The 57,141-nt window shown below is 75.5% G+C and carries 49 protein-coding genes and 1 tRNA gene (2 of these 50 only partly in view); 30 read left to right on the top strand and 20 right to left on the bottom strand.

Annotation, left to right across the window (positions count from 1 at the left end):
• The 3 genes in view from ASF50_RS16950 to ASF50_RS16940 are tightly spaced (at most 56 nt apart) and all read right to left on the bottom strand, a layout consistent with a single transcriptional unit that may run on beyond the window.
• Positions 1–636, bottom strand: the 5' portion of a protein-coding gene (locus ASF50_RS16950; RefSeq protein WP_056905269.1) for a patatin-like phospholipase family protein. It extends 210 nt beyond the left edge of the window; the window shows 636 of its 846 coding nt (coding positions 1–636); the start codon lies at positions 634–636; its stop codon lies beyond the left edge, outside the window.
• 56 nt (positions 637–692) lie between these two features.
• Entirely contained in the window at positions 693–1,127 is a 435-nt protein-coding gene (locus tag ASF50_RS16945) for an MmcQ/YjbR family DNA-binding protein (RefSeq protein ID WP_200920226.1), read from the bottom strand.
• A gap of 3 nt (positions 1,128–1,130) precedes the next feature.
• Positions 1,131–1,433 (bottom strand): peptide methionine sulfoxide reductase, encoded by a 303-nt coding sequence (locus ASF50_RS16940; protein WP_200919160.1) that lies wholly within the window; start codon positions 1,431–1,433, stop codon positions 1,131–1,133.
• 67 nt (positions 1,434–1,500) lie between these two features.
• Here ASF50_RS16940 and dtd point away from each other — a divergent pair, with 67 nt between their 5' ends.
• From dtd to ASF50_RS16925, 3 genes are all read left to right on the top strand, one after another.
• A complete protein-coding gene (dtd, locus tag ASF50_RS16935; RefSeq protein ID WP_056864906.1) occupies positions 1,501–1,956 on the top strand; it encodes a D-aminoacyl-tRNA deacylase in 456 nt (151 codons plus the stop codon).
• Between the two features lie 1,243 nt (positions 1,957–3,199).
• Entirely contained in the window at positions 3,200–4,720 is a 1,521-nt protein-coding gene (locus tag ASF50_RS16930; RefSeq protein WP_156718365.1) for a hypothetical protein, read from the top strand.
• Complete coding sequence (locus ASF50_RS16925) at positions 4,717–5,784, top strand: phosphatase PAP2 family protein (protein ID WP_056905266.1); 1,068 nt, start codon at positions 4,717–4,719, stop codon at positions 5,782–5,784. Before ASF50_RS16930 ends, ASF50_RS16925 begins: the two co-directional genes overlap by 4 nt.
• Here ASF50_RS16925 and hutU read toward each other — a convergent pair.
• Positions 5,750–7,498, bottom strand: a complete 1,749-nt coding sequence (gene hutU / locus ASF50_RS16920; RefSeq protein WP_082503321.1) for a urocanate hydratase — start codon at positions 7,496–7,498, stop codon at positions 5,750–5,752. The two genes, ASF50_RS16925 and hutU, sit on opposite strands and share 35 nt — an antisense overlap.
• Complete coding sequence (gene hutH, locus ASF50_RS16915) at positions 7,495–9,120, bottom strand: histidine ammonia-lyase (protein WP_082503320.1); 1,626 nt, start codon at positions 9,118–9,120, stop codon at positions 7,495–7,497. The genes hutU and hutH overlap by 4 nt, the downstream gene beginning before the upstream one ends.
• Positions 9,121–9,502: 382 nt before the next feature.
• Between hutH and ASF50_RS16910 the strand changes: the two genes are divergently transcribed.
• The 6 genes from ASF50_RS16910 to ASF50_RS19170 all read left to right on the top strand — a co-directional run bounded on the left by ASF50_RS16910 (position 9,503) and on the right by ASF50_RS19170 (position 18,197).
• Positions 9,503–10,810 carry a choice-of-anchor P family protein gene (locus ASF50_RS16910; RefSeq protein ID WP_056864909.1) on the top strand — a complete coding sequence of 436 codons (1,308 nt, stop codon included), beginning with the start codon at positions 9,503–9,505 and terminating at the stop codon, positions 10,808–10,810.
• Positions 10,811–11,009: 199 nt separating this feature from the next.
• The gene (locus ASF50_RS16905) at positions 11,010–12,218 is read left to right on the top strand and encodes an MFS transporter (protein ID WP_235557724.1); all 1,209 of its coding nucleotides are present in this window, start codon (positions 11,010–11,012) and stop codon (positions 12,216–12,218) included.
• Positions 12,219–12,356: 138 nt separating this feature from the next.
• The gene (locus ASF50_RS16900; RefSeq protein WP_056864910.1) at positions 12,357–12,977 is read left to right on the top strand and encodes a hypothetical protein; all 621 of its coding nucleotides are present in this window, start codon (positions 12,357–12,359) and stop codon (positions 12,975–12,977) included.
• Between the two features lie 61 nt (positions 12,978–13,038).
• Complete coding sequence (locus ASF50_RS16895; RefSeq protein WP_056905265.1) at positions 13,039–13,857, top strand: IclR family transcriptional regulator; 819 nt, start codon at positions 13,039–13,041, stop codon at positions 13,855–13,857.
• 246 nt (positions 13,858–14,103) lie between these two features.
• The gene (locus tag ASF50_RS16890; RefSeq protein ID WP_056905264.1) at positions 14,104–17,892 is read left to right on the top strand and encodes a (Fe-S)-binding protein; all 3,789 of its coding nucleotides are present in this window, start codon (positions 14,104–14,106) and stop codon (positions 17,890–17,892) included.
• Between the two features lie 155 nt (positions 17,893–18,047).
• Positions 18,048–18,197: a hypothetical protein gene (locus tag ASF50_RS19170; RefSeq protein ID WP_156718364.1), complete on the top strand. Its 150-nt coding sequence runs from the start codon at positions 18,048–18,050 to the stop codon at positions 18,195–18,197.
• 486 nt (positions 18,198–18,683) lie between these two features.
• Here the strand turns inward: ASF50_RS19170 and ASF50_RS16885 are convergent, their stop codons facing one another.
• Both ASF50_RS16885 and ASF50_RS16880 read right to left on the bottom strand, forming a co-directional pair.
• Complete coding sequence (locus ASF50_RS16885; RefSeq protein WP_056864913.1) at positions 18,684–18,923, bottom strand: hypothetical protein; 240 nt, start codon at positions 18,921–18,923, stop codon at positions 18,684–18,686.
• Between the two features lie 23 nt (positions 18,924–18,946).
• On the bottom strand, positions 18,947–20,671 hold the full coding sequence (locus ASF50_RS16880; RefSeq protein WP_056905441.1) for a sodium:solute symporter family protein: 1,725 nt from the start codon (positions 20,669–20,671) through the stop codon (positions 18,947–18,949).
• 187 nt (positions 20,672–20,858) lie between these two features.
• On the opposite strand from ASF50_RS16880, the gene ASF50_RS19165 reads away from it, so the two are divergent.
• The 3 genes from ASF50_RS19165 (at position 20,859) to ASF50_RS19160 (ending at position 23,069) form a co-directional block, all read left to right on the top strand.
• Positions 20,859–21,422, top strand: coding sequence for a hypothetical protein (locus tag ASF50_RS19165; protein WP_056905440.1), 564 nt, complete (start codon positions 20,859–20,861; stop codon positions 21,420–21,422).
• Between the two features lie 412 nt (positions 21,423–21,834).
• Positions 21,835–22,665, top strand: coding sequence for a DUF4097 family beta strand repeat-containing protein (locus ASF50_RS16870; RefSeq protein WP_056905263.1), 831 nt, complete (start codon positions 21,835–21,837; stop codon positions 22,663–22,665).
• Positions 22,666–22,916: 251 nt separating this feature from the next.
• Positions 22,917–23,069 carry a hypothetical protein gene (locus ASF50_RS19160; RefSeq protein ID WP_156718361.1) on the top strand — a complete coding sequence of 51 codons (153 nt, stop codon included), beginning with the start codon at positions 22,917–22,919 and terminating at the stop codon, positions 23,067–23,069.
• Positions 23,070–23,189: 120 nt separating this feature from the next.
• Here ASF50_RS19160 and ASF50_RS16865 read toward each other — a convergent pair whose 3' ends face one another.
• On the bottom strand, positions 23,190–24,203 hold the full coding sequence (locus ASF50_RS16865; protein ID WP_235557723.1) for a siderophore-interacting protein: 1,014 nt from the start codon (positions 24,201–24,203) through the stop codon (positions 23,190–23,192).
• Between the two features lie 131 nt (positions 24,204–24,334).
• A complete protein-coding gene (dcd, locus tag ASF50_RS16860) occupies positions 24,335–24,910 on the bottom strand; it encodes a dCTP deaminase (protein ID WP_056864915.1) in 576 nt (191 codons plus the stop codon).
• Between the two features lie 75 nt (positions 24,911–24,985).
• Here dcd and ASF50_RS16855 point away from each other — a divergent pair, with 75 nt between their 5' ends.
• From ASF50_RS16855 to ASF50_RS16835, 6 genes are all read left to right on the top strand, one after another.
• Positions 24,986–25,786, top strand: coding sequence for an SGNH/GDSL hydrolase family protein (locus tag ASF50_RS16855; RefSeq protein WP_056905262.1), 801 nt, complete (start codon positions 24,986–24,988; stop codon positions 25,784–25,786).
• Positions 25,787–25,831: 45 nt separating this feature from the next.
• Positions 25,832–25,907 (top strand) — tRNA-Gly (locus ASF50_RS16850).
• 311 nt (positions 25,908–26,218) lie between these two features.
• Complete coding sequence (locus ASF50_RS19155; RefSeq protein WP_156718359.1) at positions 26,219–26,449, top strand: hypothetical protein; 231 nt, start codon at positions 26,219–26,221, stop codon at positions 26,447–26,449.
• A gap of 162 nt (positions 26,450–26,611) precedes the next feature.
• Positions 26,612–27,151, top strand: a complete 540-nt coding sequence (locus ASF50_RS16845; protein ID WP_156697943.1) for a DUF5994 family protein — start codon at positions 26,612–26,614, stop codon at positions 27,149–27,151.
• Between the two features lie 68 nt (positions 27,152–27,219).
• Positions 27,220–27,852 carry a DUF2461 domain-containing protein gene (locus ASF50_RS16840; RefSeq protein WP_056905261.1) on the top strand — a complete coding sequence of 211 codons (633 nt, stop codon included), beginning with the start codon at positions 27,220–27,222 and terminating at the stop codon, positions 27,850–27,852.
• A gap of 210 nt (positions 27,853–28,062) precedes the next feature.
• Positions 28,063–29,274, top strand: coding sequence for a hypothetical protein (locus ASF50_RS16835; RefSeq protein WP_056905260.1), 1,212 nt, complete (start codon positions 28,063–28,065; stop codon positions 29,272–29,274).
• Between the two features lie 53 nt (positions 29,275–29,327).
• Here ASF50_RS16835 and ASF50_RS16830 read toward each other — a convergent pair whose 3' ends face one another.
• Together ASF50_RS16830 and ASF50_RS16825 are read right to left on the bottom strand one after the other, a co-directional pair.
• Complete coding sequence (locus ASF50_RS16830) at positions 29,328–29,786, bottom strand: RrF2 family transcriptional regulator (RefSeq protein WP_056864920.1); 459 nt, start codon at positions 29,784–29,786, stop codon at positions 29,328–29,330.
• Positions 29,787–29,904: 118 nt separating this feature from the next.
• Positions 29,905–30,816, bottom strand: a complete 912-nt coding sequence (locus ASF50_RS16825; protein WP_056905259.1) for a sulfite exporter TauE/SafE family protein — start codon at positions 30,814–30,816, stop codon at positions 29,905–29,907.
• Positions 30,817–31,138: 322 nt separating this feature from the next.
• On the opposite strand from ASF50_RS16825, the gene ASF50_RS16820 reads away from it, so the two are divergent.
• From ASF50_RS16820 to mnhG, 7 genes are all read left to right on the top strand, one after another.
• Entirely contained in the window at positions 31,139–33,013 is a 1,875-nt protein-coding gene (locus ASF50_RS16820; protein WP_056864922.1) for an acyl-CoA dehydrogenase, read from the top strand.
• Between the two features lie 208 nt (positions 33,014–33,221).
• Positions 33,222–36,200 carry a Na+/H+ antiporter subunit A gene (locus ASF50_RS16815; protein WP_082503317.1) on the top strand — a complete coding sequence of 993 codons (2,979 nt, stop codon included), beginning with the start codon at positions 33,222–33,224 and terminating at the stop codon, positions 36,198–36,200.
• Positions 36,200–36,637: a Na(+)/H(+) antiporter subunit C gene (locus ASF50_RS16810; RefSeq protein ID WP_056905258.1), complete on the top strand. Its 438-nt coding sequence runs from the start codon at positions 36,200–36,202 to the stop codon at positions 36,635–36,637. Before ASF50_RS16815 ends, ASF50_RS16810 begins: the two co-directional genes overlap by 1 nt.
• A complete protein-coding gene (locus ASF50_RS16805; RefSeq protein WP_056905257.1) occupies positions 36,634–38,352 on the top strand; it encodes a Na+/H+ antiporter subunit D in 1,719 nt (572 codons plus the stop codon). Before ASF50_RS16810 ends, ASF50_RS16805 begins: the two co-directional genes overlap by 4 nt.
• A complete protein-coding gene (locus ASF50_RS16800) occupies positions 38,349–39,044 on the top strand; it encodes a Na+/H+ antiporter subunit E (protein ID WP_200920224.1) in 696 nt (231 codons plus the stop codon). The genes ASF50_RS16805 and ASF50_RS16800 overlap by 4 nt, the downstream gene beginning before the upstream one ends.
• Positions 39,041–39,352 (top strand): monovalent cation/H+ antiporter complex subunit F, encoded by a 312-nt coding sequence (locus ASF50_RS16795; protein WP_228941562.1) that lies wholly within the window; start codon positions 39,041–39,043, stop codon positions 39,350–39,352. The genes ASF50_RS16800 and ASF50_RS16795 overlap by 4 nt, the downstream gene beginning before the upstream one ends.
• Entirely contained in the window at positions 39,349–39,789 is a 441-nt protein-coding gene (gene mnhG / locus ASF50_RS16790) for a monovalent cation/H(+) antiporter subunit G (RefSeq protein ID WP_235557722.1), read from the top strand. Before ASF50_RS16795 ends, mnhG begins: the two co-directional genes overlap by 4 nt.
• 118 nt (positions 39,790–39,907) lie before the next feature.
• On the opposite strand, the gene ASF50_RS16785 is transcribed toward mnhG, so the two are convergent.
• Complete coding sequence (locus tag ASF50_RS16785) at positions 39,908–40,822, bottom strand: LysR family transcriptional regulator ArgP (protein WP_056905256.1); 915 nt, start codon at positions 40,820–40,822, stop codon at positions 39,908–39,910.
• Between the two features lie 70 nt (positions 40,823–40,892).
• On the opposite strand from ASF50_RS16785, the gene ASF50_RS16780 reads away from it, so the two are divergent.
• Positions 40,893–41,495, top strand: a complete 603-nt coding sequence (locus ASF50_RS16780) for a LysE/ArgO family amino acid transporter (protein ID WP_056905255.1) — start codon at positions 40,893–40,895, stop codon at positions 41,493–41,495.
• Between the two features lie 197 nt (positions 41,496–41,692).
• On the opposite strand, the gene ASF50_RS16775 is transcribed toward ASF50_RS16780, so the two are convergent.
• The 5 genes from ASF50_RS16775 to ASF50_RS16755 form a co-directional block, all read right to left on the bottom strand.
• Positions 41,693–42,541 (bottom strand): JmjC domain-containing protein, encoded by an 849-nt coding sequence (locus tag ASF50_RS16775; RefSeq protein ID WP_056864926.1) that lies wholly within the window; start codon positions 42,539–42,541, stop codon positions 41,693–41,695.
• Positions 42,538–43,890 carry a GNAT family N-acetyltransferase gene (locus tag ASF50_RS16770; protein ID WP_056905254.1) on the bottom strand — a complete coding sequence of 451 codons (1,353 nt, stop codon included), beginning with the start codon at positions 43,888–43,890 and terminating at the stop codon, positions 42,538–42,540. Before ASF50_RS16770 ends, ASF50_RS16775 begins: the two co-directional genes overlap by 4 nt.
• 578 nt (positions 43,891–44,468) lie before the next feature.
• Positions 44,469–45,356, bottom strand: a complete 888-nt coding sequence (locus ASF50_RS16765; protein ID WP_235557721.1) for an MOSC domain-containing protein — start codon at positions 45,354–45,356, stop codon at positions 44,469–44,471.
• A gap of 95 nt (positions 45,357–45,451) precedes the next feature.
• Positions 45,452–45,988: a GNAT family N-acetyltransferase gene (locus ASF50_RS16760; RefSeq protein ID WP_235557720.1), complete on the bottom strand. Its 537-nt coding sequence runs from the start codon at positions 45,986–45,988 to the stop codon at positions 45,452–45,454.
• Entirely contained in the window at positions 45,985–47,814 is a 1,830-nt protein-coding gene (locus tag ASF50_RS16755) for a thioredoxin-like domain-containing protein (RefSeq protein ID WP_056905251.1), read from the bottom strand. Before ASF50_RS16755 ends, ASF50_RS16760 begins: the two co-directional genes overlap by 4 nt.
• A 158-nt stretch (positions 47,815–47,972) precedes the next feature.
• On the opposite strand from ASF50_RS16755, the gene ASF50_RS16750 reads away from it, so the two are divergent.
• From ASF50_RS16750 to ASF50_RS16740, 3 genes are all read left to right on the top strand, one after another.
• Positions 47,973–49,757, top strand: coding sequence for a GAF domain-containing SpoIIE family protein phosphatase (locus ASF50_RS16750; RefSeq protein ID WP_056905250.1), 1,785 nt, complete (start codon positions 47,973–47,975; stop codon positions 49,755–49,757).
• Positions 49,758–49,813: 56 nt separating this feature from the next.
• Positions 49,814–50,653, top strand: a complete 840-nt coding sequence (locus ASF50_RS16745) for a maleylpyruvate isomerase family mycothiol-dependent enzyme (protein WP_056905249.1) — start codon at positions 49,814–49,816, stop codon at positions 50,651–50,653.
• A 197-nt stretch (positions 50,654–50,850) separates the two neighbouring features.
• Positions 50,851–51,786, top strand: coding sequence for an oxidoreductase (locus ASF50_RS16740; protein WP_056905248.1), 936 nt, complete (start codon positions 50,851–50,853; stop codon positions 51,784–51,786).
• 74 nt (positions 51,787–51,860) lie between these two features.
• Here the strand turns inward: ASF50_RS16740 and ASF50_RS16735 are convergent, their stop codons facing one another.
• Positions 51,861–53,624 (bottom strand): hypothetical protein, encoded by a 1,764-nt coding sequence (locus ASF50_RS16735; protein WP_056905247.1) that lies wholly within the window; start codon positions 53,622–53,624, stop codon positions 51,861–51,863.
• Positions 53,625–53,882: 258 nt separating this feature from the next.
• On the opposite strand from ASF50_RS16735, the gene pgm reads away from it, so the two are divergent.
• The gene (pgm, locus tag ASF50_RS16730) at positions 53,883–55,526 is read left to right on the top strand and encodes a phosphoglucomutase (alpha-D-glucose-1,6-bisphosphate-dependent) (RefSeq protein ID WP_056864936.1); all 1,644 of its coding nucleotides are present in this window, start codon (positions 53,883–53,885) and stop codon (positions 55,524–55,526) included.
• A 140-nt stretch (positions 55,527–55,666) separates the two neighbouring features.
• Here pgm and ASF50_RS16725 read toward each other — a convergent pair whose 3' ends face one another.
• Both ASF50_RS16725 and ASF50_RS16720 read right to left on the bottom strand, forming a co-directional pair.
• A complete protein-coding gene (locus ASF50_RS16725) occupies positions 55,667–57,025 on the bottom strand; it encodes an FAD-binding protein (RefSeq protein WP_056905246.1) in 1,359 nt (452 codons plus the stop codon).
• Positions 57,022–57,141: the 3' end of a hypothetical protein gene (locus ASF50_RS16720; RefSeq protein WP_056905245.1), read on the bottom strand. It continues 672 nt past the right edge of the window; the window shows 120 of its 792 coding nt (coding positions 673–792); its start codon lies off the right edge, out of view; its stop codon occupies positions 57,022–57,024. Before ASF50_RS16720 ends, ASF50_RS16725 begins: the two co-directional genes overlap by 4 nt.

Below are 57,141 nucleotides of genomic sequence, written 5' to 3'. Positions count from 1 at the left end.
GGCGAGCACGACCACGGGGTCGCAGCCCTCGGCGAGGTCGGCGTTGGTGCCCGAGCGCACGCCGCCGTCGACGTAGGTGCGCCCCAGGATCGGGATGGGCGGGTAGACGCACGGCACGGCGCAGCTGGCGTTGACGGCGTCCTCGAGGCCCACGTCGCCGCCGGGCCCGAAGCGCACCAGCTCCCCGGTGGCGACCTCGACGGCGGTCACGACGAGGTCGCGCTCGGGCCAGGTGGTGCTGGTCAGGCGGCGTCGCACCTGCGCGTAGCGCTCCTCGACGCTGGGGGTGCGCCCCGCGGCGGCCAGGCGTACGGCGCGCCGCCCCAGCACCCGGCCGAAGCGCTCGACGTCGCCGCGCGAGGCCAGCAGCCCCAGCGCGAACTGCGCCACGACGCCCACCCCGATCCGCGCCGGCGGGTCGGTGTCGGTGGGGGGCAGCAGCTGACGGCGGTAGAGCTCCTCGAGGCCGACGCCGCTGGTGACCTGCGCCCCCACGATGGAGCCCGCCGACGTGCCGACGACCCGGTCGGCGACGGTCAGGTCCACCCCCGCCTCGGCCAGGCCGGCGAGCAGGCCGGTCTCCCAGGCGATCCCGGTGATGCCGCCGCCGCCGAGGACCAGTCCGCGTCTCGTCACGGCGCCATCCTGCCCTCCCCCCGCCCGACGAGGGCGCGGCGCGCGGAGCGCGGACCTCAGCCCTCGTGCCGCTCGCCCGCGTCGAGCCGGGCCACCCGCCGCGGGCCCGCGGTGCGCCGGTAGGACGCGTCGACCAGCTCGGCCACCTCGGCCCACTGCTCCTCCCACCCCGGCAACCCGGGTGCGGCGAGGTCGAGGCCGACCCAGCCCGAGGGACCCAGGTAGGCCGGCACGAACGAGCGCGGGTCGCCCAGCACGGCCTCGCGCTCGCCGGGCTCGAGCAGCACCACCACGCAGCGGGGGTGCTGCACCCACGCGCCGTCGACGCGCCGGGAGCCGCCGTAGTAGGCGAAGACCTTGCCGCGCGGGGCGGCGAAGAAGGCGGGGCGGCCGTGGGAGACCTTCGTCGCGGCGTCGGGCAGGGCCAGCGCGAGCGTGCGCAGCCGCAGCAGGGCGGGGTCGTCGTCGTCGAACATCGGCGGGTGGGCCACGCCTCAGGTTGGCTCCCAGCCGGCGAGGAAGTCCAGCACCACCGCCGCCGGCATCTCGCACGGGCGGAAACGGTCGGCGCCGTCGCCGGGCGAGTAGAGGTTGGCGCTCACCACCGCCGTGCCGCCGCGCTCCTCGGCCCACACCTTCTGCGAGCGGCCGCCGACCTGCTCGCTGCGGGTCAACGACCAGGTGCGCCCGGCGTAGCGCACGGTGCTGTGGCCCAGCGGCACCCGCGCGAAGAGCCGCGCGGCCTCCGTGGCCTCCTGGTCCACCTCGGGCTCGGGTCGGGGCGCGGGGTCGGGCACGCCGCCATCATGGCGCGCTCCCGGGCGGCCGGCGCGGCGGCCGACGCGGGCGGCGATGATGGGGCGCGTGAGAGCGGTGGTGCAGCGGGTGACGTCGGCGCGCGTCGAGGTGGCGGGGGCCGACGGGCCCGCGGTGGTGGGGGCGATCGAGCGGCCGGGCCTGCTGGTCTACCTCGGCGTCACCCACGACGACGGGCCCGCCGACGTGGCCTGGGTGGCCCGCAAGGTGTGGGAGCTGCGGCTGCTGCGCGGCGAGGTCTCCGCCTCCGAGGCCGGGGCCCCGGTGCTGGTCGTCAGCCAGTTCACGCTCTACGGCGACGCGCGCAAGGGCCGCCGGCCCACCTGGCACGCGGCCGCTCCCGGCCCGGTCAGCGAGCCGCTCTACGACGCGGTCTGCGCCGAGCTCGAGCGCCTCGGCGCCGAGGTCGCCCGCGGCGTCTTCGGCGCCGACATGGCCGTCACCTCCGTCAACGACGGCCCGATCACCCTCGTCCTCGACTCCCCCCGCCCCCACGCTGGGTGAGCGGGCAGCGCCACCCGCCCCGGTGGTTGAGGAGGGAGCGCCAGCGACCGTCTCGAAACCACCCCAGCGACCGACGCTCCTCCGGAGCGTCACCTCGTGGCCCGTCGGTGGGCGAGTCGTCGTCGGAGGTCTCGGGCACCCAGCCACGGGCGGTCGGTCACCACGAGCGCCGCCACCACCGCCCCCGCCACGCGGGGCTGCCCCCGGTCGCCGTCCGGCCCGTCCGAGAAGTGGCGGCATGCGACCGGTCGACGGCCGCCGCAGGTGTCGTCTCCCGCCACTACGCACGATCGGTCACCGCGAGCGCCGCGACCACCGACCCCGCCACACGGGGGCCGCCTCGCGTCCCCGGCCGGCCCGCGCGCCCGAGAAGTGGCGGCATGCGACCGGTCGAGGGCCGCCGCAGGTGTCGTCTCCCGCCGCTACGCACAGTCGGTCACCGCGAGCGCCGCCCACCACCGACCCCGCCACACGGGGGCCGCCTCACGTCCCCGGCCTGCCCGCCCGCCCGAGAAGTGGCGGCGAACGACCGGTCGAGGGCCGCCGCAGGTGCCGTCTCCCGCCACTACGCACCGTCGGTCACCGCGAGCGCCGCCCACCACCGACCCCGCCACACGGGGGCCGCCTCACGTCCCCGGCCGGCCCGCCCGCGAAGTGGCGGCGTACGACCGGTCGACGGCCGCCGCAGGTGTCGTCTCCCGCCACTAAGCACAGTCAGTCACCGGCGAGCGCCGCCACCACCGACCCCGCCACACGGGGGCCGCCTCACGTCCCCGGCCCGCCCGCCCGAGAAGTGGCGGCGTACGACCGGTCGACGACCGCCGCAGGTGTCGCCTCCCGCCACTCACCGACGCCGACCCCGGGCCGACCCACGGGCCGGTCACCGTGCTGCTCGGCGGATCGACCCCCGTGCGAGCACCGATCGGTCGAGCTCCTGATCAGGCCAGCACCTCCGACCGGGCCGGGCCGGCAGCCACCAGCGCACACGTCGGTCGAAGGCACGGAACCAGTCCCGAGACGGGCCGGGCCCACAGCCACCAGACCACAGGCCATCGCCAACGGGGCTGCAACGCGGACCTCACAGTCTCGGAACCACCCACCCCGGGGATCCCGGGACCCTCACCGCCGCACGCCTCCTCCTCGACCACCTCCGCCACCCCCGTCACACCCGCAGAGACGCAGACCACACGCCGATCCGTGCTCGCCCCTGACGGCCCGGCGCCGCGCGGCGCACACTGACGCCATGTCCCCCGGTCCGGTCGCGCCCCACCCCGCACCCGACGTTCGGCGACCCCCCGCGGGCGCGCCCGGCCGCACCTGGCCGCTGGTGGTCGCGTTGGCGGCGGCGGCGACCCTGGGCTGGCTGCCCTTCGTCGGCCGCGACGTCGGGCCCGACGAGGGCGGCCTGCTGCTGGTGGCGGCGCAGTGGGCGCCGGGCCCGTCGGTCTACGGCGACTACTTCGTCGACCGCCCGCCGGTGCTCCTCGCCCTGGTGGCCGCGGCCGAGCACCTCGGCGGTCTCGTCGGGCTGCGGCTGCTCGGCGCGCTGGCGGTGGTGGCCTGCGTGCTGCTGGCCGGCCTCGTCGGGCGGCTCGCCGCCCCCGGCACCCGCAGGGGTCCGCTGATGGCGGCCGGTGCGGCGGCCGCGCTGACGGCCACCCCGCTCTTCGGTGGCACGGTGGTCGACGCGGAGATCCTGGGCGTGCCCTTCCTGCTGGCCGGCACGGCCGCGACCCTCGCAGCGCTCACCGCGCCCGACGCACGGCGGGCCGCCCTCCGGGGCGCCCTGGCCGGCGCGGCCGCCGTGGCCGCCGCGCTCACGAAGCAGAACCTCGTGGACGTCGGCGTGCTCCTCGCCGCCCTGGCCGTCACCGGGCTCCTCGCCCGTCGCGGCGTCGCGCGGCTGCGGCCCCTGCTGGCCGGCGCGGTCGCCGGCGGCCTCGCGGCCCTCGTCCTGGCGCTGGTCGGTGCGGCGACCCGCGGCACCGGACCGGTCGAGCTGTGGCGGGCCGTGGTGACCTTCCGCAGCCAGGCGGGCCGGGTCATCGCGACGGCCGACCCGCCGTCGTCGGCCGACCGGCTCGTGGTGATGCTCGTGGCGCTGCTCGCCAGCGGCGCTCCGCTGCTGGTGGCCGCCCTCGCGCCGTCCTTGCGCCGCGCGGTGCCCCTCGGGCCCGACCGGCTCGACCTGCGCTGGGCCGCCGCCGCCGTGCTGGCCTGGGAGTGCGTGGGGGTGGCGCTGGGTGGCAGCTACTGGCTGCACTACCTGACCGGCCTGGTGCCCGGCATCGTGCTCGTCGCCGCCCTGGCCGCACGCACCCCGCCCCGGCCTCCCGGCTGGCGGCGGCGCGCGCTGGTCACGGCGTACGCCGGCACGGCCCTGTCGGCCGCGGTCGCGGTCGGGTGGGTGGGGGTGCACCCGATCGAGCGCTCCGAGCTCGCGGTGTCGGCGTGGCTGGTCGACCACGGCCGTCCGGGCGACACCGCGGTCGTGGCCTTCGGGGAGCCCAACGTGCTGTGGGCGGCGGGGATGTCCAGCCCCTACGAGCAGCTGTGGAGCCTGCCGGTGCGCGTCTCCGACCCCGACCTGCGCGAGCTCGCCGCGGTGCTGGAGGGCCCGCGGCGCCCGACCTGGCTGGTGGTCGCCGGTCGCTCCCTGCTCACCTGGGGCGTCGACCCCGACGCGGCCGAGCCCGCGGTGGCCGCCCACTACCGCCAGGTCGCCGTGGTCGCGGGCTACACCGTGCTGGAGGTGCGCCGGTGAGGTCGCCGCTCACCGGTCGCACCGACGGGCTCCCGCGCGACCTCGCGCCCTTCCCGCCGACCCGCCCCGTGGCGCGCGCCCGGGCCCTCGCCGCGGTGGCCGCCCTGCTGGCGGTGTGGGTCGCGCTCGTCGGCATCCCCAACGACACCGTCGGCGTGGCGCTGTGGCTCTGGCTGGTCGCGCTGGCCTGGCACGCCGACGCCCCGCCCGCGCGCCGCTGGGACTTCGCCCGCGACTGGTGGCGCCCGATGCTGCTGCTGGTCGTCTACTGGCTCCTGCGGGGCCTGGCCGACCAGACCGGCGTGCCGGTGCACGTCGAGACCCCGGTGCGCCTCGACGCCTGGCTGGGCGGAGGCACGGTGCCGACGGTGTGGCTGCAGCGCGAGCTGTGCGGGGTGCCCTGCGACCCCGACGGCGCGCCCCGGTGGTGGGACGTCGCGCTCACCACCGTCTACGCCTCGCACTTCCTCGTCGCCCTGGTGCTCGCCGGGGTGCTGTGGCTGCGCGACCGCGTCGTGTGGCTGGCCTGGATGCGGCGGCTGGTGGTGCTCAACCTGTGCGGGCTGGTCGTCTACGTCCTCTACCCCATGGCGCCGCCCTGGATGGCCGCCGACCTCGGCGCGCTGCCCCCGGTGGAGCGGATCAGCGGCCGCGGCTGGTCGGAGCTCGGTCTGCACCGGCAGAGCATGGTGCTGCTCGGCATGTCCAACAAGGTCGCCGCCATGCCCTCGCTGCACGCCGGCACGGCCTTCCTGGTGGCCTTCTTCGCCCTCGGTCGACTGCGCTCGCGGTGGCGGTGGCTGCTGCTGGCCTACCCGCTGGCGATGTGCGTGACGCTCGTCCACGGCGGCGAGCACTACGTCGTCGACACCCTCGCCGGCGCGGCGCTCGCCCTCGCCGTCGCGGTCGGCTGCAGCGTGTGGGAGCGGCGTACGGCGGCCCGCGACTCCGCCCGCGACTCCGCCCACGACTCCGCCCGCGACTCCGCCCACGACTCCGCCCATGACTCAGCCCACGACTCCGAGGGCCTCAGTCGCGGACGACCGGCTCCATCGGCACCGTGACGCCCCGCTCGGCGGCGACCTCGCCGGCGCGGGAGTAGCCCGCGTCGACGTGGCGGATGACGCCCATGGCCGGGTCGTTGGTCAGCACCCGCTCGAGCTTCTCGGCGGCCAGCGGGGTGCCGTCGGCCACGCACACCTGGCCGGCGTGGATCGAGCGGCCCATGCCGACGCCGCCGCCGTGGTGGAGCGAGACCCACGACGCACCGGAGGCGGTGCTGACCAACGCGTTGAGCAGGGCCCAGTCGGCTATGGCGTCGGAGCCGTCGAGCATCGCCTCGGTCTCGCGGTAGGGCGAGGCCACCGAGCCGCAGTCGAGGTGGTCGCGGCCGATGACCACCGGCGCCGAGAGCTCCCCGGAGGCCACCATCTCGTTGAAGCGCCGGCCGGCGCGGGCCCGCTCGCCCTGGCCCAGCCAGCAGATCCGGGCCGGGAGGCCCTGGAACTGCACCCGCTCCTGCGCCATCGCGATCCAGCGGTGCAGCCGGGCGTTGGCGGCGCTCTCCTCGGCGGGGAAGAGCTCGAGCACGGCGCGGTCGGTCGCGGCGATGTCGGCCGGGTCGCCGGAGAGCGCGGCCCACCGGAAGGGCCCGCGACCCTCGCAGAACTGCGGCCGGATGTAGGCCGGCACGAAGCCGGGGAAGGAGAAGGCGCGCTCGCAGCCCCCCTTGCGGGCCTCGTCGCGGATCGAGTTGCCGTAGTCGAAGACCTCGGCGCCGGCGTCCTGGAAGCCGACCATGGCCGCGACGTGCGCGGCCATCGACGCCCGCGCACGCAGCGTGAAGCCCTCGGGGTCGCGGGCGGCCTCCTCGCGCCAGGCCGCGGGGTCCACGCCGACGGGGAGGTAGGACAGCGGGTCGTGGGCGGAGGTCTGGTCGGTGACGACGTCGATCGGGGCACCCTGCGCGAGCAGCGCGGGGACGACCTCGGCCGCGTTGCCGAGCACACCGATCGACAGCGGCCGCCGGGCGTCACAGGCCTCGACGGCGAGGGCGAGCGCGTGCTCGAGGGAGTCGGCCTGCACGTCGAGGTAGCGGTGCTCCAGGCGCCGGGCGATGCGCGCCTGGTCGACCTCGACGCACAGCGCCACGCCGTCGTTCATGGTCACCGCCAGCGGCTGCGCCCCGCCCATGCCGCCGAGCCCGGCGGTGAGGGTGATCGTGCCGGCCAGGGTGCCGCCCCCGATCTTGTCGGCCACGGCGGCGAAGGTCTCGAAGGTGCCCTGGAGGATGCCCTGGGTGCCGATGTAGATCCACGACCCGGCCGTCATCTGGCCGTACATCGTCAGCCCCAGGTCCTCCAGGCGACGGAACTCCTCCCAGGTGGCCCAGTCGCCGACGAGGTGGGAGTTGGCGATCAGCACGCGCGGCGCCCAGGCGTGCGTGCGCATCACCCCGACCGGCTTGCCGCTCTGCACGAGCATCGTCTCGTCGTCGCCGAGGGTGGTGAGGGTCCGCACCAGGGCGTCGTAGGCCTCCCAGCTGCGGGCGGCGCGGCCGGTGCCGCCGTAGACGACGAGGTCCTCGGGCCGCTCGGCGTTGTCGGGGTCGAGGTTGTTCATCAGCATCCGCAGCGCGGCCTCGGTCTGCCACGACCGGGCGGTCAGCGTCGTGCCGCGCGCGGCCCGGATCGGCAGCCGCGGGTTGCCGCCCCCAGCCTCGCCGCTCGCGGCCCCCGCGCTCGCGGCACCGGCGGGCGTGCGGACGTCCCCGCTCATCGCAGCGCTCCGGTGACCGACTCGGCGGCGGCCACGACGGCGCCCGAGGCCACGAGACCGACCGCGACCTCGATCTCCGGGGCGAGGTGGCGGTCGGGGCCGGGGCCGTCGAGCCCGTGCTCGCGCAGCAGCCGCACGACGGCGCCGGTGGCCGGGGAGGGCGCGAGGCCCGCGGTGTCGCCGGTGGTGGAGCGCAGGTCGAGGGCGCGGGCCGCGGTCATCACCTCGATCGCCACCACGCGGGTCAGGCCGTCGACGGCGCGGCGCAGCTTGCGAGCGGCGCCCCAGCCCATCGACACGTGGTCCTCCTGCATCGCCGAGCTCGGGATCGAGTCGACCGAGGCCGGCGCGGCGAGCCGCTTGAGCTCGGAGACGATCGCCGCCTGCGTGTACTGCGCGATCATCAGCCCGCTGTCGACACCGGGGTCGTGGGCGAGGAAGGGCGGCAGTCCGTGGCTGCGCGCCCGGTCGAGGAAGCGGTCGGTGCGCCGCTCGCTGATCGAGGCGACGTCGGCGGCCACGATGGCCAGGAAGTCGAGCACGTAGGCGACCGGGGCGCCGTGGAAGTTGCCGTTGGACTCCACGGTGTCGCCGAGCACGACCGGGTTGTCGACGGCCGAGGCCAGCTCGACCTCGGCCACCCGCGCGGCGTGGTCGACGGTGTCGCGGGCGGCGCCGTGCACCTGCGGCGAGCAGCGCAGCGAGTAGGCGTCCTGGACGCGGTGGCACCCGGGTCCGCGGTGGGAGGCCATCAGCGGGGAGTCGGCGAGCAGCGCGACCAGGTTGGCGGCCGAGGCGCCTTGCCCCGGGTGGGGGCGCAGGGCCTGCAGCGCGGCGGTGAAGACCCGGTCGGTGCCGAGCTGGCCCTCCACCGACATCGCGGCGGCCACGTCGGCGGTGCGCAGCAGGCGGCGCAGGTCGGCGATCGCCATCACCAGCATGCCGAGCATGCCGTCGGTGCCGTTGATGAGGGCCAGGCCCTCCTTCTCGGCCAGCTCCACGGGTCGCAGCCCGGCCGCGGCCAGCGCCTCGCCGGCCGGGCGCAGCACCCCGCCGGCGTCGCGCACCGGCCCCTCGCCCATGAGGGCCAGCGCGCAGTGCGACAGCGGCGCGAGGTCGCCGGAGCAGCCCAGCGACCCGTGCTCGTGCACCACCGGCGTGATCCGGTGGGTCAGCAGCGCCGCGAGCAGCTCCGCGGTCTCGAGCCTGACCCCGGTGCGGCCGGTGGCCAGGGTCGAGAGCCGCAGCAGCATGAGCGCGCGGGTCACCTCCACCTCGACCTCCGGTCCCGAGCCCGCGGCGTGGCTGCGCACCAGCGAGCGCTGCAGCTGCGCCCGCTGAGCGACCGGGATGTGGCGGGTCGCGAGCGCCCCGAAGCCGGTGCTCACGCCGTACGCCGGCACGTCGCCGGCCGCCAGCAGCTCCACCACCTCGCGGGCGGCGCCGATCGCGCTCCGGGCCTCGGGGGCGAGCACGACGGGGGCGCCGTCGCGGGCGACGGCCACGACGTCGGCGGGGGTGACCGGACCGGTGCCGACCACCACGACCGCGCGGTGGTCGCCGGTGGCCCGGTCGGCGTCGTGGCTCCGGTGGTCGGTGCTGGGGTCGGTGACGGTGTCCATGGGCCCAGTCTCGGCAGCCGGCCGGGTCGCCGACAGGGCCGGCCGACCACCACTGTCTCGGATCCGAGACGAATCGGCCGGGCCCGCCGACCGGTGCCACCGCGGTGGTCTCGACCACCTGTCGGCCCGACGGAGGACCTGTCAGCCTGACGAGACGGCGGCCGGCACCGGCGCCGCCGGGGCGGTCGGGCGCTCTGGTCACCCCGCGCGGAGCGCCAACCGAACTGGATCGGATCCAAGTCTCACGAATTTAGGCGGTCTAGCCCGCGAGACCCCCGCGATGTGCAAAATGGATCGCGGAAGTCACATTTGAGATGTGTCTTACCCGCGTCCGGCTGAGGGAGGTCGGCGCGTCCTCCCCCTCAGCAGCAGGAGTCTCTCTATGCGTTCTCGCCTGGTCCCCGTCGCGACGGCGCTCGCCGTCGCGGCCTCGACCGCCCTCATGATGGCCCCCACCTCGACGGCGGCCCCCGCCGCCGGCGGCGACAGCTCGGCCAAGCTGACCAACACCAACTTCGCCTTCACCGCGACCGGCTACGGCACCCTGGTCGAGGGCGGCATGGTCCCGGCCGACTCCGGCACCACCGGCTTCAGCACCATCGCGTGCACCAACCAGGCCGGCAAGACCCGCGACAACTACATCGCCGAGGTCAACGTGCCCGGCCTCGGCACCATCTCCGGTGTGCGCACCGACGTGCAGACCCGCCAGCGCAAGAACAAGGTCTTCTCCCTGGCCAAGCACTCCGTCGCCGACGTCTCGATCCTCGACACCCCCCTCGGGTCGCTGTCGATCACCGGGGTCTCGGCCACCTCGCGCGTCACCTACACCAAGTCGGGCCCCGACAAGGGCTTCAAGACCGCCACCAACACCTCGGTGCTCGGCATCAAGCTCCAGCCCGCCGGCGGCCTGCCCGCGCAGACGCTGCCCCTGCCCACGCCTGACCAGCCGATCGAGATCCCCGGCCTGGCCACCATCTCGCTGGGCAAGAGCATCGAGAAGAAGAACCGCCAGGGCGCCACGGCCTACGCCAACGCCCTCTTCATCCACGTCATCCCGACCGACACCACCGTCAAGGTCGCGCGCAGCGCCGCCAAGCTCGAGCGTGGCGCGGTCTCCGGCATCTTCAACGGCAACTCCAGCCCCGTGCGCGCCGACGTCATCGGCGACCTCATCCGGGTCGGCCGCGCCGTCAACTCGATCATGCCGTGCACCGGCACCGACGGCGAGCTGAAGAAGAAGAGCGCCGCCAGCGTCAACCTGGCCGACCAGGTCGTCGTCGACGGCGCCTACAGCCAGCAGCGCGCCAACCAGGTCAAGGGCCGCGCGAGCGGCACCGAGGAGTCCGGCGTCGCCAAGATCTCCCTCGGCGGCGACGCCCTGGTCATCGAGGGCCTCCAGGCGAAGGTCAACGTGGTCCGCAAGGGCGGCAAGGTGACCAAGAACGGCTTCACGAAGTTCGTCGGCATCACTGCCGGCGGTCAGGCCCAGGAGCTCGACCAGCTGCCCGAGACCATCGAGATCCCCGGCGTCGGCCTGGTCAAGCTGGAGTTCAACCTCAAGCGCAAGACCGCCTGGGGCATGAAGGTCGTCGCGCTGCGCATCACGCTGCTCGAGGCCGGCGGCGACGACGTCGACTCGGTCGTCAACATCGGAGAGGCCAAGCTCCGCATCCAGCCGCTCGGCAGCTGACCCGCCGCGGCGGTCGCCACCGGCCCGTCGCACCACCGCCGCGCCACGCGGCACCCGTCCCCACCCGACCGGCCCGGTCCCCTCACGCAGGGGGCCGGGCCGGTCGGCGTACCGGGCCCTGCTCCGGAGGCGGACCGGGCCCTGGCCGCGGACTGGGACGCGGCGCGCGGGCGGGCCCGGCGGGGCTTGTACTGGACCGGTGACCACCCCGCCCTCGACCGCGACCCGGCCGGCGACCGAGGTCGGCGCGGCCCGCCGCTGGGCCATGCTGGCGGCCTCGACGACGGCGCAGGCGGCGGCCGGCATCACCATCCACGGGCCCGCGTTCCTCATCCCCGTGCTCGTCGCCGACGGCGGGCTCAGCCTCGCCCAGGCCGGTCTCGTCGCCGCCGCACCGACGCTCGGCGTCACCCTCACGCTGGTGGCGTGGGGGGCGCTGGCCGACGCCCGCGGCGAGCGCGCCACGCTGCTGGTCGGGCTCGTGCTCACCGCCGCGCTCGGCGGCGTCGCCATGGCCGGAGGCGGTGTCGTCGCCCTGGCGCTGGCCCTGGCCGCGGCCGGGGCGGCCGCGGCGAGCACCGCCTCGGCCAGCGGGCGGGTGGTCGTCGGGTGGTTCCCGCCGCACCGTCGCGGCCTGGCCATGGGCATCCGGCAGATGGCCCAGCCGGCCGGGGTCGGGATCGCGGCCGTCACCATCGCCGTGGTCGCCGAGACCCGCGGCGTCACGGCGGCCCTCGGGGTGCCCGTCGCTGCCGCGCTGCTGGCCGCCGCCCTGGTCGCCGCGGTCGTCGTCGACCCGCCGCGGCCCGAGCGCCACGAGGGCAGCGCCCCCAACCCCTACCGCGAGGACGGCTTCCTGGCCCGCGTGCACGCCGTGTCGGTGCTCCTGGTCGTGCCGCAGTTCCTCGTGTGGACCTTCGCCCTCGTCTGGCTGGTGCAGGACCGCGGCTGGTCGGCGGCCGCGGCGGGCACGCTCGTCGCCGTCTCCCAGCTGCTCGGGGCGCTCGGGCGGGTGGCGGTCGGACAGCTCAGCGACGTCGTCGGGAGCCGGATCCGCCCGCTGCGCTGGGTCACGGTGGCGGCGGGGCTCTCGATGGCCGCCCTCGGCCTCGCCGCCGGGCTCGACGCGGCCGTGGCCGTGCCGCTGGTGGTGCTCGCCACCGTGGTCACGGTCGCCGACAACGGCCTGGCCTTCACCGCCGTCGCCGAGCGGGCCGGGCCGTTCTGGTCGGGGCGGGCGCTGGGTGCGCAGAACACCGCGCAGTACCTCGCCGCCTCCGCCGTCCCGCCCGTCGCCGGCCTGCTCGTGGCGCAGGCGGGGTACGCCGCCGCCTTCGCCCTGGCCGCCCTCTGCCCGCTGGCCGCCGTCGCCCTCGTGCCGGTGCGGGGGGAGCGTGCCCTGCGCTGAGGCGGCGCCCAGCGCGGGTACCGGCACAGGGGACCAGCACAGGGGACCAGCACAGGGGACCAGCACAGGGGACCCGGGCGGGTGAAGCCGCGGGGGCCCGGGGAGGGGCAGGGTCGAGGGTTCAACCCGAGGAGTCCCATGACCACCATCACCATCGTCGTCGTCCTGGCCGTGCTCGTGCTGGCCGCCGTCGTGGCCACCGTCGTGCTCGTCGGGCGCCGCAACGCCCGGCTCAAGGAGGTCCGCCTCGAGCAGGCCGGGCAGCTGCGCGGCCAGGCCCAGCGTCAGGGCGGCTCCATCGCCGAGGCCCGGCAGCGGGCGGAGGCCGCCGAGGAGGAGGCCCGCGTCGCGCAGATGCAGGCCGACCGCGCCCGCGAGCGCGCCGAGGCCGCCCGCCACGAGGCCACCGTCGCCGAGGCCCACCAGGAGGACGCCCTGCGCGAGGCCGACCAGCTCGACCCCGACCGCGCCGCCACGCCGGCGCCCGTGACCGGCAGCCCCACCGACCTGCCCGGCGGGCCCGAGGGCGCCACCCCCGCGGCTGGCACGGCCACCGGCGCCTCCGCGACCTCGGCGCCTTCCGCGACCTCCGCGACCGCACCGGCCTTCCCGCCGAAGCCGGAGGCCTCCGACCGGCCCGGCATGGCCCCGGTCGAGCCCGGCACCCAGCCCGCCCCCGGCCGCCGCGCCGCCCCCGTGGGCGAGACCGAGCCCGCCGCCGCCCCCGACGCCGGTCAGGGGCGCCACCGCTCCCCCTGAGCCCCGACCGCGGCGCCCGCCACAGCACCACGCGGCCGCCCGGGTCTGAGAGGCTGCCGGGGTGGACGAGCCGAGGCAGCCGACGACCGCCACCGGCGGGTCGCAGGTGCCGGCGGCGACGCGCGCGCTGCGGGTGCTGCGCTTTCTGGCGACCCAGCCCGACCCCGTGCCGCTCGAGCGGATCGCGCGGGAGGTCGGGCTGCCGCGCAGCACGGCGTACCACCTGCTCGCGGCGATGATCGCCGAGGGCTTCGTGACGCACCTGGCCGAGGAGCACCGCTACGGCCTGGGCGTCGCGGCCTTCGAGGTGGGCAGCGGCTACTCCCGCCAGGAGCCGCTGCAGCGCCTGTCGCGCCGGGCGCTCGCGGCGCTGGTCGACCGCGTCGGCCAGACCGCCCACCTCGCCGTGCTGCACGGGCGTGACGTGCTCTACGTCGTCGAGGAGCGCGCGCCGGGCCGCCCGCCGCTGGTCACCGACGTGGGCGTGCGCCTGCCCGCCCACCTGACCGCGAGCGGGCGGGCCGTGCTGGCGCGTCTGCCGGCCGCGCAGGTGCGGGCGCTCTACCCCTCGCCCGACGCCTTCGTCGACCGCCACGGCAGCGGTCCCCGCACCCTCGGCGAGCTGCGCGCGGTGCTGGTCGAGACCCGCCGGCGCGGCCACGCCACCGAGGACGGCGAGGTGACCCCGGGCATGGCCAGCACCGCCGCCGCCGTGCTCGACCACAACGGGCACCCGGTCGCCGGCCTGGCCGTCACCTACCCCGCCGGCGAGGTGTCGCCCGCCCTGGTCGCCCGCGAGGTCGGCCGCACCGCCGACCTGCTCACCCGACGCCTGGGCGGACACCCCGCAGCAGGCCCCGAGCGACCAGCGGTCGACTGACCTCGGGCCTGCCCCGGCGCCCGGGCGACCCCCTGGCCGGAGCGCGGCACCGGCCTGTCGTCGGCGCTCGACGACAGGGACCGCAGGAGGTGTGTCCACGCCGACACGACCGGATCAAGTTACCTACCGGTAGGATTCTTCTCACCCCCCGGAGGGCCTGACGGTCCTGCTCGCTCGGCCCTAGGCTCGCGGGCACGTCACGGCCGCCCCGGGACGTGCTCCGTCGAGGAAGGGCCACCCGTTCCGATGCAGATCTTCGCCATCGTCGTCTCCCTGGCGCTGACCGCCGTCGCCGTCGTGCTGACCGTGAGGGCCGTGCGCTCGATCGTCGCCACGGTGCGGATCGGGCAGCCGACCACCGGTCGCACCGACCAACCGGTGCAGCGCACGCTGACCATGGTCAAGGAGACGTTCCTGCACACCCGGATGCTCCAGTGGAGCGTCGTCGGCGTGATGCACTGGTTCGTCTACCTGGCCTTCATCGTGCTGGGCGCCGCGGTCTTCACGGCGTACTTCCAGCTCTTCGACCCCGAGTTCCAGCTCCCGGTCATCGGTCACTTCTTCCTCTACGAGTGGCTCGGCGAGATCCTCGGCGTGCTCGGCACGGTCGGCATCGTCTACCTCGCGATCTACCGCCAGAAGCACCACCCGCGCCGCGAGGGCCGCAACTCCCGCTTCTACCGCTCCACGATGTGGCAGGCCTACTTCGTCGAGGCGATGGCGCTGCTCGAGGGCTCCGCGATCCTCTTCATCCGCGGCGCGGAGTACAACCTCGGCCAGGCCCTCGGCGGCGAGGACGTGGAGAAGTACAGCCGCTTCCACTTCCCGGTCAGCTCGTTCTTCGGCGACGTGCTCTACGGCACCGACCCGGAGACGCTGGAGAACATCATCATCGTCATCGCGATGATCAAGATCGTCCTGGCCATGATCTGGCTCATCGTCATCTCGCTGAACCTCACCATGGGCGTCGCCTGGCACCGCTTCACCGCCTGGCCCAACATCTGGTTCAAGCGCGAGGGCTCCGGCCGCACCGCGCTGGGCGGGGTCAAGCCCCTCACCAGCGGCGGCAAGGTCGTCAGCCTCGAGGACCTCGAGGACCTCGACGAGGACTCCAAGCTCGGCGTCGGAGCCATCGAGGACTTCAGCTGGAAGGGCATCCTCGACTTCACCACCTGCACCGAGTGCGGCCGCTGCCAGAGCCAGTGCCCGGCCTGGAACACCGAGAAGCCCCTCTCCCCCAAGCTCCTCATCACCGCGATGCGCGACCACGCCTACGCGAAGGCGCCGTACCTCAAGGCCGCCGAGGGCGACCGCGCCGCGCTGCTGGAGAACGACAGCGCCCTGGCCCTCGAGGTCGAGCGGCCGCTGGTCGGCGACACCGGCGACGACTGGTTCTACAACCCCGACTCCGGCGCCGCCGTGATCGACCCCGACGTGCTGTGGAACTGCACCTCCTGCGGCGCCTGCGTGCAGCAGTGCCCCGTCGACATCGAGCACGTCGACCACATCATCGACATGCGCCGCCACCAGATCCTGGTGGAGTCGAACTTCCCCGCCGAGCTCAACGGCCTCTTCAAGGGGCTGGAGAACAAGGGCAACCCGTGGAACATGTCGCCCAACGCCCGCCTCGACTGGGCCAAGGGTCTCGACGTCGAGGTCAAGGTCGTCGGCGAGACCATCGAGTCGCTCGACGAGGTCGACTGGCTGTTCTGGGTCGGCTGCGCCGGCGCCTACGAGGACCGCGCGAAGAAGACCACCCGCGCCGTCGCCGAGTTGCTCGACATGGCCGGCGTCTCCTTCGGTGTGCTCGGCAACGGCGAGACCTGCACCGGTGACCCCGCCCGGCGTGCCGGCAACGAGTTCGTCTTCCAGGGCCTGGCCCAGCAGAACGCGGAGACGCTCAAGGAGTACAAGGTCAAGAAGGTCGTCTCGACCTGCGCCCACTGCTTCAACACCCTCAAGAACGAGTACAAGGAGTTCGGGGTCGAGCTCGAGGTCGTGCACCACACCCAGCTGCTCAACCGGCTGGTGCGCGAGGGGAAGCTGACCCCGGTCAAGGAGGGCGCCGGCGCGCAGAAGCGCTCCATCACCTACCACGACCCCTGCTACATCGGTCGCCACAACGGCGTCTACACGCCCCCGCGCGAGCTGCTCCAGATCCTGCCCGGCGCCGAGGTCGTCGAGATGGAGCGCAACTCCGAGCGCTCCTTCTGCTGCGGCGCCGGCGGCGCGCGCATGTGGATGGAGGAGAACATCGGCGAGCGGATCAACATGAACCGCACGAACGAGGCGGTCGAGACCGGCGCCGACCAGATCGCCGTCGGCTGCCCCTTCTGCCGCGTCATGCTCTCCGACGGCCTCACCATGAAGCAGTCGAAGGGCGAGGCCCGCGAGGAGGTCGAGGTCCTCGACGTCGCGCAGATGCTGCTGGCGTCGGTCAAGGGCGAGCAGGCCACCAAGCTGGCGCCCGGTGCGGGCGCGGCCGCCGCCGTTCCCGCGGCCGCGGCCCAGGGCGGCGGCACCACGACCCTCGAGCGCCCGGTCGAGACCAAGGCCGAGCCCGAGGCCGGCGACGAGACCATCACCGACGACACGGTGGTCGAGACCCAGGACGCCGGACCGCTGGCGAAGGCCAGCGGGGGCTCGTCGCTCTTCGACAGCCCCGAGGCCGCGGCCGCCGACGACAAGCCGGCCGGCGCGACCCAGGGCGCCTCGCTCTTCGACACCCCCGAGACCGCTGCCCCCGGCAAGTCCGTGCCGGCCGAGGCCAAGGCCGCCGAGCCGACCTCCGCGGGCGGCTCGCTCTTCGACCTCGGCGGCGACCAGCCGGCGGCGAAGGCGACCCCCGCCGAGGACGCGCCGTCGACCAGCGGCTCGACGTCGGGCGGCTCCACGTCGGGCGGCTCGCTCTTCGACCTCGGCGGCGACCAGCCCGCCGCGACGCCGGCCCCGTCGCAGGAGGCGCCCACGGAGAAGCCGGCCGACCCGCCGGCGGCCACGGCGGTCTCGTCGGGCGGATCGCTCTTCGACATCCCGGCGGCGAAGCCCGCGGCTCCCGAGGCGAAGGCCGACCCGGCTGCCGCCTCTCCCGCCGCGACGGAGCCGGCTCCGTCGGCTGCTCCGACGCCGAGCACCGACCTCGGCGCCGGTGGCTCGCTCTTCGACATCCCGGCCGCCGAGCCCGCCCCGGCGAAGCCGGCTGCGAGCGCCCCGGTCGAGACCTCCGAGCCCGAGCCCGCTGAGCCCGAGACGCCGGCGGCGCAGGAGACGGCCGCTCCGGTCGAGCCGACCGCACCGGCCGCTCCGGTCGCTCCGGTCGCCGGCCTGGGCTCGGGCGGGTCGCTCTTCGACATCGCCGCTCCCGCGCCGCGGGCCAGTGCACCGGCTGCTCCCGTCGCGTCCGAGGCGGCCACTGCGACCCCGGCCGACAGCACGAGCGAGGCCCCGGACGGACCGGGCGAGGACGCCGCCGCCAGCAGCGCCCCCGCGGAGGAGCCGGCACCGGTGGCCCCGGCGGCCCCGGCCGCCTCGGTCACCCCGCGGGCCGGGATCCCGGAGGGCGGCTCGCTCTTCGACATCGAGGCTCCCGAGCCCGTCGCGGCCCCGCAGCCGCCGACGGCCCGGAGCGCGGCCGGCACGGCGTCCGAGGACACCTCCGCGGACACCACCGGGAGCACGGCGGCCGACGAGGCCCCGGCCGCGACGCCGGTCGCGGAGGACACCTCCGCGGGGACGGCCCTGAGCGCGGCGGCCACGCAGGCCGCCGCCACCGACGACGCCCCGGCCCAGCCGGAGGCCGAGGCCATCGTGGCCGAGACCGACGACGCGACGGACGACGCCGAGGAGCAGGCCGAGCAGGCCCTGGCCGACGCCGAGGACGACGCGGCGCAGGACGAGCCCGCCCAGCCCGAGGGCGAGAAGGCCCAGGACGCGGATCCCGAGGACGAGAAGCCGAAGGCGGCGAGCAACGGCGCGGCCCACACCCCCCGCACCGACGCCGACATCTCCGGCTCGAGCTCGCTCTTCGACCTCTGAGTCCCCCGCGGCGAGCGCCGCACCCCCGTGGCCCGCACCGACCCGTCGGTGCGGGCCACGTGCTTTCTGGGCCCGGGCACGTCGGCTCAGGGGACGGGGGCACGACGGCGACGCTCGACGGCAACCATCCGTGCTCCGGACGCGTCCCAGCGGCGATGACGACCTCGCGCCCCTCCGCCCACACCGCCGGCGTGGCCCGCGCCGCCCGCGCCGGCCGCACCGCCGCCCTCGCCGTACTCATCCCCGCCTCCCTGAGCCCCCTCCTGCTGACCCTGGTGGCCCTCGTGCTCGGACGCCTTCCCTGACCCGCTGACCGCGCACCGGGCTCGGAGCCGGGGACGCGGCCGCGGTCGGGTCGAGGGCGGACGTCATGCGAAGGGCGGATGCGCATCCACTCCTCGCATGACGCTCTCCTCCGGCGGGTGGGAGCACCCACCCACCCACCCCGCCCCGGCCGCACGGCCCGCTCGAACGGCGCAATTGCGCGGCTGAGCACCACTCCGCGCACACGATTGCGCGATCCACGCACCCGACAGTCCCGACCGACAGTCCCGGCCGCGCAAAGCCGCCAGCAGGCGAGTCGAGGCGACCGCGCTGATCGCGAGCACGCCCCGGACACCGACCACCGCCCACACCGCGCAATTGCGGGGTAGCGACAGCCAGCCAGCACCCACCACCCGGCGCAGGACGCACCCCGGCGCAGCACCCGACACCCCACACGCACCCAGACGCACCGCGGCCCGCGCCGACCGAGGTCGACGCGGGCCGCGGGAGGGGCCGGGCGGGGCGGGTCAGCCCTGCGGGTCCTCGGGGACCACGACGGGGCGCAGACGCGCCCACGCCAGGAAGACCGCACCGACGACGAGCATCGCGATGCCCGCCCACAGGTTGGCGTTCCAGCCACCTGTCTTCTCGGTCTCGGGGTCTCCGAAGATCCCCATGAACGTGAGGATGACGCCGTAGATGCCGATGAGGGCACCGATGATGTTGCGGATGTCGAAGGCACCCGCGGTGTGCTGGCTCCGGGCCATGACGATCTCCGATCAGGTGGGGGTCAGAAGACCACATTGAGGACGACGACGAGGGCGAGCGCGAGGCCGGCGAGCGGCATGGTGCGCTGGTACCACGGGTGCGAGGCCTCGTCGGGGTCGACGAGATCCTCGCGGGGGGTCTCGGAGTAGACGAGGCCCTTGAGCTCGGCGTAGGGCTTCGGCTTGGTCATCGAGGTGACGACCACGCTGACCACGATGTCGACCACGAAGGCGGCACCGGCGGCCACGAAGGACGCACCCTGGCCGGCGAGCGGGATGACGCCGAGGCTGAGCGAGCCGAAGGCGTCCTCCGACAGGAAGGCGACGGCGACCGCCGAGAGCGTGCCCGCGACCAGGCCGGTCCAGCCGGCCGTGGGCGTCATCCGCTTCCAGAACATGCCGAGGATGAAGGTGGCGAAGAGCGGGGCGTTGAAGAAGCCGAAGAGCGTCTGCAGGTAGTTCATGATGTTGGAGAAGTTCGACGCCAGCTGCGCTGTGAAGATCGCGATGGCCGTGGCGGCGACCGTGGCCCAGCGGCCCACTGCGAGGTAGTAGTCGTCGGAGCGGTCCTTGACGACGTAGCGCTCCCACAGGTCGAAGCTGAGCACGGTGTTGAAGGCCGAGATGTTGGCCGCCATGCCGGCCATGAAGGCCGCCAGCAGGCCGGCGATGGCCACGCCGAGCAGCCCGTTGGGCAGCACGTCGCGCATCAGCAGGATCAGCGAGTCGTTGTACTTCACCGTGCCGTCGGCTCCGCCCGCCACCGTCTCGCCGGCCTTGGTGCGCGCGATGTCGGAGACGAGGACGGCCGCGATCATGCCGGGCAGGATCGTGATGAAGGGGATGAGGATCTTGGGGAAGGCGCCGATGATCGGGGTCTTGCGCGCCGCCGAGATCGAGTTGGTGGCCATCGCGCGCTGGACCTCGACGAAGTTGGTCGTCCAGTAGCCGAAGGACAGCACGAAGCCGAGACCGAAGACGATGCCGATCACCGAGAGCAGCTCGGAGTCGAAGCCGGTCAGCGCGGTGCCGGGCCAGGAGTTGAGCTGCTCGGCGGCCGAGGGGCCGTCGGGGTTGCTGCTCGCGGCCTCGGTGATGCCGGCCTTGAGACCGTCCCAGCCGCCCACGCGGTTGAGCCCGATCAGGGTCAGCGGCAGCAGTGCCGCGACGATGACGAAGAACTGGAGCACCTCGTTGTAGATGGCCGCGCTCAGCCCGCCCAGGGTGATGTAGGAGAGCACGATGACCGCGGCAACGACCAGGGCGAGGGTGAGGTTCCACCCCAGCAGGGCCTGGATGATGCTGCCGAGCAGGTAGAGGTTGATGCCGGCGATGAGCAGCTGCGCCACGGCGAAGGAGATCGCGTTGACCAGGTGGGCGCCGGTGCCGAAGCGGCGCAGCATGAACTCGGGGACCGAGCGCACCTTCGAGCCGTAGTAGAACGGCATCATCACGACGCCGAGGAACAGCATGGCGGGGATGGCGCCGACCCAGAAGTAGTGCACCGCCGGCAGGCCGAACTCGGCACCGTTGGCCGACATGCCCATGATCTCGACCGCGCCGAGGTTGGCGGAGATGAAGGCCAGGCCGGTCACCCAGGCGGGCAGCGAGCGGCCCGAGAGGAAGAAGTCCACCGAGTCGGAGACGTTGCGGCGGGCCACGACGCCGATCCCGAGCACGAAGGCGAAGTAGATGGCGATGAGCAGGTAGTCGACGAAGTGGGCTGAGATCAGCGTGTCGCCGGCCATCGCCGTGGGGGCGGAGATCGACATGCAGCGTCCTTTCGGGGATGAGCAAACCTGCTGAACATACGCCCGCCCGTGCCGACCAGCGCCACCCCCTCGGGTGACGGCGTCAACCATCAGCGCCACAACGACGTCATCTGATGTCGCCTTGCCCTTGTGGTGACGTCACAGTGATGTCATGGTGGTGCACATGGACCTGACCCCGTACGTCGACAGCCTCCGCCGCGACCTCCTCGCCGCGGCCGACGCCTCGGGCGAGGAGGCCCGTGCACTGGCCCAGCGGCTGGGCCACGCGCTCGACCCGGCCGCGCGGCTCGCGCTCATGGAGGCCATCTCCCACGCGGCGGCCCAGATCACGGCCGAGATGCCGGTCGGCGGCGTCGACGTACGCCTCGACGGGCGGGAGCTGGCCTTCGTCGTCGACGTCACGCCCCCCGCGCCGCTGCTGCCACCGGCCCCACCCGCACCCCCGGCGCCGCCGGCACCACCCGCCGAGGACCTCGACGACGCGGCGGTCTCGCGGGTCACGCTGCGGCTGCCGGAGCCGGTCAAGGCGCGCGCGGAGGAGCTCGCCGCCGAGGCCGGGCAGTCGCTCAACACCTGGCTCGTCCACGCCGTACGACGAGCCACGCAGCAGCCCTCCGAGCCGCTCGACCTCACCAGCACCGCCCACCCCGGCGCCCAGCCGGGCCCCGGGGGCGGGCCGGTCTTCACCCGCCGGCCCGGCAGCCGCCGGCTCACCGGCTGGGTCTGACCCGCACCCCCACGACGCCGCGCGTCGACGGCCCCCGAGACGCACGACGCCCCACCCCGACGACCGGCGGACCGCCGACCCCGCGCCCACCGAGGCGTACGTCATGCGACCCGTGGATGCGCATCCACCCTCCGCATGACGTCCGCTGCCCCACCCCGCACACCGCCCCGCGCCATGCGTCATACGACCCGTGGATGCGCATCCACCCTCCGCATGACATCCGCCGCCCCACCCCGCACACCCACCCGGCCGCCGCGCCGTACGTCATGCGACCCGTGGATGCGCATCCACCCTCCGCATGACATCCGCCGCCCCACCCCGCACACCGCCCCACCCCGCGCACCGCCCCACCCCGCGCACCGACCCACCCCGCACCCCGACCCACCCGCACCCCGACCACCCAGGAGCAGCCATGAGCAGCACCCGCGAGCACCGCCTCGCCGTCGACGGACCGGTCGACCTCGTCGTCCGCAACCCCCGCGGCGTCGTCGACGTCACCGCGACACCCGCAGCCGCCGGCGCCGAGCCGGTCACCGTCTCGGTCACGGGCCCCGCCCCCGACACCGTCGACGTCCGCTCCGAGGACGGTCGGGTCGAGGTCGCGGCACCCACCGGGCGCAGCGCCGAGGGCCACTACCACCTCACGATCCGCGTGCCGGCCGGCTCCCGCCTGACCGCGCGGCTCGGCTCCAGCGAGCTGAGCGCCGTCGGCCCCCTCGCCACTGCGACCGTCCAGGGCGCCTCGGGCGACGTGACCGTCGAGGACCTCGCCGGGCCCTCCCGCGTCGAGACCGGCTCCGGCGACGTCCGGCTCTCGCGCTGCGCCGACGTCACCGTGCAGTCGGGATCCGGGGACGTGGACCTCGGACGGGTCGACGGCGCGGCCCAGGTCTCCACCGGGTCGGGCGACGTCACCGTCGAGGCCTGCACCCGCGAGCTCGTCGTGAAGACCGGCTCGGGCGACCTCCACGTCCACAGCCTCCAGGGCGCACTCTCCTTCAGCACCGCCAGCGGCGACCTGGCCGTCGACCGGGCCGAGCACGGCTCGATCTCCGCGCGCAGCGCCTCGGGCGACGTGCACGTCGGCGTGCCCACCGGCCTCCCCACCTGGACCGACGTCGGCTCCGTCAGCGGCGAGGTCGCCTCCGAGCTCCAGGCGGTCGGCGAGCCGGCCCCGGGCCAGGAGCACCTGCTCGTCCGCGCCACCACCGTCTCGGGCGACGTCCGCCTCTCACGGCGCTGAGCCCGGCCCCGACGCCCACACGACACCGCCCGCCGAGCGCTTGACCCTGCCCCTGCGTCAGCCGCGAGCGTGGCACGAGCCGACCCTCACCAGCCGACCCTGACCACCCGACCTCACCAACCCACGCGACCAGCCGACCCTGAACAACCGACCCTGAACAACCCACCCGACCAGCCCACCAGACCAGCCGGCCCGACCCCGCCGTTCCGAGCCGACCCACCTGGCGCCTCCCAGCGACCGAAGGACCCACCATGAGCTACCCGCCCAGCATCCACCGCGACGAGGCCCGCCAGGTCGTGGCCGACCGCGTCGCCCGTGCCAACGAGCGCCACCTGCCCACCGTGCCGCGCCGCCGCCGACTCGCCCGCGGCCTGCGCCGCGTCGCCGACGCCCTCGACGCCTGACCGTCCCCCGGAAGCCCCGAAGGAAGCCCACCGGGGTGCCACCGGACGCACGCCCGGCGCACGGCCCCGAGCTCACGGACGACCCGACCCCCGCGGCCCGATCGACCTGCGCCGGGAGGGTCAGGACCGCATCGCGACGCCCTCGCGCCAGTAGCCCATGAAGGCCACCTGTCGGCGGTCCATGCCGAGGTCGCGCACCATCACACGGCGCAGCCCGGTGACGACCTTCGACTCCCCCGCGATCCAGGCGTAGACCGTCTGGCGGTCGGCGGCCGCCCGCTCCGAGCGACTCGCCCCGTCCCGCCGCCCGGCCCCGCCCCCGCCGTCCTCGGCGACGACCTCGCCGGAGGAGGAGTACGTCGGGGTCTCCCACAGGTCGGGGTCGACCTCGTCGACCTCCACCTGCCCGATCGGCACCACGGGCGACTCCAGGCAGGCCAGCACCTCGCGCTGCAGCGCCACCCCGCGGGGCGCGCCGTCGCGGGGCAGCCAGGTCAGCTCGACGCCGGCCGGGCGCGGCAGGTCCTGCACGTCGGCGGCGCAGGGCACCTCGACGAAGGCGTGGCCCTCGGCGTCGGCGTCGAGGCCCGCGAGGATGCCCGCGACGGCCGGCACGGCGGTCTCGTCGCCGACGAGGAGCACGCGGGCGCCCGGCGCGGGGGCGAACTCGATGCCGCCGTAGGCCACGCCACGGCGCGGGGCGAGCACGACGGCCCGGTCGCCGACCCGGGCGCGCGAGGCCCAGCGGGCGCCGGGGCCGAGCGGGTGCTCGCCGTCGGGGCCCTCGTCGTGGAGCACGACGTCGACGACCAGGCGGGTGTCCTCGCCCTCGCCGACGATGTCGCGGATGGTGTAGGTGCGCATGTGGCCGCGCTCGGCCTGCGGCAGGGCCTGCCAGGCGGCGTACCAGCCGCTGTCGGCGGCCTCGAAGGACGGCAGCGGCCCGTCGCCGTCGGGCAGGACGAGCTTGAAGCGCTGGTCGAGCAGCGGGCCGTCGACGCCGAGGTCGGCCAGCGCAGGTGCGCCGAGCTCGAGGCGCACGAAGCTGGGCGAGAGCCGCTCGACACGGCGTACGGTCACCGTCTCCAGCAGCATCGGCAGCGCCGCGCGCGCGGTGGAGGTGGCTGTGGCCATGGGGTACTCCCGGAGCGGTCGAGATGAGGTAAGGCAAACCTTACCTGACACCGCGACGGGCTGCCCCGACCGTCCTGCTCCGACCGTCCTGCCCCGACCGTCCTGCTCCGGCGACCGGGGCCGCGGCCGCCTCAGATCGAGGTGCGGTGGAAGCCCTGGAAGGAGCGCGACGGCGTCGGGCCGCGCTGGCCCTGGTAGCGCGAGCCGTACCTCTCCGAGCCGTAGGGGTGCTCGGAGGGCGAGGAGAGCCGGAAGAAGCAGAACTGCCCGATCTTCATGCCGGGGTAGAGCTTGATCGGCAGCGTCGCCACGTTGGCCAGCTCCAGCGTGACGTGACCGGAGAAGCCGGGGTCGACGAAGCCCGCGGTGGCGTGGGTCAGCAGCCCGAGGCGCCCCAGCGAGGACTTGCCCTCCACGCGCGCCGCGATGTCGTCGGGCAGCGTCACGACCTCGTACGTAGACCCCAGCACGAACTCGCCCGGGTGCAGGATGAACGCCTCGTCCCCCTCGGGCTCGACGATCCGGGTGAGGTCGGACTGGTCGGCCGCGGGGTCGATGTGGGGGTACTTGTGGTTCTCGAAGACGCGGAAGTACCGGTCGAGGCGCACGTCGATGCTCGACGGCTGGAGCATCTGCGGCTCCCACGGGTCGAGGGCCACACGGCCGCCGTCGATCTCGGCCAGGATGTCGCGGTCGCTGAGCAGCACGCGCCTCAACCTACCGGCCCCGCGCCGGCGCCACCCTGGGGTCCGGGGCTCGGCCGGCTGCCGCATCATGGGTCGGTGACCTACCAGCGCTACGTCGCCCTGGGCGACTCCTTCACCGAGGGCGTCGGCGACCCCGACCCCGACCGCCCCAACGGCCTGCGGGGCTGGGCCGACCGCGTCGCCGAGGTCCTCGGCGCCGCGTCGCCCGACTTCGGCTACGCCAACCTCGCCATCCGCGGCCGCAAGCTCGACGGGATCCTCGCCGAGCAGCTCGAGCCGGCGCTGGCCCTCGAGCCCGACCTGGTCACGATCTACGCGGGCGCCAACGACATCCTGCGCCCCTCGGTCGACCTCGACGCCCTCGCCGAGCGCTACGACGCCGCGCTCGGCCACCTCGCCGCCACCGGCGCGCGGCTGCTGGTGTGGACCGCCTTCGACCCGGGCGGCTCGGCGATCTACCGCCCGGTGCGCCCCCGCTTCGCGCTCTACAACGAGCTGGTGCGCGAGGCCGCCGACCGCCACGGCGCCACCATCGTCGACTTCTGGCGCCTCAAGGAGTACCGCGACTGGCGGCTGTGGGACGAGGACCGCATGCACATGGGCCCCACCGGCCACCAGCGGATGGCGATCGAGGTGCTCGACACCCTCGGTGTCGCGCACGACCTGGCCGCGCTGCCCCTGCGCGAGGCCGCGCCGACGACGCGACGCGAGCAGGCCGCCGCGCACGCGACGTGGCTGCGCGAGAGCGCCGTACCGTGGGTGCGCCGACGGCTCACCGGACGCTCCTCCGGAGACGGCCTCTCGCCCAAGCACCCGACCCTGACCCGCGACCTGACCGCCCGGTCCGCACCCTCCTCTGCACCCTCCGGAGCGTGATCGTCTAGCATGACGCCGTCGCCGGGGCCGCCCCTCGGTGATGTTGCGGATGTAGCTCAGTTGGTAGAGCGCGACCTTCCCAAGGTCGATGTCGCGAGTTCGAGTCTCGTCATCCGCTCCACACACCGGCAGGCCGGCCCCCACCCGGGCCGCCTGCCGGTTCCCGCTCCAGCCGTGCCGTCCCCCGCCGGCACCCTCTCCGGGTCGGTCGGACCCCGGCAGCGCCGACGTCGGCCCTGGCGACCCAGGCGACCCAGGCGACGGGGGGCTTTACACGGGCCGACACCGGGAGCACAGTGGGGCCTGTCACAGAAATTTGACGGTCTCGCGGCGCGGTCCCACCGCGGCGCGGTCCCCGCTCGGACGGCGCTGTCCCCCCGGAGCCGTCCGAGCGGGGCACACCCCTCACCACCGGGCCCCTAGCCTCACGACGTGAGGATCGAAGCCACGGCGGGACCACCCGGCGGACCAGCGCAGGAGTGCTACGTCCGCCAGGGCACCGACTACCTCTCGATGGTCACCGACATCATGGCCGCCATCCCGCCCGGCTGGGACCTCATCGCCATCACGACCGGACCCGACCGCCCTGGCGGCTCCCCGGCCGCACCACGACCACTCGACCGGTCGAAGCGCCGACCCCCGCCCCCGCCCCGGGGCTCCTAGCGTCGCGGCTGCCACCCGACCCGGCTCCCGGTCCCCGCTCCGGCCGCCACCCGCTCCTCCCGCGACCGGTAGGCGCCCCCGGGCAGGAGTACGGTGGGGAGCATCACCCGCGACGCCGGGCCCGTCGGGTCCGCCGAGACGCAGGTGCGGAAGGTGGACGTCATGACGACGTCACCGCACGCCCCGTCCCCCGCTGCCCCGGTCGCCTCCGCGCCGCGCGGCACCGCCGTCGCCAGCCAGCCGCTGCGCCTGAGCATCGCCGAGGATCCCCACGGTCCCGTCGACGGTGCGTGGTGGCCACGCTCGCGCGACCTGGTCACCGAGGTCGCCGACCTCGTCGACCACTTCCCCGTCGAGGTCGGGCGCCTCGACCGGCTGCTGTTCTCCCGCCCCGACTGGGACGACCCGGAGGGCGTCGCCACCCCGCGCCGGGTCCGCGCGGCCCGCGGCATGGTCAAGACCGGCTCCTTCCCCAGCGACGACACCCACCTCGTGGTGGCCAAGCTGTCCTCGGGGCGACGGGTCCGTCTCGTCGTCGTGCCGCCCGGCACCTCGGAGTCCGAGGCCCGCGCCGTCATGACCGCTGCGGGCGGCCCCGACAACCACCGGACCGCCCGTGAGCTGCTGGGCCTCGACACCGACCGGCCCGACGACCTCGGCCACCACGCCTGGGACGACGACAGCGCCGGCGCCACCCCCTGACCTGGCCCGGGCTCCCCCGGGACCTGGGCCCGCCCGGGTCGCGCACCGGCGCGGCCTAGGCTCGCCGGGTGGAGTTCACCGGTTTCCCCGTCGCAGCGCTCGACTTCTACGACGACCTCGAGGTCGACAACACCAAGTCGTTCTGGGAGAAGCACCGCGGGGTCTACGAGGAGTCGGTGAAGGCCCCCTTCACCGCGCTCGCCGAGGTGCTGGCCCCGGAGTTCGGGGCGGTGAAGGTCTTCCGGCCCTACCGCGACGTGCGCTTCGCCAAGGACAAGACGCCCTACAAGACCCACCAGGGCGCCTTCGCCGCCGCGGGCCCGTCGACCGGGTGGTACGTCGAGCTCTCCCCGCGCGGCCTGCGCACCGGCGCCGGCTTCTACGAGGCCTCGGGGGGTCGGCTCCAGGCCTTCCGCGCCGCCGTCGCCCACGACCTCTACGGCGCGGAGCTCGAGTCGCTCCTCGCCACGCTGGTCGGCGAGGGCTTCGAGGTGGGCGGCGACCGGCTCAAGACCTCGCCGCGCGGCTACGACGCCGACCACCCGCGCATCGACCTGCTGCGCCACCGCTCGCTGACCGTCGGGCGGTCCCACGGCTTCGAGCCGGTCATCCACACCCCCGCCGCCCTCGACCTCGTGCGCGACGACTGGCGCACCCTGCGACCCCTCGTCGACTGGGCCCGGCGCCACTGCCAGGACTGACGCCGCCCGTCCCGGCCCCGCGCCGGCCGTCCTACTGACCGTTGCGACCACTGGCCGACCGTGGTGACGCCCTGCCAGTGGTCGCAACGGTCGGTAGGACGCGGGCGGGGGCGTCGGCCGGCGGCCCCCGCGACGGTCCGCACCGAGCCGCCCACCGGTCGTGGCCGGGAGTTCACCGGCCGGCCGCCCGCCGCTGCCACCGTGCGGGCCATGGCCAAGCGCAGGATCTACCTCCACATCGGTCTCCCCGGCGCCGGCGGCGCCTTCCTCCCCGCGGCGCTCGCCCACCACGCCTCGGCGCTCTCCGCCGCGGGCGTGCACGTGCCGACCCGCGTCGGCGACGAGGTGCTGCGGGCCGCCGTCGAGCTGCGGCGCGACCACAAGCAGCACGGCTACCGCCGCCGCGAGGTCGAGGGCACGTGGGCGGCCCTGTGCCACCGTGCCCGGAAGGCCTGCGCGAAGGGCGAGAGCGTCGTGCTGGCCGAGGAGCACCTCGCCGGCGCCGACACCGACCAGATCGCCCTGCTCCTCGACGCGCTGAGCGGGTGGGAGGTGCACGTCGTGGCCGTCGTCGCCGACCCCGCCTCCCAGCTGGTGGGCGCCTGGGCCGACACGATCCGCGCCGGGGCCACCCGCTCGCTGCGCCGCTGGACCCGTCGGGTGCTCGACCCCGCCCGCGAGGCGCCCGAGGCCGTCGCCTTCTGGGACGAGCACGACCTCGAGGGCGTGCTGCACCGGTGGTCCGCCGCGCTGCGCCGCCCCGACCGGATGCACGTGGTCGTCGCACCCCGCGCCGACGACGCCAGCGGCGCCTCCGTCTCCCGCCGCGACTGCGCCACCTCGGTGTGGGCCGACCTCGGTCGCGTGGTCGGCTTCGACGCCGCCGCGCTCCCGCTCACCGAGGTCGACACCGACCGCGGCGCCGGGCTCGACGCGACCGGCCTGGCCGTGCTGCGCGGGGTCAACCGGGCCGTCGACGGCCGCGTGGCCCCCGGCGCGCAGCGACGCGTGGTGTCGGACCACCTGGCCCGCCGCGAGGAGGAGGCCTCGGGCCCGGATCTCCCGACGCTCCCCGCCGAGCTCCACGGCGAGCTGCGCGACCTCGCCGAGCGCTGGGCCAAGGCGGTGGCCGACGCCGGCTGGCTGCTGTACGGCGATGCCGCCGACCTCGTGCCGGCCCTGCCGACCCGCGCGGTCGACCCCGACGAGGTCGGCCCCGGCGCGCGGCTGGCCTCGGTGACCGACTCGGTCGCCGACCTGCTGGTCGAGGTGGCCCGCCTGCGCAAGGAGAACGACGCCCTCGCCCGTCGTACCGCGAAGCTCGAGCGCAAGCGCACCAAGCTCAAGACCCGGCTGGCCGCCGCCACCGCAGCCGGCCCAGCCGGCTCACCCGGCCCAGCCGACTCAGCCGGCGGGGGCTGACGGACCGGGGCCCTAGCCCGCACGACCAACGGCCGCGGGCAGGTCGCCGCAGGTCAGTGCGGCTGCCAGGCGTCCTCGTCGGAGGTCCGCTCGGTGACGGTGCTGGGCAGCTCGCGGTCGGCGAGCTGCTGGATGGAGACCTGCTCGAAGACGTCGCGCAGGGCGCGGCGGGCGGCGATCCAGACGTGCTGCAGCTCCCCGGCGGCCTCGTTGTAGGTCACGGCCTCCGGGCGCAGGCCGTAGACCGAGACCAGCGGGCCGTCGACGGCCCGGATGACGTCGGCCACCGACACGTCGCCCGCGGCGCGCCCCATGCGCCAGCCGCCGGACTGACCGCGCTGCGACATCACGATGCCGGCGCGGCGCAGGTCGGCGAGGATCGCCTGCAGGAAGCCGTGGGGGATCTCCTGGAGCCGGCCGAGCTCCTCGGCGCTGACCGCGCGACCGTCGGCGCGCGAGGCCATCTCGATGAGGGCCCGCAGGGCGTAGTCGGACTTGGCGGAGACGCGCATGGGGCCAGTCTGTCAGATGAGTCGACCCCTCCAGTCGACCTTGGCGACTCACGCGACTCAGTAGCCCTGACCGAGCCCCCGTGCGGCCCTCACCGGCACCGTGCCGGCACCGCGCCGGTCAGTGCGCCCGCTGCGCCCGGCGTACGTCGGGCACGTCGAGCCGCACCCCCTCACGCGCGAACTGCTCGAGCCGCACCGCCCAGGCGACCCACAGCACCCACAGCACCACCACGAGGGCGGCGAGCAGCCCCGTGGTGACGGGGTCGGCGTCGCGCAGGCCGGCGAGGGTGGTGACGTTGGTGAGCACGATGACGCCGCCGGCGACGACGCCCAGCACCCGCGCGGGCAGGTGCCGCACGACGAGGGCGGCCACCGGGGCGGCCACGGCCCCGCCGAGCATGAGCGCGAGCACGACCGCGCCGTCGATGCCGGCCCGGCCGAGGCCGAGGAGGAAGCCCAGCGAGCCGCCCACCGCCACCACGAACTCGGCGGTGTCGACCGACCCGACGACCTTGCGCGGCTCGAGGCGGCCCGAGGAGAGCAGCGTGCTGGTGCCGACGGGGCCCCAGCCGCCCCCGCCGACGGCGTCGAGGGCGCCGGCCACCAGCCCGACGGGCGCGAGGAGCGCGGCCCGCGGGGGCGGGCCGGGCCGCGGGGTGCGGGTGCCCTGGGCGAGGAAGCGCAGCGTGACCCAGCAGCCCAGCACGAGCAGCACGACGGCGACGACCGGCACCGCCACGTCGGCGTCGAGGCCCACCAGGAAGGTGGCGCCCGCGAAGGCGCCGACGAAGCCGGGCACGGCGAGGATGCCGACCGTGCGCCAGTCGGTGTTGCCCAGCGCGTGGTGGGCGGCGCCGGAGACCAGCGTCGTGCCGATCTCGGAGAGGTGGATCGCCGCCGAGGCCGCGGCCGGGCCCGTGCCGGCGGCCAGCAGCAGCGTGGCCGAGGTGACGCCGTAGCCCATGCCGACCGAGCCGTCGACCAGCTGCGCGGCCAGTCCGACCAGGGCGAGCACGACCAGCCTGCGCACCGCGTCCCCCTCCGGTCGGCGTCGGTCGGGGCGCGCACGCGCCACCGACCGACAAATTCGATCAAGACAGTCGACTTTAGCGCGCGGCGGCGCGCCCCACCACCCGTTCCCGCGGACGCGCCCGCGGGCCATCGCGACCCCGACCGTTCGCTTGCGCGGGCGAGCGGCCGCTCCTACCATGATGTTACCGACCAGTAAACCGACGGGTAACCGACGTCACCACCGGTCCCCCGCACCACCACCGGCACCACCACCGGCAGCACCCCCACCGGCCCGCCCACCGGCGACCGAACCCCAGCGACGAACCAGAAGGTGTGGATCAGTGAGCCACTACAAGAGCAACCTGCGCGACATCGAGTTCAACCTCTTCGAGGTGCTCGGACGCGACGAGATCCTCGGCACCGGCCCCTTCGCGGAGGTCGACGGCGACACGGCCCGCGAGATCCTCGCCGAGGTCGACCGCCTCTCCCGCGAGGAGCTGGCCGCGTCCTACGAGGACAGCGACCGCAACCCGCCGGTCTTCGACCCGGCCACCAACACCGCGCCGATCCCCGCGTCGTTCAAGAAGAGCTACCAGGCCTGGATGGACTCCGAGTACTGGCGCCTGCAGATCTCCGAGGAGCTCGGCGGCACCCCGGCCCCCTCCTCGCTGGTGTGGGCCCTCGGCGAGCTGGTGCTCGGCGCCAACGCCCCCGTGTGGATGTACGGCGCGGGCGCCCCCTTCGCCGGCGTGGTCCACCGCAACGGCAACGAGCGCGACAAGCGCATCGCCGAGATCATGGTCGAGCGCCAGTGGGGCGCCACCATGGTGCTCACCGAGCCCGACGCCGGCTCCGACGTCGGCGCGGGCCGCGCCAAGGCCACGCCCAACGAGGACGGCTCCTGGAACATCGAGGGCGTCAAGCGCTTCATCACCTCGGCCGAGCACGACATGAGCGAGAACATCATGCACCTCGTGCTCGCCCGCCCCGTGGGCGTCGAGGGCGTCGGCGGCCCCGGCACCAAGGGCCTCTCGCTCTTCCTGCTCCCCCAGCACCACTTCGACCACCAGACCGGCGAGCTCACCGGCGAGCGCAACGGCGTCTACGTCACCAACGTCGAGCACAAGATGGGCATCAAGGTCTCCAACACCTGCGAGGTCACCTTCGGCGACTCCTCCGTCGGCGGCGGCGAGCCGGCCAAGGGCTGGCTGCTCGGCGAGGTGCACAACGGCATCGCGCAGATGTTCCAGGTCATCGAGAACGCCCGCATGATGGTGGGCACGAAGGCCATCGCGACGCTGTCGACCGGCTACCTCAACGCCCTCGACTACGCCAAGACCCGCCAGCAGGGCGCCGACCTGACCCAGTCGGGCGACAAGACCGCCCCGCGCGTCACCATCACCCACCACCCCGACGTGCGCCGCTCGCTGATGGTGCAGAAGTCCTTCTCCGAGGCCATGCGCGCCCTGGTGCTCTACACCGCCTCCTACCAGGACCAGGTGATGCTCGCCGAGCACGCCGGCACGACCGACACCGACGAGGTCAAGCTCGCCGCCGCGGTCAACGACCTGCTCCTGCCGATCGTCAAGGGCTACGGCTCGGAGCGCTCGTGGGTGCTGCTGGGCACCGAGTCGCTGCAGACCTTCGGCGGCTCGGGATTCCTGCAGGAGTACCCCATCGAGCAGTACGTCCGCGACGCCAAGATCGACACCCTCTACGAGGGCACGACCGCGATCCAGGGCCAGGACTTCTTCTTCCGCAAGATCGTCAAGGACCAGGGCCGGGCGCTGGGCCACCTCGCCGGCCAGGTCCAGGCCTTCCTCGACGCCGAGGGCGGCAACGGCCGGCTGAAGAACGAGCGCGCGCTGCTCGCGACCGCGCTCGAGGACACCAACGCCATGGTCGGGCACATGATCAACGACCTGATGTCGGCCCAGGACGAGATCCGCAACATCTACAAGGTCGGCCTCAACACCAGCCGCCTGCTGATGGCCCTGGGCGACGTGGTCTGCGGCTGGCTGCTGCTGCGCCAGGCCGAGGTCGCGCTGGAGAAGCTCGGCGGCGAGCCGAGCGCCAAGGACAAGGCGTTCTACGAGGGCAAGGTCGCCGCCGCGCAGTTCTTCGCGCAGTACAACCTGCCCAAGATCAGCGCCGAGCGCGCCATCGCCGAGGCCACCGGTCTGGACCTGATGGACCTCGACGAGGCGTCGTTCTGACCCACCGGCCGATCGCCGGCTGACTCCCGGCAGGCCCCCTGCCCGGAGCCCTGCCCGGGGTCCTGCCACCCCGCACCACCGCCGACCCGCCCGGTCCTCCGGGCGGGTCGGTGTGCGTCCCGGCCCCCCGTCGGGGGGACCCGTGGTCCCCCGCGGCCCCGTAGGATCGAGGTACGCCTCTCGCTCCTCGGACCCGGAAGGGCCCCGCTTGCTGCTCCTCGTGACCGCCCACCTCCTGGTGGCGGCGCTGTGCCCCGTCCTCGTCCGCACCCTCGGCCTCCGGGCCTTCTGGCTGGTCGCCACCGTGCCCGCGGCGACCACCGTGTGGGCCCTGACGCAGACCTCACGCGTCGCCGACGGTCGTGCGCGCGTCGAGGTCACCGGGTGGGTGCCCTCGCTGGGGCTCGACCTCGCCTTCCGCATGGGCGCCCTGCAGTGGCTGCTGGTGCTGGTGGTCGCCGGGATCGGGGCGGTCGTGCTGGCCTACTGCCGGTGGTACTTCTCCCCCGACTCCCGCGACCTGGGCCGCTTCGCCGGCGTGCTGGTCGCCTTCGTGGGCGCGATGCTCGGGCTGGTCCTGGCCGACGACCTGCTGCTGGTCTACGTCTTCTGGGAGCTGACCACGGTCTTCTCCTTCGTGCTCATCGGCCACGACCCCACCCAGCGCGCCCACCGCCAGTCGGCGCTCCAGGCGCTGCTCGTCACGACCTTCGGCGGCCTGGCCATGCTGGTCGGGATGCTGCTGCTCGGCCACGCCGCCGGCACCTTCCGCATCAGCGAGATCCTGGCCGACCCGCCCACCGGCACCGCGGTGGGCGTGGCCGTGCTCCTGGTCCTCGTGGGCGCCGCGACCAAGTCGGCCCTGCTGCCCTTCCACTTCTGGCTGCCGGGCGCGATGGTCGCCCCGACCCCGGTGAGCGCCTACCTCCACGCCGCCTCGATGGTGAAGGCCGGCGTCTACCTCGTGGCCCTGCTCGCCCCCGCCTTCGCGGCCTCCGCCGGCTGGCGCCCGGCGCTGCTGGTGCTGGGGGTGGCCACCATGCTGCTCGGCGGCTGGCGCGCGCTGCGCCAGATCGACGTCAAGCTGCTGCTGGCCTACGGCACGGTCAGCCAGCTGGGCTTCCTGCTCGTCGTGCTCGGCCTCGGCACGCGCAGCGCCACCCTGGCCGGCCTCGGGCTGCTGCTGGCCCACGCCCTCTTCAAGGCCGCGCTCTTCCTCGTCGTCGGCGTCATCGACCGCTCCACCGGCACCCGCGACATGCACGAGCTCTCCGGCCTCGGCCGGCGCCTGCCCGTGCTGGCGGCGGCCGCGACGCTGGCCGCCGCCTCGATGGCCGGGGTGCCGCCGCTGCTGGGCTTCGTGTCGAAGGAGGCCTCCTTGGTGGCCCTGGTCGACCTGGCCCGCGAGGGCGAGGGCACCGGCCTGGGCCCCGTCGCCGGCTGGGCCGTGCTGCTCGGCGTCGTGGCCGGCTCGGTGCTCACCGCGGCCTACTCCGCCCGCTTCGTGTGGGGCGCCTTCGCCACCAAGCCCGGGGTGGAGCCGACCCGGGTCGACCACGTGCCGGCCGGGTTCGCCGCCGGCCCGGTGCTGCTGACCGTCCTCACCGTCGCGCTCGGCCTGCTCGGGCCGACCCTCACCGGGCTGCTCGCCCCCGCGGTCGAGGTCTTCCCCGAGGGCGCCCACGAGCCCGAGCTGACGCTGTGGCACGGCCCCGGCCTGGCGCTGCTGCTCTCGGTGGTCGTGCTGGCCCTGGGCGCCGCGGCCCACGTCGGGCGCGCCCCCGTGGCCCGTCTCCAGGGCAGCTGGGGCTCCGACCGCAGCCTGGAGCACGGCTACCGGATGGTGATGCGCGGCGTCGACCGGGCGGCGGTCGAGGTCACCGGCCTGACCCAGCGCGGGTCGGTGTCGACGTACCTTGCGATCATCCTGCTCGTGGTGCTCGTCGTGCCGGGCTCGACGCTGCTGCTGGCCGACGCCTCCGAGATCGACGTCGTCGCCTGGGACACCCCCGCGCAGGCCGTCGTCGGGCTGGTCGCCGTGGGCGCCGCGGTCATGGCCACCCGCGCCCGCCGCCGCCTCCGCGCGGTCGTGCTGGCCGGGGTCACCGGCTACGGCGCGGCCCTGCTCTTCGTGCTCCACGGCGCCCCCGACCTGGCGCTGACCCAGATCCTCGTCGAGACCGTCTCGCTGCTGGTCTTCGTGCTCGTGCTGCGCCGGCTGCCGGAGTACTTCACCGACCGGCCGCTGGCCCGCAGCCGCTGGTGGCGCGTGGCGCTCGCCGTCGCGGTGGGCACGGCGGTCGCGGGCTTCATGCTCGTCGCCGGCTCCGCGCGCACCGCCGCCCCCGTCTCGATCGCCTTCCCCCCCGAGGCCGTGTCGTACGGCGGGGGCAAGAACATCGTCAACGTCGTGCTGGTCGACGTGCGGGCCTGGGACACGCTCGGCGAGCTCTCGGTGCTGGTCGCCGCCGCGACCGGCGTCGCCAGCCTCGTCTTCGTCACCGCCCGCGACGCCGGGATCCGGCGCGTGCACGAGATCCCCTACCCCGCGGGCGTGCGCAAGATCCCGACCCGCCCGGGCCGGCGCGCCTGGCTGCCCGGCTCGCGGACCCTGAGCCCCGACCGCCGCTCGATCGTCTTCGAGGTCATCACCCGGCTGCTCTTCCACGCCATGGTCGTCTTCTCGGTCTACCTGCTCATCGCCGGCCACAACCTGCCCGGCGGCGGCTTCGCCGCGGGCATGGTCACGGGGCTGGCGCTGGCCGTGCGCTACCTCGCGGGCGGGCGCTACGAGCTCGACGAGGCCGCTCCCATCGACGCCGGCCGCCTCATCGGCGCCGGTCTCGCCGTGGCCGCCGCCTCCGCGATGGCGCCGCTGGCCTTCGGCGGCTCGGTGCTGCAGAGCGCCGACATCACGATCCACCTCGGCCCGCTGGGCGAGCCTCACCTGGTCACCTCGGTCTTCTTCGACATCGGGGTCTACCTCGTGGTCATCGGCCTGGTGCTCGACCTGCTGCGCGCGCTCGGCTCGCGCATCGACCGCCACATCCTGGCCGACGAGCGCGCCGCCCTGGCCGCGGGCCGCGGCGACACCGCCTCGGACCCCGCGCGCGGCACCACGCCCCAGCCGATCGATCAACCGGTCGACCAGCCGACCGACCAGGCCGCCCCGGAAGGAGCCCGCTGATGGAGGAGGTCAACCTCACCCTCACCCTGACCGGGGCCGCGCTCGTGGGCTGCGGGGTCTACCTGCTGCTCGAGCGCAGCCTCACCCGCGTGCTGGTCGGGCTGGTCGTGCTCAGCAACGGCATCAGCCTGCTCTACCTCGTGGCCGGCGGGAAGGCCGGCAACGCCCCCATCGTCGGGAAGGCCGAGGGCCGCCTCAGCGACGCGCTGCCCCAGGCCCTCGTGCTCACCGCCATCGTCATCACCCTCGGCACCACCGCCTTCGTGGTGGCCATGGCCTACCGCAGCTGGCAGCTCAACGGCCACGACGACGTGCAGGACGACGTCGAGGACGCCTCGATCCGCCGCCGCGCCGACCTCGACGAGTCCTCCCAGGGCTACGACCTCGACTCCGCCGACACCTCCGAGCGCCCGGCCGAGGAGGGGAGCCGCCCGTGAACGTCGAGGCCCTCGTGCCCCTGCCCGTCGTGCTACCGCTGCTGGGCGCCGGCGCCACCCTCATGCTCTCGCACCGCCCGCAGCTCCAGCGCGCGATCAGCCTCGGCAGCCTCATGGCGGTCACCGCGCTGGCCGCGGTGCTGCTGGTGGCCGCCGACCGCAGCGGCCCGCAGGTGATCTGGATCGGTGGCTGGCCCGAGCCGCTGGGCGTCTCGCTGGTCGCCGACCGGCTCTCGACGCTGATGCTGCTGGTCTCGGCCGTGGTGGTCACGGCGGTCCTGGCGTACTCGCTGGGTCAGGGCATGACCGGCGACGACGAGGAGCACGCCTCGCTGTCGATCTACCACCCCACCTTCCTGGTGCTGGTGGCCGGCGTCTCCAACGCCTTCCTGGCCGGCGACCTCTTCAACCTCTTCGTCAGCTTCGAGATGCTGCTCTTCGCCAGCTACGTGCTGCTGACCCTCGGCGGCACCGAGGCCCGCATCCGCGCCGGCACGATCTACGTCGTCGTCAACCTGATGTCCTCGATGCTCTTCCTCATCTCCATCGCGGTCGTCTACGCCGCCACCGGCAGCCTCAACCTGGCCCAGCTCTCCCAGCGCATCGCCGAGCTGCCCGACCACGTCGCGCTGATGCTCCAGCTGCTGCTGCTGACCACGTTCGCGATCAAGGCGGCGGTCTTCCCGCTGTCGTTCTGGCTGCCCGACAGCTACCCCACCGCACCGGCGCCGGTCACGGCCGTCTTCGCGGGCCTGCTCACCAAGGTCGGCGTCTACGCGATCCTGCGCGTGCAGACGCTGCTCTTCCCCGACAGCCCGCTCACCGACCTGCTGCTGTGGGCGGCGCTGCTGACCATGGTCGTGGGCATCCTCGGCGCCATCGCCCAGAGCGACATCAAGCGCATGTTGTCCTTCACGCTGGTCAGCCACATCGGCTACATGATCTTCGGCATCGGCCTGGCCACCGACGCCGGCGTCTCCGGGGCGATCTTCTACGTCGCCCACCACATCACCATCCAGACCGCGCTCTTCCTCGTCGTCGGGCTGGTCGAGCGCCGCGCGGGCAGCACCTCGCTGATCCGCCTCGGCGGGCTGGCGCGCCTCGCGCCGGTGCTGGGGCTGCTCTTCTTCGTGCCGGCGATGAACCTCGCCGGCATCCCGCCGCTCTCGGGCTTCCTGGGCAAGGTCGGCCTGCTCCAGGCCGGCGTCGACGTCGGGACGCCGCTGGCCTACGCCCTGGTCGCCGGGGCCGTGGCCACCAGCCTGCTGACCCTCTACGCCGTGGCCAAGACCTGGGCCGTGGCCTTCTGGCGCTCCCCCGAGGAGGCCCACGAGGCCGCCGCGAGCCTGCCCGACCCGGGCTTCGACACCGGCCCCCACACCGGTCAGGTCGGCGGCGGCTCGCTGGCGAGCGTGGCCGCCGACGACGGCGGACCCCTGCCGGGTGCGGCGCTGTCGGTGAGCGACGTCGCCGAGGCCGAGCGGATCGTCAGCGACGAGACGCCCGACCGCGACCTGCACCAGCGCCTGTGCGACGGCGACCTGCCCGAGCGGCTGCCGCTGTCGATGGTGCTGCCGACCGCCGGGCTGGTGGCCTTCAGCCTGGTGCTCAGCGTGGTGGCCGGGCCGCTCTTCGGCTTCACCGACCGCGCGGCCGCCGACCTGCGCGAGCGCACGGCCTACGTCGAGACCGTGCTCGCCGAGGTGCCCTCGTGAGCCCGCGCATGCGCACCCGCCGCGACGGCAGCAGCACCCCCTCGCGGCGTCACGCCGTGCAGCCGGTCTCGGTGATCTGGCTGACCGTGGTCTGGACGCTGCTGTGGGGCTTCCCCGACGTGCTGATCGTGCTCTCCGGGGTGCTCGTGGCGGTGCTGGTGTGCCTGGTCTTCCCGATGCCGCGGCTGCGGCTGGGCGGGCGGCTGCGCCCGGTCGCCCTGGCGCGGCTGCTGGGCCACGTCGCGGTCGACGTGGTCGCCGCCAGCGTGCAGGTCGCGCTCATCGTGCTGCGCCCGCGCTGCGTGCCGCGCAGCGCCGTCGTGGCCGTGCCGCTGCGCGCGGAGTCGGACCTCGTGCTCACCACCGTCGCCGTCCTGGTCTCGCTCGTGCCCGGCAGCGTGGTCGTCGAGACCCGCCGCTCCACCCACACCCTCTACCTGCACGTGCTCGACGTCGCCGACGAGGGCGCCGCCCAGCGCTACCGCGACGACGTGCTCGCCCTGGAGGCGCGCGTGCTCGCCGCCTTCGCCCCCGAGAACCCGGGCGCGGACGTCGGCGCGGCCGCCGCGGCGGGTCTCACCGCCGACGGCGGGGCCGGCGGGGGCGGGTCTGCCGGGGGCGGGCCGGCCGCCGGCCGCACGCCCGGACCCCCGTCACGCGACACCGACCGCGACCGGGAGGCCGCCCCGTGAGCCCCAGCGACCTCGTGACCACCGCCTGCGTGGTGATGCTCGGCCTCGCCGCCGTGCTGCTCGTCGTGCGGATCACCCGCGGCCCCACCGTGCTCGACCGCACCGTCGCCCTCGACGTGCTCGTCGCCGTGGTCATCTGCGCCATCGCCGTCGACGCCGTCGAGCGCGACACCTCCACCACCCTGCCCGTGCTGCTCGTGCTGACCCTGGTCGGCTTCGTCGGCTCGGTCGCGGTGGCGCGCTTCGCCAAGGGCAGCGACGACGTCGACGCCGAGAGCGGCGACGAGGCCGAGGGGGGCCGGCTGTGAGCGCCCTGACCGCCCTGGCCCCCCTGACCGCCATGACCGCCACGACCCCCCTGGCCGCGGTGCCCGAGGTGGCGGCGCAGGTCAGCGAGGTCGTCGGGTCGGTGCTGCTGCTGGCCGGCTGCGCCCTCTCGCTCATCGCCGCGATCGGCATGGTGCGCCTGCCCGACCTGCTGACCCGCATGCACGCCGCGACCAAGCCGCAGGTGCTCGGCCTGGTGCTCGTCATCGCCGGGCTCGCCCTGCGGCTGCGCGAGCCCGAGGCGCTGGGCATGCTCGTGCTGGTCGTGCTCTTCCAGATGGCCACCGCCCCCGTCGCCGCCCACATGGTGGGCCGGGCCGCCTTCCGCGGCGACCAGGTCGACCGCGAGCGGCTGGTCGTCGATGAGCTCTCCGAGGGCGTCCGCGACCTCGGCGACGAGCCCCGCGGCGCGCCGTAGGGCCGTCGCTGCCCGCGGCCGACCTGCGGCCGAGCCGCCGCCGACCTGCCGGCTGTCACGCCCCGATGCCCCGTCCACCGACCCGTCGTGGCGGGGCGGCTGAGTGGGCGACCCGGCGTCACAGCGGGTGGCGCGGGCGGGCGAGGGGGCGCAGGGCGGCGGCCGCCTCGCTCCTCACCACGTCGCTGAGGCGACCCAGCAGGGGCGAGTCGAGCCGCCAGCGCTGCCAGTGCAGCGCCACGTCGACCCGGTCGCGGCCCGGTCGGTCGCCGGCGGCGAGCAGCACCAGCCGACCGGACGCGAGGTCGGGCCCGAGCTGCGGCTCGGGCACCAGCCCCCAGCCGAGCCCGCGGCGCACGGCCTGGTGGAAGTCGGCGGAGGTCGGCACGCGGTGCACCACCGGGGGCCGGGGGTGGCCGCGCGCGGCGAGCAGGTCGTCCTGGAGGGCGTCCTTCTCGTTGAAGACCACCACCGGCATCGCGGCCCAGTCGGCCCGGCCCGCGCGCACCCAGCGCTCCGCGAAGGCCGGCGACGCGGCCGGGCGGTAGCGCAGCACCCCCAGCGGCCCCACCGTGCACCCCTGCACCGCCACCGGGTCGCTGGTGACCGCGGCCAGGGCCTCGCCGCGGCGCAGCAGGTCGGTCGAGGTGGCCTGGTCCTCGACGTCGAGGCGCAGCGCGACACCGGGCCAGCCGCCGACGGCGCCGAGCACCCCGCCGAACCACGTGGCCAGCGAGTCGGCGTTGACCGCCACCCGCAGCTCCACCACCGCGCCGCTGGCGCTCAGCTCCTCGCGGGCCTCGGCCCACAGCAGGCTGGTCTCGCGCCCCAGCCGCACCAGCCGCTCGCCCGCGGGCGTGGGGGCGCAGGGTGCCGTACGCCGGACGAGGACCTGGCCCGCCGCCGACTCCAGCGCGCGGATGCGCTGGCTGACCGCGCTCGGCGTCACGCTGAGCGCGCGGGCCGCGGCCTCGAAGCTGCCGGTGTCGGCGATCGCCACCAGCGCGGCGAGCTGGGCGGGCTGCAGATCCATGAAGCCACGCTAAGGCACCCTGAGGATCATTCGCTGGCCTTCACCATCGCGCGGCCCTAGCGTCGGGGCCGTGATCCTCGACCTCGGCGCCGGCCTGCTCACCGGGCTCTCCCTCATCGTGGCCATCGGCGCACAGAACGCCTTCGTGCTGCGCCAGGGGCTGCTGCGCCGCCACGTCGGGGCCGTCGTCGCGGTCTGCGCGGTCTCCGACCTCGTGCTGATCCTCGCCGGGGTCGCCGGCATCGGCACCCTGGTCGAGCGCGCCCCGCTCGCCCTCGAGGTGGTGCGGTGGCTGGGGGTGGCGTTCCTGACGGCCTACGGCGTGCGCTCGCTGCTCGCCGCCCGCGGCTCCTCGGCGCTGCGCACCACCGGCGCCGCGTCGGCCGCGCTCGGCTCGACGGTGGCGACGGCGGCCGCGCTGACCTGGCTCAACCCGCACGTCTACCTCGACACCGTGCTGCTGCTCGGCTCGATCGCGAGCGCGCACGGGCCCGAGGGACGGTGGTGGTTCGCCGCCGGCGCGTGCGCGGCGTCGGTGGTGTGGTTCGCCGGGCTCGGCTACGGCGCGCGGCTGGCCTCGGGCCTCTTCGCCCGGCCGCGGGCCTGGCAGGTGCTCGACGTGGTCATCGGCGTCGTGATGCTGCTGATCGCGGTCTCGCTCGCGCTGCGGTGAGCCCGGGCCCCGGGCGCCAGACCCGGCGCGCGCCCGGGCGGTGTCGCACCGACGGCGACACTCCCCCGGGTCCACAGCCGCCGCGTCGACGTCGGCGTCGGTCGGCGTCGGTCGACGTCGGTCGGCGTCGGTCGAGGTCGGTCGACGTCGGTCGCCGTCGACGTCAGTCCGCGTCGGTCGGTGGCGGTCGGCGTCGGTCAGCGGGCGCGGCGCAGGGCGGCCTTGGCCTTCTCCGCGGCGGTGATGGCACCGGCCTTGGCCTTGTCGACGCCGGTGCGGGCGCCGGGGGCCGCGGGGGTGACGCCGGCCTTGCGGAGGTAGGAGTTGGCGCGCAGCACCTTGGCCTCGGTGGCCAGGGCCGGGCTGCGCCACGTCACCGAGAGCGAGATCGACAGCGCGGGGCCGTTGACCACCTTGTGCTGGGTGTAGGGCGGCACGTAGATGCCGCGGCCCGGCTCGAGCACGTGGTCGACGGGGTCCTGCACGTCGGCCTTGAGATTGCGGTGACCGCCGGCCACGAGGCGCTCTGCCTCGGCCGCGCGCGCCTCGGGGCTCATCCAGGTGCCGGTGACCATCGTCTTGCTGCCCTGCACCTGCAGCAGCACGTTGTGCTCGGGGTCGATGTGGCTGGGCGTCATCGAGCCCGGGGCGGAGAGGAAGACGAAGCCCTCGCGGTTGTAGGCCTGGCCGGGCCCGGAGACGAGGTCCTCGATCTCGTCGAGGCAGGCGTCGAGGAGGGCGCTGTAGCGCGGGTCCTGCTCGACGTTCTTGAGCACGCACCACGCGCCGTTGGTCTCCAGGCCGAGGATCATCTCGCGCAGCTCGAGGTCGAGCCGCGGGGCGTTGCCGTCGGCCACCACGTCGGGCAGGGCGCCCACGTTGTGCTCGATGCTGTCGGCCGGCAGCGACACCGCGAGGTCGGCCAGCGACTCCAGGGTGAGCAGCTCGTGGCTGCGCAGCTGGTGGCTGACCTCCTGCGGCTCGCCGGTCTCGCCGGCGGTGCGCAGGGCGGCGGTGGACTGCTCGTCGAGGTGGAGCAGGGTCATGGTCGTGCCTCTTCCGGGGTCGTGGGTGCGGTGGCGGTGGTGGTGGCGGTGGTGGCGGTGGTGGCGGTGGTGCGTGGCGAGGCGGACGTCGCGGCGGTGGGGGCGCGGGTGCGGTCGGCAGCGCGGCGGTCGTGCCGGGCGCGCCACCGGTGGCGGACCCCGTCGACGGTCTCCAGCAGGCGGGGTGCCGTGCGGACCGCCCACTCGCCGGCCCCGGGCCGCAGCGCGACGGCGAGGGTGACCAGCTCACGGCGGTCGGGGTGCAGGCGGTCGGCCATCGGGTGCCCGGGGTCGGCGCAGGTGTCGACCAGCGCGGCGCCGGTGTCAGGGAAGCGGCGCAGCTGCTCGACATAGAGCAGCAGGCCCGGGGAGTGGGCGGCGTGCTGCTCGTCGTAGGCCGTCTTCCAGGTGAAGACCGTGTCGCCCTCGCGCACGTCGACGAGCACCGCGACGGCGCTGCCGTCGCCGGCGAGCAGGGCCAGCACCGAGAGCGCGCCACGGGCGTGGAGGGCGCGACAGGCCCCGATGAAGAACGCCCGCTGGTCGGCGTGGTGGGCGATGGCGCCGCCGTCGGCGCCCTTCCACCCGGCGGCCTCGAGACGCAGGAACGTCTCGACACCCTCGTCGGCGTGGCCGGCCTCGGCCAGGTCGACGACCTGCAGGCCGCCGCCGACGCTCTCGTCGAGGCGGCGCCACACCCGGCGCAGCTCCTTGCGGCGCTTGCCCGGCAGCTGCCGGGCGACGTAGTCGACGGGGTGGTCGACGGGGTGGTCGACAGGGTGGTCGACAGGGTGGTCGACGGGGTGGTCGACGGGGTGGTCGGGCGAGGGGGCCCCGGTCGGGTCGCGGCGGGTCACCGCCCGCTGGAGGGAGTCCAGGCGGCGGGTCGAGCGACCGGTCCGGGCCGCCGCCGCCTCGACGTCGCGGGCCACGTCGGCGTCGAGGGAGGTCAGCACCAGCCAGGGGTCCTCGCCGTCGCGGGCCAGGCGCTCGAGCGCCGTACGCCACCCGTCGACGCCGAGCTCCGGCGCCACGAGCGGGGTGCCGAGGAAGTGCTGGGTGTGCTGCCAGGTCGTGGTCGCCCGCACGGGCAGGCGGCGGTGGCGACGGCGGCCGGCCACGGGCAGCAGCAGCGCGAGGCGGCCGGCGTCGTCGCGCACCGTCAGGAGCCGCACGTCCTCGCCGCCCAGGTGGCGCAGCGCCGGCGGCAGCATGTCGGGGCCGTGGAAGGGGTTGGCGTGGCGCGCACGCGCGGCGAGGTCGCGCCAGTCGGCGACCAGCCCTCCAGCGGGCGCGGCGTCGACCAGCTGCCCGGCCGGGCGAGCGGCGTGGGGGGCGCTGGGGGACACGAGGGCTCCATCGGGCGAGGCGTCGGGTTCGCACGGGAGCCGAGTCGAGGGGCGCCGCGGCACGCGGAACCCCTCCCCCCGCGCTCTGGTATACCCCGGGCTCCCAGCAGCAAACGGAGCCAGCCCCCCGGGGTGGGGCGACCCCGGTCACGTCGCGACCGGCCCGGGCCGAGTCGCTGCGAGGCGGGCGGGACGGCTGAGCAGGCGGGCAGGGGCTGGAGCCGGCTGCGCCGCGCGGCGGGGGCTGAGGGCCGGGCACGCGGCGCGGGTTGACGGGCCGAACGGATGGGCCGGGCGGCTGGGCCAGGCGGGGCGAGCCCGGTGGAGCGAGCCCGGCGGCGGGCCCGGTGACCGGACGCCGGGCCCGAGAGGATCCTGGCTCGGGCGGGGAGACCGTCCGTGCGTGCTAGGGGGAGGGGCACGGCTGTGCCCCTCCCCCTAGCACGCGGAGAGGCCGTCCGGGCCGGGTCGCCGCCACGCCGCGAGCGCAGGCTCGACGCGCGGATCACAGGCGGCTGGTGCGTGCGATCCACGCGTCAGGCCCGAGGGTCCAGGCCCGAGGGCTCAGGCCCGAGGGCTCAGGCGGGGCGCACGGGTCCGCCGCCGGGCGCAGCGGCCTCGAGGACGACGACGGGGTCGCCCACGCGCACGACCGGCGGTGGCGTCCCGGCGGGGAGACCGGTCAGGTCGGGCACGAGGTTGACCCCGAACCACGTGGCGCCGTCCCAGCGGCGGATCCGGGCCAGGGAGGCGATCGGCTCGCGGCCGCGCTCGGCGGTGTCGGGGTCGACGGTGGTCATCACGCAGCGCGCGCAGCCCTTCACGGCGCGGAGCACGACGTCGCCGACCCGGACGCGGCGCCAGTCGTCCTCGGCCCAGGCGCTGGTGCCGGCGACGACGAGGTTGGGACGGAAGCGGGTCATGCCCAGCGGCTCGCCGGCGGGCTGGTGGGTCTCCTGGCTGCGCTCGAGCACGGCGTCGTCGAGGGCGGCCAGCGAGGCCTCGGTGGTGACGAGGAGCGGGTAGCCGTCGGCCAGCGACACCCGGTCGTCCTCGCCCGAGAAACGGGGGTCGGTCGGGCGCTGGGCCGGGTCGTCGAGGTGTACCAGCCGGGCCGGGCGCCCCAGCACGCGGGCGCTCCAGTCGTCGGCGTCGCGCCCGGCGACGGCCACGTCGAGCACCGACCCCCACAGGTGCGCGGTGACCCGCTCGGCTCCGGCGGGCAGGGCGACGTCGAGCGGCTCGGCGCCGGGGGCGTGCAGGCGCACGCCGTACGCCGTCTCCTCGGGGCGCACGAGCAGCAGCCCGTTGACCTCGCGCGCGGTGAGCGCGTCGCCGTCGGGGTCGACGAACATCCAGCGCCGGTCGCCCGCGAGGCCCCAGGGCTCGACGGCCGCCTCGGCGAGGCTCTCGCCGCGGCAGGACTTGACCGGGTAGCGGTGGATCGACCGGAGGGTGGCGCTCACGACGGTGAGGCTAGTCGCCACGGGCGCCGCGGCACGCGAGCACGGCGCGACGCCGCCTCGCCCGCAGGTCGACCGGAGCGTGCGGCCCGCCGCGCCTACGCGTCCCGCGAGTCCGGGCCGGTGGCGTCCTGGTGGAGGTCGAGGCGGGCGACGGTCTCACCCTCGCTGAGCTCGCCGGTGGGGACGAAGCCGAGGCCCGCGTAGAAGGGGGCGGGGCTGCCGGGGCCCTCGTGGTAGGTGACGTAGGCCGCCGAGCAGCCCCGCGAGCGGAGCTCGGCGCAGACCGCCCGCACGGCGGCGGCGCCGTGGCCGCGACCCTGGTGGGCGGCGTCGACGTTGAGCCGCCACAGACCGCTGCGGACGTCGGCGGGGTCGTCGTCCCACTCCACGTCTAGGAAGGCCATGACGAAGCCGACGACCTCCTCGCCCGAGGGCCGCGTCGCGACGATCGCCCGCGGCCAGGCGACCGGACCGTGGGCGTAGGCCTCGGCCAGCGACTTCGCGACCGAGCCGACGAAGTGCTCCTGGTCGGGGCGCACGGCGACCTCGAGGAGGGCGTCGATGTTCTCCCCCGTGACCGGGTCGAGACGCACGCCCCGGGCGTCCGCGGCCCGGTCGGCAGCAGCGCTCACGAGGCACCCCCGAGCGGCAGCTCGAGCACGGCGGGGGCTCCGGCGGCGATCCGCACCGGCACGCCCCAGTCCTGCTGGTGCATCCGGCAGGCCGCGCCCTCGCCGCCGTCGGCGTCGCACGAGGCGGCGCGCGCCGCCACATGGAGCACGCCCTCCCCCACGTGGGGGTCGAGCTCGAGCACGCGGGTCAGGTCGGTGCCGCGGCCCGAGCCCGAGCGCAGCAGGGCGGGCGGCGTCGCCTCCACCACCAGCTGGGCGGCGGGGCCGAAGCGGTCGTCGACCTTCTGCCCCGGCGGCGGCTCGAAGCTCACCACCAGCTCCACGCCGCCGGCGACCTCGGTGACCGGGCGCTGGGTGACGTGGGCGAACCCCCCGGCCCGGGCGACCTCGCGGCCCAGCGGCACCCGGGTCAGCCGGTGGGCGGTCGACTCCACGACGACGAGCACGGCGGCGTCGCCGGCGTCGCCGCCGACAGCGCCAGCGTCGTCGGCGGCGTCGTCGGCGGCGTCGGTCGCGCCGCCGACCTCGACGTACGCCGCACTGGGCTCGGCCAGGTCGGTGGCGAGCGTGGTGAGCCGGCCGGTCGCGGGGTCCCAGCGCCGCACGGCGCCGTTGTAGGTGTCGCACACCGCGACGCTCCCGTCGGGCAGCACCGTGACGCCGAGCGGGTGCTGCAGCAGCGCGGGCCCGTCGGCACCGCCCGCCCCGTCGCGGAAGCCGAACTCGAAGAGACCGGAGCCGACCGCGGTGCCGACCTGGCCGTCGGCGTCGATCCAGCGCAGCGAGGAGGTCTCGGAGTCGGCCAGCCACATCCGGTCGCCCGCGGGGGCCAGCCGCGAGGTCTGCGCGAACCACGCCTCGGGCCCCGGCCCGTCGAGGAGGCCCTCGTGGGTGGTGCCGGCGGCGACCTCGACGTCGCCGGTGCGGGGGTCGAAGGTCCACAGCTGGTGCACCCCGGCCATGGCGATCCAGACCCGCCCGCGCCACCAGGCGACGTCCCACGGGGAGGAGAGCCGGCTGGTGCCGTCGAGGTCGGTGGCCTGGTGGCCGTCGCCGGCGAGCACGCGGGTCTCCCCGGTGGCCAGCGTCAGCCCCTGGAGCCGGTGGCCCACGGTGTCGGCGACGACGACGTCGTAGCCCACCTCGGCAGCCAGGTCGGACGGCACCAGGCACAGCCCGTTGGGCTCGCGGAAGCCGCCGACGCGGCGCACCACCGCGCCGTCGGCGTCGAGCTCGACCACCTCGTCGTGGCCGGCGTCGGCCACCAGCACCGACCCGCCCGGCAGCGGCACCGCCGAGGCCGGGAAGCGCAGGTCGGTGGGCTCGACCACGGGCGGCACGTAGGGCGACCCGGCCGGCTGCAGCGTGCCTCGCTCGCGGTGCTCGGCGACGAGCTCCTCGAGCAGGGCGGCGACGGCGTGGGCGTGGCCCTCCCCGGCGTACTGCGCGACGACGTAGCCCTCGGGGTCGATGAGCACCAGGGTCGGCCAGGCGCGGGCTGTGTAGGCCTGCCAGGTGACCAGGTCGGGGTCGTCGAGCACCGGGTGGTGCACGGAGTAGCGCTCCACCGCGGCGGCCAGGGCGTCGGGGTCGGCCTCGTGGACGAACTTCGGGGAGTGCACGCCGACCACGACGAGCTCCTCGGCCCACTGCTCCTCCACCGGGCGCAGCTCGTCGAGCACGTGGAGGCAGTTGACGCAGCAGAAGGTCCAGAAGTCGAGCAGCACGAAACGGCCGCGCAGGTCGCGCAGGGCCAGCGGCCCGTCGGTGTTCAGCCAGCCGCGCCCGACCAGCTCGGGGGCGCGCACACGGGGTCGACGACTCATGGGCTCCAGCCTAGGAGGGTGCGCAGGAGGGCGCCCCGACGGTCGGGGGGAGGGCGCCGGGCGCGTGCGGGCCAGCCTGGGGAGAACCGCCGAAGACGCAGGTGGGAGGCTCGGCAGGCGGTACCGTCGACCCTGTCCACACCGAGGAGACCCCGCCGATGAGCAGCGTCGTCACGACCGGGGTCCTCGACCCTGCGCCGTACGACGCGTATGCCCGCATGGTGCAGCGCCTGCTCGACGTGCCGGTGGCGCTGGTGACCCTGGTCGAGCCCGAGCGGCAGTGGTTCCCCGGCGCCGTGGGCCTGCCGGCCGAGGTCGAGGCCGTGCGCGAGACCCCGCTGTCGCACTCGGTGTGCCAGTACGTCGTGGCCGACGCCTCCCCCCTGGTCATCGAGGACACCCGCCTCGACGACCGGCTGCGCACCAACGGCGCGGTCGTCGACCTCGACGTCATCGCCTACGCCGGCTGGCCGCTCACCGACCACGCCGGGCTCGTGGTCGGCTCGCTGTGCGCCATCGACCACCGGCCCCGGGCCTGGAGCGAGGACGACCTCGCGGTGCTCGAGGACGTCGCCGCGGCCTGCTCGGCGGCGCTGTCGGAGCGCCGGCTGCGCGAGCTGGCCTCGGAGTCGGCGCGTCGCGCCCACGACCTCTCCAGCCGCAGCCGGGTGCTGCTCGCGCTCAGCGAGGCCCTCTCGGCCACCCTCACCCTCACCGACGTGGCCGCCGCGCTCCAGCGCACCGCCCTGGAGCAGCTCGGCTGCATCCGCGCCGGCCTGTGGGTCACCGACGCCCATGACCCGATCCGCTCCGCCGACCTGCCGCTGGCCCAGCCCGCGACCCGGGGGATGCTGCGCTACGTCAGCCCCGCGGGCGACACCTGGGGCTCGGCGCGGCTCAACCACGCCCTGGGCCTCGACGACTCCAACCCCGTCGGGGAGAGCGTGCTGGAGCAGCGCCCGCTCAGCTTCGCCGACGCAGCGACCCAGAACGCCCGCTACCCCACCCTCGACTACAGCGAGCAGGTCGGCCAGGCGCGCAGCTTCTGGCCGCTCGTCGAGCGCGGCGAGGTGCTCGGCTCGATGGCGCTGGTCTGGGAGGAGCGGCGCGTCCTCACCGACGACGAGCTCGTCACCCTCGGCGCGCTCGCCGCCTACACCGCGCAGGCCGCCCGCCGCGCCCTGCTCACCGGGTCGCAGGCCGACTCGCTGGTGACGCTGCAGCGGGCCCTGCTGCCACGACTGCCCGAGGGCGGCGCCCTCAGCCTCGCCGCGCGCTACCGCCCCGCGGCCGAGCGCGACCAGGTGGGCGGCGACTGGTACGACGCCGTCACCCTCGCCTCAGGCGCCACGAGCCTGATGATCGGCGACGTCGTGGGCCACGACGTGGCCGCGGCCGCCACCATGGGCACGCTGCGCACGATGCTGCGCGCGCTGACCTGGTCGCACGGCGACGCCACCGCGCAGAACGTCTCGCGCCTCGACGCCGCCATGCGCGACCTGGGCGTCGAGGGCATGGCCACCCTGGTGCACCTGTGGGTGCAGCCCGACACCGGCGACGGTGCCCGGCCCGGAGACGCCGTGCTGCGCTGGACCAACGCGGGCCACGTGCCGCCGCTGCTGCTCGACCCCCACGGCACCGCCCGCCTGCTCGCCCCCGAGCCGGCCGACCTCATGGTGGGGGTCGACGCCACCGTCGAGCGCCGCGAGCACACCGCGCGGGTGGAGGCGGGCTCCACGCTGCTGCTCTACACCGACGGCCTCATCGAGCGCCGCCGCGAGAGCATCGACGCCGGCCTGGCCCGCCTCGCCGCCGTCGCCGCGCGCCACCACGCGCTGGCGCTGCCCGACTTCCTCGACGCCGTGCTGGCCGACGCCGCCGACGACAGCGACCACGCCCACGACGACGACGTGGCGCTGCTCGCCGTACGGTTCACGGGCTGAGGGGTCCACCGGCCGGACGCCCCGGCCGGCGACCGGGCGGGCCCTAGGGTGACGGCATGGACGACCGTGAGCTGCTGGCCGGGTGGGTCGCGGTGTGGTGGAGCGCCGTCGAGGACCTCACCACGCTGCTCGACTCCCTCTCCGACGAGGACTGGGAGCGCCCCACGGCGCTGCCCGGATGGGACGTGCGCGCCGTGGCCGCCCACGTCGCCCACCTCGAGACCGTGCTCGCCACGGGCGAGGAGGAGACCGCCGAGGTCGGCGAGCCCGCCCACGCGCGCGGCGTGATGGGCCACTACACCGAGATCGGCGTGGTCAACCGGCGTACGACGCAGCCCGCGGCCCTCGTCGACGAGATCCGCCGCGCCACGGCCGCCCGCCACGCGTGGCTGCAGGAGCACCCGCCCACCGACGCCTCGGCGCGACCCGAGGTGGTCTTCGGCGGCGTGCCCTGGGACTGGCGCACGCTGCTGCGCAACCGCCCGCTCGACGTGTGGCTGCACGAGCAGGACGTGCGCGACGCGGTCGGACGCCCCGGCGGCGAGGACTCCCCGGCCGCGGTGCACACCGCCGACTACCTCTCCGACGGCCTCGGCTTCGTGCTGGCCAAGCGCGCCGGCGCCGCCCCCGGCACGACGCTGGTCCTCGAGCTGGAGGGTCACGCACCGAAGGCCTTCGGGATCGGCGAGGACGGCCGCGGCCACCGCCTCGACACCGCCCCCGCCGACCCGACCCTGCGGCTGCGCACCGACCGCGGCACCTTCGTGCGCCTGGCCGGTGGCCGCCTGCACGGCACCGAGACCCTCGCCGGCCTGCGCGCCGACGGCCGGCTGGTCGTCGAGGGCGACGCCGACCTCGCCGAGACCCTCCTCGCCCGCATCGCCACCACCCCCTGACCCGTCTCGTCGCCCCGCGACGACCGACACCTCCTCGGCGATCGAGGGGGAGCGGCCACGCACCGGCACCCACGGCGATCGAGGAGGGAGCGCCAGCGACCGTCTCGAGATCCCCGCACCCGCCCTCCCAGCCCCACCACGACCAGCCCCACCACGACCAGCCCGACACCAGCCCGACACCCACACCCGGAGACCCCATGACCGCCACCGACACCTGGCGCCTCGCCGACATCCCCGACCAGGCCGGGCGCACGATCGTCGTGACCGGCACCAGCGCCGGCGGGCTGGGCCACCACACCGCCCTCGAGCTGGCCCGCCGCGGCGCCCGCGTCGTGCTCGCCGGGCGCACCGAGTCGAAGCTGGCCGAGACCGACCGGCTCATCCGCGCCGAGGTGAGCGAGCCCCGCGTGGAGCGGCTCGTGCTCGACGTGGCCGACCTGGCCTCGGTGCGCCGCGCCGCCACCGAGGCCTCCCGCCTCGGGCCGATCCACGCGCTGGTCAACAACGCCGGGGTCATGGCCACCCCGCAGACCCGCACCGCCGACGGCTTCGAGCTGCAGCTGGCCACCAACCACCTCGGCCCCTTCCTGCTCACCGGCCTGCTGCTGCCCCAGCTGGTGGCCAGCGGCGAGGCCCGCGTGGTCGCCGTCTCCTCCCTCGGCCACCGGATGGCGCGCCGCGCCCCGCTCGGCGACCCGCGCGACACCTCCGGGCGCTACAGCCGCTGGCTGGTCTACGGCCAGACCAAGCTGGCCAACCTGCTCTTCACCTACGAGCTCGACCGGCGCGCCCGCGAGGCCGGCCTGCCGGTCAAGGCGCTGGCGGCCCACCCCGGCTTCGCGGGCACCCACCTGGTGGCCAACGGCGCGGTCGGCCGGGCCAGCGGCGGCCTCGCCTCCATCCTCGGCGGCGCTACGCGGGCGGTCTCGCAGTCGGCCGCCGCGGGCGCCTGGCCCACGCTGATGGCGACCACGGCGGACCTGCCGGGCTCGACGTACTGCGGGCCGAGCGGGCTCGGCGAGCTCGGCGGCGCCCCCCAGGTCGTCACCAGCAACGCCCTCTCCCACGACGCCGAGGCCCAGCGCCGGCTGTGGGAGGTCAGCGAGCGGGCCACCGGCATCACCTACCCCTGACCGCCCACCCGGTCAGCCCCACCCGGTCAGCCCCACCCGGTCAGCCCCACCCGGCCCGCACGGCGGCCGATGGGTCAGTCGGCGTCGCGGACGCGGACGAGGCCGCCGCGGGTGCCGACGTAGGCCGCGCCGTCGGGGCCGAGGGCGACCGGGGAGCCGGTGGGGTCGGCGGGGTCGACGAGGGGGCCGAGGCCCAGGCGCACGCCGAAGGCGGTGTGGCCGGTGGCGGCCTCGACGGCGGTGAGGTACCACGCGTCGGCGCCCCACCAGCTGCGCCGCTTGGTCGGCAGGTAGACCAGCCCGGTCACCGGCGAGACCACGGCGCCGGCCGACGGGGCGACCAGGTCGGTGCTCCAGCGCTCCACGCACTCGCCGTCGACGACGTCGACGCGGGCCACGCCGCCACTGGGCGCGCGGCCGAGCAGGGTCGGCGACCAGCCCGAGGAGCCGGCGGTGTTGGCGACCACGACGCCGCGGCCCACCGAGACCAGCGGGCCGCGGGTGGCGCTGTGGTCGTCCTCGAAGAGCGCCGCCGAGCAGACCTCGGAGCCGTCGCGCGCGTCGAGCACGCGCAGGTGCATCCGCGGCTCGGCGTTGTCGGTGACGGCGACCAGCCCTCCGGCCAGCGGCACCGGCGGCGTGCCGGTGCCCTGGTCGGGCTGCCCGTCCTTGACCTCCTCGCCGCGGTCGTAGGCCGCGCGCCACACCACGCCCGGGCGCCCGCCGCGCAGCGCGAGGCGGTACGTCGCGGCCGTGCTGCTCACGAGCACCTCGGTCCCCGCGGTGCCGGTCGAGCCGCCGGTCGACCCGCCCGCCGACCTGTCCGCGGGGTCGCCAGCAGAGCCGCCCGCGGGCGCGACCACGAGCGGCTGGCCGACGGTCTCGCCGAGGTCGGTGGTGCGCACGGTGTCGTCGGGGGCGACGACGCCGACGCGGCCGTCGCGGGTGACGAACCACAGCCGCCCGTCGCCGCCGGCGCCGCTCGTGCCCGTCGGCCCGGTGGCCGCGGCGGCGGAGACCAGGCAGTCGCCGGCGGGCACGGCGGCGGAGACGTCGACGTCGCGCACCACGGCGAGCTCGCCCTCGTCGTCGCCGATCGCCACGACCAGCACCCGCCGGTCGAGGGTCGGCACCACGGCGCCCGTGCCGTCGGCGGCGTCCGGGAGGTCCGCGGCGGCGTCGTCACCGGCAGCCTCGCCACCGTCGCCCTCGGCCGCACCCCCGGAGCCCCCGTCGGAGCCCCCGGCACCGAGCACGGAGGCCACGGAGGAGGTGGTGGCGAAGGCCGAGGCGCAGGCACCCGCGGGCTCCTCCGCCGCCCCGTCGGACCCGTCGGACCCGCCCGCGGAGTCGGACTCGCCGGCTCCCCCGGCGGTCAGGTCGAGGGTGTCGCGGGCGCGCAGCGAGTCGGCACCGACCAGCCGCAGGGTCGAGCCGCAGCGCGCGAGCAGCGCGTCGCCGGCGGCGGTGACGCCCCAGCAGCGCCCGCCCCAGCCGAACCACCGCGAGGTCACCCCGGGCGACTCCCCGCGCGGGCCCGGCCCGCCCGCGACGTCGAGCAGCGGCTGGGCGGCGACGGGTCGCCCGACGTAGGCCGGGGTCACCAGCGCGCCCGGCCCGGGCGGCACGGGCAGCCAGCCGGCGGGGGCGACGACCGCGATGCCGACGGCCGCGGCCACCGCGCCGACCCACGCCGCGGCGACCCGCGGGGTCGGTCGCAGCCAGGCGCGCACCGCCGGGTGGAGCAGGCTCGCCAGCGCGAGCAGCAGCACCCACGGGCCCAGGGCGAGCCACAGGACGGCCACCCCGACGAGGGCGGCCGTGCGCTGGTGCCTCACGCCCCCGGACCCCCGCGACGCACCGCGCCCGTGACCGCGTCAGCGACCCCGTGAACGCCCCGGTGAGCGACCCGATGAGCGACCCGGCCGGCGTCGGAGCCGCCCGCCACCCGACCCGTCGTACCGCGCGCCAGCCCGCCAGCCACACCGCCGACCACCCCGCCCCCGTGGGGCGCGTGTGACGGGAGTGACGACATGGAGCGATCGTAGGCCGAGGGGTGGTGCCCCCGCTGGGCTTTCGAGGCCATGATGAGCCCCATGAGCAGCCCCCGCGCCGGACAGCCCGCCGAGCCCGCCGACCTCGTCGACGTCGCCCACCTCGTCACCGCCTACTACACCGGCGAGCCCGACCCCGACGACGTCGACCAGCAGGTCGCCTTCGGCACCTCCGGCCACCGCGGTTCCTCGCTCCGGACCTCCTTCAACGAGGCGCACATCCTGGCCACCACCCAGGCGATCTGCGACTACCGCCGCGAGCAGGGCTACGACGGCCCGCTCTTCATCGGCCGCGACACCCACGGTCTCTCCGAGCCGGCCTGGGCCACCGCGCTGGAGGTGCTGGTGGCCAACGACGTCACCGTGCTCGTCGATGACCGCGACGCCTACACCCCCACCCCGGCGGTCTCCCACGCGATCCTGCGCGCCAACCGGGGCCGCACGAGCGGGCCGGGCCTGGCCGACGGCATCGTCGTGACCCCCTCGCACAACCCGCCGGCCGACGGCGGCTTCAAGTACAACCCGCCCCACGGCGGGCCGGCCGACTCCGACGCCACGAAGGTCATCGCCGCGCGCGCCAACCAGCTCATCGCCGCGGGGCTGCACGACGTGCGCCGCGTGCCCTTCGCACGGGCGCGGGCCGCGGTGTCGACGTACGACTTCCTGGGCGGCTACGTCGACGACCTGCCCCAGGTGGTCGACCTCGAGGCGATCCGCTCCGCGGGGGTGCGCATCGGCGCCGACCCGCTCGGCGGCGCGGCGGTGCACTACTGGGGCGAGATCGCCGAGCGCCACGGCCTCGACCTCACCGTGGTCAACCCGCTGGTCGACGCCACCTGGCGCTTCATGACCCTCGACTGGGACGGCAAGATCCGCATGGACTGCTCCTCGCCCTCGGCGATGGCCTCGCTGGTCGCGCAGAAGGACGCCTACGACATCGCCACCGGCAACGACGCCGACGCCGACCGCCACGGCATCGTCACCCCCGACGCCGGGCTGATGAACCCCAACCACTTCCTCGCCGTCGCCATCGGCCACCTCTTCGGCGGCGCGCGCCCCGACTGGCCGGCCTCGGCGCGCATCGGCAAGACGCTGGTGTCGTCGTCGATGATCGACCGGGTCGCGGCCTCGATCGGCACGCCGCTGGTGGAAGTGCCGGTGGGCTTCAAGTGGTTCGTGCCCGGGCTGCTCGACGGCTCCTTCGGCTTCGGCGGCGAGGAGTCGGCCGGGGCGTCGTTCCTGCGCCGCGACGGCTCGGCCTGGACCACCGACAAGGACGGCCTCATCCTCTGCCTGCTGGCCTCGGAGATCCTCGCCACCAGCGGCAGGACCCCCTCGCAGCACTACGCCGACCTCGTCGCGCAGCACGGCGACCCCGCCTACGCCCGCATCGACGCCCCCGCCACCCGCGAGCAGAAGGCCGCGCTGGCCGCGCTCTCGCCCGACGACGTCACCGCCACCACCCTGGCCGGGGAGGAGATCACCGCCAAGCTCACCGAGGCCCCCGGCAACGGCGCCGCCATCGGCGGGCTCAAGGTGACCACCGAGTCGGCGTGGTTCGCCGCGCGGCCGTCGGGCACCGAGGACGTCTACAAGATCTACGCCGAGTCCTTCCAGGGCCCCGACCACCTCGCCCAGGTGCAGGCCGAGGCCCGCGACGTCGTCTCCGCCGCCCTCGGCGCCTGACCCCCGCCGCGGCAGCGGCGTCTGCGGCAGCAGCAGCGGTGTCTTACTGACCGTTGCGACTACTGGCAGGGCGTCACAACGGTCAGGCAGTGGTCGCAACGGTCAGTAAGACGCGCCGGTCGCGCGCCCCGCCCCCGGGCTCAGCGCCCAGCGGCCACGTGCTCGGCGGCGAGGAACGACAGCCCGAGGGCGGGGAGCAGTCCGTTGCCGGCGAGGTAGCCCGCGGCGCCGTGCCCGGAGATGCCGGCGGCGGCGCCCCCGGCGGCGTAGAGCCCGGTCACGGGGCCGTCGGCGCGCTGCACGCGCGCGTGCTCGTCGACCACCAGCCCGCCCTGGGTGTGGAAGAGCGCGGGGGTGACGGGCACGGCACGGTACGCCGCAGCCAGCGGCGCCTCCCACCGCGTGCGCCCGTGCGGGTCGTCGGCCTCACCGCTCGCCGCGGCGCGGGCCGCCTCGAGCGTCGCGCCCAGCACGCCGGCGTCGACGTCGATCGCGGCGGCCAGGCCGGCCACGTCGGCGGCGGTGCGGGTGACCCCCGACTCGACGGTGTCGCGGTAGTCGGTGAAGGACTGGCACGCCTCGTGGATCCGCTCGTCGAGCACCAGCCAGCCGCGTCCGCCCTCGGCGGCCTGGAGCGCCGCGGCGTACTCGGAGTAGCCGGTGGTCTCGTCGCCGAAGCGGCGCCCGGTGGTGTCGACGACGACGGCGCCGTGCATGACGGTGGCCCAGCCGGCCAGGGTGGCGGCGGGGGTGAGGGCGGCGTGGCCCTGGTAGGAGTCGAGGTAGGCGGTCTGCGCGCCGAGCCGCTCGCCCAGGCGCAGGGCGTCGCCGGTGGAGCCCTCGCTGCCGTGGTAGGTCGCGCCGGCGATCTCGGGCAGGTGGCGGGCCACGAGCTCGCGGTCGGCGCCGAAGCCGTTGGTGGCCAGCAGCACGGCGCGGGTCGGCACGCGCTCCTCGCCGTTGGGGGTCTCGACCACGGCCTCGCACACCGCGCCGTCGTCGTCGAGCACGACGTCGACGAGCCGTGCCGGCACGAGCAGGTCGACGAGGTCGCTGGCGCGCACGGCGCGCACGAGGTCGGCCAGCATCGCCTGGCCGGCGCGGCCGGGCACGGTGTGGCAGCGCAGCGCGGAGTGGCCGGGGTAGCCGAAGTCGGTGACCAGCGAGAGCGGCAGCCCGGCCTCGTCGGCCAGCCACTCCACCAGCCGGGCGCTGACCCCGGCCAGGGCCACGGCGAGCCGCTCGTCGGCCTGGCCGTGGGTCTTGGCGCGGATGTCGTCGACGAAGCGCTCGGCGGAGTCCTCCACCCCGGCCTCGCGCTGCCAGCGGGTGCCGGCGCCGGGCACCATCGCGGTCGACATGGCGGTGTTGTTGCCGCGCGCGAAGTGCTCGTTGCGCTCCACGACCAGCACCGAGAGGCCCAGCGAGGCGGCGCGCAGCGCGGCCACGAGCCCGCCGCCGGCGCCGGCGACGACGAGGTCGGGACCCTCCGCGCTCATCGGGTCGCCCCCGTCGTGACGGTGCCTGTAGTCGTAGCAGGGGCAGGGTCGTCGAGCCGGCCCGTCACCCGCGCCCGCAGCCCGAGGAGGGCCAGGGCGGTGGCGGTGGGGTCGAG

Source organism: Nocardioides sp. Leaf307 (genome assembly GCF_001423135.1).
Taxonomy (GTDB): domain Bacteria; phylum Actinomycetota; class Actinomycetes; order Propionibacteriales; family Nocardioidaceae; genus Nocardioides; species Nocardioides kribbensis.
This window is presented reverse-complemented; position numbering and strand designations above follow the sequence as displayed.

Excerpts from the sequence above, each read along its gene's own strand:
- ASF50_RS16930 (WP_156718365.1), top strand. The coding sequence starts at position 3,200 with ATGTCCCCCGGTCCGGTCGCGCCCCACCCCGCACCCGACGTTCGGCGA.
- ASF50_RS16830 (WP_056864920.1), bottom strand. The coding sequence starts at position 29,786 with ATGCGCGTCTCCGCCAAGTCCGACTACGCCCTGCGGGCCCTCATCGAG.
- ASF50_RS16845 (WP_156697943.1), top strand. The coding sequence starts at position 26,612 with ATGACGACGTCACCGCACGCCCCGTCCCCCGCTGCCCCGGTCGCCTCC.
- ASF50_RS16775 (WP_056864926.1), bottom strand. The coding sequence starts at position 42,541 with ATGACCCTGCTCCACCTCGACGAGCAGTCCACCGCCGCCCTGCGCACC.
- ASF50_RS16740 (WP_056905248.1), top strand. The coding sequence starts at position 50,851 with ATGACCGCCACCGACACCTGGCGCCTCGCCGACATCCCCGACCAGGCC.
- ASF50_RS16900 (WP_056864910.1), top strand. The coding sequence starts at position 12,357 with ATGACCACCATCACCATCGTCGTCGTCCTGGCCGTGCTCGTGCTGGCC.
- ASF50_RS19170 (WP_156718364.1), top strand. The coding sequence starts at position 18,048 with ATGACGACCTCGCGCCCCTCCGCCCACACCGCCGGCGTGGCCCGCGCC.
- ASF50_RS16885 (WP_056864913.1), bottom strand. The coding sequence starts at position 18,923 with ATGGCCCGGAGCCAGCACACCGCGGGTGCCTTCGACATCCGCAACATC.
- ASF50_RS16880 (WP_056905441.1), bottom strand. The coding sequence starts at position 20,671 with ATGGCCGGCGACACGCTGATCTCAGCCCACTTCGTCGACTACCTGCTC.
- hutU (WP_082503321.1), bottom strand. The coding sequence starts at position 7,498 with ATGAGCGGGGACGTCCGCACGCCCGCCGGTGCCGCGAGCGCGGGGGCC.
- ASF50_RS16865 (WP_235557723.1), bottom strand. The coding sequence starts at position 24,203 with ATGGCCACAGCCACCTCCACCGCGCGCGCGGCGCTGCCGATGCTGCTG.
- ASF50_RS16835 (WP_056905260.1), top strand. The coding sequence starts at position 28,063 with ATGGCCAAGCGCAGGATCTACCTCCACATCGGTCTCCCCGGCGCCGGC.
- ASF50_RS16750 (WP_056905250.1), top strand. The coding sequence starts at position 47,973 with ATGAGCAGCGTCGTCACGACCGGGGTCCTCGACCCTGCGCCGTACGAC.
- ASF50_RS19160 (WP_156718361.1), top strand. The coding sequence starts at position 22,917 with ATGAGCTACCCGCCCAGCATCCACCGCGACGAGGCCCGCCAGGTCGTG.
- ASF50_RS16725 (WP_056905246.1), bottom strand. The coding sequence starts at position 57,025 with ATGAGCGCGGAGGGTCCCGACCTCGTCGTCGCCGGCGCCGGCGGCGGG.
- ASF50_RS16810 (WP_056905258.1), top strand. The coding sequence starts at position 36,200 with ATGGAGGAGGTCAACCTCACCCTCACCCTGACCGGGGCCGCGCTCGTG.
- ASF50_RS16755 (WP_056905251.1), bottom strand. The coding sequence starts at position 47,814 with ATGAGTCGTCGACCCCGTGTGCGCGCCCCCGAGCTGGTCGGGCGCGGC.
- ASF50_RS16890 (WP_056905264.1), top strand. The coding sequence starts at position 14,104 with ATGCAGATCTTCGCCATCGTCGTCTCCCTGGCGCTGACCGCCGTCGCC.
- ASF50_RS19165 (WP_056905440.1), top strand. The coding sequence starts at position 20,859 with ATGGACCTGACCCCGTACGTCGACAGCCTCCGCCGCGACCTCCTCGCC.
- hutH (WP_082503320.1), bottom strand. The coding sequence starts at position 9,120 with ATGGACACCGTCACCGACCCCAGCACCGACCACCGGAGCCACGACGCC.
- ASF50_RS16870 (WP_056905263.1), top strand. The coding sequence starts at position 21,835 with ATGAGCAGCACCCGCGAGCACCGCCTCGCCGTCGACGGACCGGTCGAC.
- ASF50_RS16785 (WP_056905256.1), bottom strand. The coding sequence starts at position 40,822 with ATGGATCTGCAGCCCGCCCAGCTCGCCGCGCTGGTGGCGATCGCCGAC.
- ASF50_RS16745 (WP_056905249.1), top strand. The coding sequence starts at position 49,814 with ATGGACGACCGTGAGCTGCTGGCCGGGTGGGTCGCGGTGTGGTGGAGC.
- ASF50_RS16910 (WP_056864909.1), top strand. The coding sequence starts at position 9,503 with ATGCGTTCTCGCCTGGTCCCCGTCGCGACGGCGCTCGCCGTCGCGGCC.
- pgm (WP_056864936.1), top strand. The coding sequence starts at position 53,883 with ATGAGCAGCCCCCGCGCCGGACAGCCCGCCGAGCCCGCCGACCTCGTC.